Origin of the sequence: Pseudomonas sp. KBN12P06040 (assembly GCF_037574965.1) — a bacterium.
Taxonomy (GTDB): Bacteria; Pseudomonadota; Gammaproteobacteria; order Pseudomonadales; family Pseudomonadaceae; genus Pseudomonas; species Pseudomonas aeruginosa.
The window spans coordinates 5,453,658-5,510,482 of record NZ_JBBELS010000001.1; the positions used below are offsets into that span (position 1 = coordinate 5,453,658).

The 56,825-nt window shown below is 65.1% G+C and carries 52 protein-coding genes and 1 rRNA gene (2 of these 53 cut by a window edge); 29 read left to right on the forward strand and 24 right to left on the reverse strand.

Going from position 1 to position 56,825, the window contains the following annotated elements; translation table 11 throughout:
- The 8 genes from VQ067_RS25775 to VQ067_RS25810 all read right to left on the reverse strand — a co-directional run.
- Window positions 1-607, reverse strand: a 16S ribosomal RNA gene (locus tag VQ067_RS25775); it reaches 929 nt to the left of the window's first position.
- 543 nt (window positions 608-1,150) lie between these two features.
- Window positions 1,151-1,759: a protein-methionine-sulfoxide reductase heme-binding subunit MsrQ gene (msrQ, locus tag VQ067_RS25780; RefSeq protein ID WP_003100143.1), complete on the reverse strand. Its 609-nt coding sequence runs from the start codon at window positions 1,757-1,759 to the stop codon at window positions 1,151-1,153.
- Window positions 1,759-2,772, reverse strand: coding sequence for a protein-methionine-sulfoxide reductase catalytic subunit MsrP (gene msrP, locus VQ067_RS25785; RefSeq protein WP_003141655.1), 1,014 nt, complete (start codon window positions 2,770-2,772; stop codon window positions 1,759-1,761). The genes msrQ and msrP overlap by 1 nt, the downstream gene beginning before the upstream one ends.
- Before the next feature lie 60 nt (window positions 2,773-2,832).
- Entirely contained in the window at window positions 2,833-3,648 is an 816-nt protein-coding gene (pssA, locus tag VQ067_RS25790) for a CDP-diacylglycerol--serine O-phosphatidyltransferase (protein WP_003095061.1), read from the reverse strand.
- A gap of 154 nt (window positions 3,649-3,802) precedes the next feature.
- A complete protein-coding gene (ilvC, locus tag VQ067_RS25795; protein WP_003095066.1) occupies window positions 3,803-4,819 on the reverse strand; it encodes a ketol-acid reductoisomerase in 1,017 nt (338 codons plus the stop codon).
- 42 nt (window positions 4,820-4,861) lie between these two features.
- On the reverse strand, window positions 4,862-5,353 hold the full coding sequence (gene ilvN / locus VQ067_RS25800; RefSeq protein WP_003095069.1) for an acetolactate synthase small subunit: 492 nt from the start codon (window positions 5,351-5,353) through the stop codon (window positions 4,862-4,864).
- A gap of 2 nt (window positions 5,354-5,355) precedes the next feature.
- Window positions 5,356-7,080 (reverse strand): acetolactate synthase 3 large subunit, encoded by a 1,725-nt coding sequence (locus VQ067_RS25805; RefSeq protein WP_003095071.1) that lies wholly within the window; start codon window positions 7,078-7,080, stop codon window positions 5,356-5,358.
- Window positions 7,081-7,368: 288 nt separating this feature from the next.
- Window positions 7,369-7,641: a hypothetical protein gene (locus tag VQ067_RS25810; RefSeq protein ID WP_153514944.1), complete on the reverse strand. Its 273-nt coding sequence runs from the start codon at window positions 7,639-7,641 to the stop codon at window positions 7,369-7,371.
- On the opposite strand from VQ067_RS25810, the gene VQ067_RS25815 reads away from it, so the two are divergent.
- A complete protein-coding gene (locus tag VQ067_RS25815; protein ID WP_003095076.1) occupies window positions 7,631-8,083 on the forward strand; it encodes a DUF4124 domain-containing protein in 453 nt (150 codons plus the stop codon). The two genes, VQ067_RS25810 and VQ067_RS25815, sit on opposite strands and share 11 nt — an antisense overlap.
- Before the next feature lie 107 nt (window positions 8,084-8,190).
- Here VQ067_RS25815 and VQ067_RS25820 read toward each other — a convergent pair whose 3' ends face one another.
- From VQ067_RS25820 to mrcB, 3 genes are read right to left on the reverse strand one after another with little or no spacing between them, the layout of a single operon-like run.
- Complete coding sequence (locus VQ067_RS25820) at window positions 8,191-8,520, reverse strand: YqcC family protein (RefSeq protein ID WP_003111351.1); 330 nt, start codon at window positions 8,518-8,520, stop codon at window positions 8,191-8,193.
- Window positions 8,520-9,299: a penicillin-binding protein activator LpoP gene (gene lpoP, locus VQ067_RS25825; RefSeq protein WP_003095080.1), complete on the reverse strand. Its 780-nt coding sequence runs from the start codon at window positions 9,297-9,299 to the stop codon at window positions 8,520-8,522. The genes VQ067_RS25820 and lpoP overlap by 1 nt, the downstream gene beginning before the upstream one ends.
- A 16-nt stretch (window positions 9,300-9,315) precedes the next feature.
- On the reverse strand, window positions 9,316-11,640 hold the full coding sequence (gene mrcB, locus VQ067_RS25830; RefSeq protein WP_074241047.1) for a penicillin-binding protein 1B: 2,325 nt from the start codon (window positions 11,638-11,640) through the stop codon (window positions 9,316-9,318).
- Window positions 11,641-11,852: 212 nt separating this feature from the next.
- On the opposite strand from mrcB, the gene VQ067_RS25835 reads away from it, so the two are divergent.
- The 4 genes from VQ067_RS25835 to cbpA all read left to right on the forward strand — a co-directional run bounded on the left by VQ067_RS25835 (window position 11,853) and on the right by cbpA (window position 15,254).
- The gene (locus VQ067_RS25835) at window positions 11,853-13,415 is read left to right on the forward strand and encodes a bifunctional aminoglycoside phosphotransferase/ATP-binding protein (RefSeq protein ID WP_003095088.1); all 1,563 of its coding nucleotides are present in this window, start codon (window positions 11,853-11,855) and stop codon (window positions 13,413-13,415) included.
- Between the two features lie 91 nt (window positions 13,416-13,506).
- On the forward strand, window positions 13,507-13,854 hold the full coding sequence (locus VQ067_RS25840; protein ID WP_003095090.1) for a pentapeptide repeat-containing protein: 348 nt from the start codon (window positions 13,507-13,509) through the stop codon (window positions 13,852-13,854).
- A gap of 225 nt (window positions 13,855-14,079) precedes the next feature.
- On the forward strand, window positions 14,080-14,352 hold the full coding sequence (locus VQ067_RS25845) for a TfoX/Sxy family protein (protein ID WP_003095094.1): 273 nt from the start codon (window positions 14,080-14,082) through the stop codon (window positions 14,350-14,352).
- Between the two features lie 104 nt (window positions 14,353-14,456).
- The gene (gene cbpA / locus VQ067_RS25850; RefSeq protein WP_033991803.1) at window positions 14,457-15,254 is read left to right on the forward strand and encodes a cAMP-binding protein CbpA; all 798 of its coding nucleotides are present in this window, start codon (window positions 14,457-14,459) and stop codon (window positions 15,252-15,254) included.
- Between the two features lie 463 nt (window positions 15,255-15,717).
- On the opposite strand, the gene VQ067_RS25855 is transcribed toward cbpA, so the two are convergent.
- The 5 genes from VQ067_RS25855 to VQ067_RS25875 are packed head-to-tail and all read right to left on the reverse strand — an operon-like array spanning window position 15,718 to window position 20,384.
- Window positions 15,718-16,605, reverse strand: coding sequence for a ChaN family lipoprotein (locus tag VQ067_RS25855; protein ID WP_003113451.1), 888 nt, complete (start codon window positions 16,603-16,605; stop codon window positions 15,718-15,720).
- A 10-nt stretch (window positions 16,606-16,615) separates the two neighbouring features.
- Window positions 16,616-17,383 carry a heme ABC transporter ATP-binding protein gene (locus VQ067_RS25860; protein ID WP_003457143.1) on the reverse strand — a complete coding sequence of 256 codons (768 nt, stop codon included), beginning with the start codon at window positions 17,381-17,383 and terminating at the stop codon, window positions 16,616-16,618.
- A complete protein-coding gene (locus tag VQ067_RS25865; RefSeq protein WP_003121063.1) occupies window positions 17,383-18,366 on the reverse strand; it encodes a FecCD family ABC transporter permease in 984 nt (327 codons plus the stop codon). Before VQ067_RS25865 ends, VQ067_RS25860 begins: the two co-directional genes overlap by 1 nt.
- A 50-nt stretch (window positions 18,367-18,416) precedes the next feature.
- On the reverse strand, window positions 18,417-19,310 hold the full coding sequence (locus VQ067_RS25870; RefSeq protein ID WP_317951637.1) for a hemin ABC transporter substrate-binding protein: 894 nt from the start codon (window positions 19,308-19,310) through the stop codon (window positions 18,417-18,419).
- A 9-nt stretch (window positions 19,311-19,319) separates the two neighbouring features.
- Window positions 19,320-20,384: a hemin-degrading factor gene (locus VQ067_RS25875; RefSeq protein WP_034020031.1), complete on the reverse strand. Its 1,065-nt coding sequence runs from the start codon at window positions 20,382-20,384 to the stop codon at window positions 19,320-19,322.
- Window positions 20,385-20,563: 179 nt separating this feature from the next.
- On the opposite strand from VQ067_RS25875, the gene phuR reads away from it, so the two are divergent.
- From phuR to VQ067_RS25890, 3 genes are all read left to right on the forward strand, one after another.
- Window positions 20,564-22,858 carry a heme/hemoglobin uptake receptor PhuR gene (phuR, locus tag VQ067_RS25880; protein WP_003095102.1) on the forward strand — a complete coding sequence of 765 codons (2,295 nt, stop codon included), beginning with the start codon at window positions 20,564-20,566 and terminating at the stop codon, window positions 22,856-22,858.
- A gap of 102 nt (window positions 22,859-22,960) precedes the next feature.
- Window positions 22,961-23,308: a Rieske (2Fe-2S) protein gene (locus tag VQ067_RS25885; protein WP_073668231.1), complete on the forward strand. Its 348-nt coding sequence runs from the start codon at window positions 22,961-22,963 to the stop codon at window positions 23,306-23,308.
- 80 nt (window positions 23,309-23,388) lie between these two features.
- Complete coding sequence (locus tag VQ067_RS25890) at window positions 23,389-23,901, forward strand: DUF4136 domain-containing protein (protein WP_003095104.1); 513 nt, start codon at window positions 23,389-23,391, stop codon at window positions 23,899-23,901.
- 3 nt (window positions 23,902-23,904) lie between these two features.
- Here VQ067_RS25890 and VQ067_RS25895 read toward each other — a convergent pair whose 3' ends face one another.
- On the reverse strand, window positions 23,905-24,354 hold the full coding sequence (locus tag VQ067_RS25895) for a DUF4345 family protein (RefSeq protein ID WP_004365359.1): 450 nt from the start codon (window positions 24,352-24,354) through the stop codon (window positions 23,905-23,907).
- 249 nt (window positions 24,355-24,603) lie between these two features.
- Between VQ067_RS25895 and VQ067_RS25900 the strand changes: the two genes are divergently transcribed.
- A complete protein-coding gene (locus VQ067_RS25900; RefSeq protein WP_003095106.1) occupies window positions 24,604-25,053 on the forward strand; it encodes a DUF411 domain-containing protein in 450 nt (149 codons plus the stop codon).
- A 58-nt stretch (window positions 25,054-25,111) separates the two neighbouring features.
- Here the strand turns inward: VQ067_RS25900 and alaC are convergent, their stop codons facing one another.
- Window positions 25,112-26,347, reverse strand: coding sequence for an alanine transaminase (gene alaC, locus VQ067_RS25905; RefSeq protein ID WP_003111172.1), 1,236 nt, complete (start codon window positions 26,345-26,347; stop codon window positions 25,112-25,114).
- A gap of 169 nt (window positions 26,348-26,516) precedes the next feature.
- Here alaC and VQ067_RS25910 point away from each other — a divergent pair, with 169 nt between their 5' ends.
- Window positions 26,517-27,371, forward strand: coding sequence for a PhzF family phenazine biosynthesis protein (locus VQ067_RS25910; protein WP_033990062.1), 855 nt, complete (start codon window positions 26,517-26,519; stop codon window positions 27,369-27,371).
- Between the two features lie 67 nt (window positions 27,372-27,438).
- Window positions 27,439-28,332 carry a KPN_02809 family neutral zinc metallopeptidase gene (gene ypfJ / locus VQ067_RS25915; RefSeq protein ID WP_003095112.1) on the forward strand — a complete coding sequence of 298 codons (894 nt, stop codon included), beginning with the start codon at window positions 27,439-27,441 and terminating at the stop codon, window positions 28,330-28,332.
- 21 nt (window positions 28,333-28,353) lie between these two features.
- Here the strand turns inward: ypfJ and VQ067_RS25920 are convergent, their stop codons facing one another.
- Window positions 28,354-28,830 carry a SecDF P1 head subdomain-containing protein gene (locus VQ067_RS25920; protein ID WP_009314236.1) on the reverse strand — a complete coding sequence of 159 codons (477 nt, stop codon included), beginning with the start codon at window positions 28,828-28,830 and terminating at the stop codon, window positions 28,354-28,356.
- A 413-nt stretch (window positions 28,831-29,243) separates the two neighbouring features.
- On the opposite strand from VQ067_RS25920, the gene VQ067_RS25925 reads away from it, so the two are divergent.
- Together VQ067_RS25925 and trmA are read left to right on the forward strand one after the other, a co-directional pair.
- Window positions 29,244-30,539 (forward strand): NCS2 family permease, encoded by a 1,296-nt coding sequence (locus tag VQ067_RS25925; RefSeq protein WP_003095114.1) that lies wholly within the window; start codon window positions 29,244-29,246, stop codon window positions 30,537-30,539.
- Window positions 30,536-31,627: a tRNA (uridine(54)-C5)-methyltransferase TrmA gene (trmA, locus tag VQ067_RS25930; protein WP_003111178.1), complete on the forward strand. Its 1,092-nt coding sequence runs from the start codon at window positions 30,536-30,538 to the stop codon at window positions 31,625-31,627. The genes VQ067_RS25925 and trmA overlap by 4 nt, the downstream gene beginning before the upstream one ends.
- Before the next feature lie 33 nt (window positions 31,628-31,660).
- Here trmA and sfsA read toward each other — a convergent pair whose 3' ends face one another.
- Window positions 31,661-32,368 (reverse strand): DNA/RNA nuclease SfsA, encoded by a 708-nt coding sequence (gene sfsA / locus VQ067_RS25935; RefSeq protein WP_003100180.1) that lies wholly within the window; start codon window positions 32,366-32,368, stop codon window positions 31,661-31,663.
- Complete coding sequence (locus VQ067_RS25940; RefSeq protein WP_022580478.1) at window positions 32,368-33,540, reverse strand: pyridoxal phosphate-dependent aminotransferase; 1,173 nt, start codon at window positions 33,538-33,540, stop codon at window positions 32,368-32,370. Before VQ067_RS25940 ends, sfsA begins: the two co-directional genes overlap by 1 nt.
- A 192-nt stretch (window positions 33,541-33,732) precedes the next feature.
- Here VQ067_RS25940 and dksA point away from each other — a divergent pair, with 192 nt between their 5' ends.
- The 16 genes from dksA to VQ067_RS26020 all read left to right on the forward strand — a co-directional run bounded on the left by dksA (window position 33,733) and on the right by VQ067_RS26020 (window position 53,798).
- Window positions 33,733-34,179: an RNA polymerase-binding protein DksA gene (dksA, locus tag VQ067_RS25945; RefSeq protein ID WP_003095122.1), complete on the forward strand. Its 447-nt coding sequence runs from the start codon at window positions 33,733-33,735 to the stop codon at window positions 34,177-34,179.
- Between the two features lie 67 nt (window positions 34,180-34,246).
- Window positions 34,247-35,128, forward strand: a complete 882-nt coding sequence (gene gluQRS, locus VQ067_RS25950) for a tRNA glutamyl-Q(34) synthetase GluQRS (RefSeq protein ID WP_022580477.1) — start codon at window positions 34,247-34,249, stop codon at window positions 35,126-35,128.
- 69 nt (window positions 35,129-35,197) lie between these two features.
- Window positions 35,198-35,374, forward strand: a complete 177-nt coding sequence (locus tag VQ067_RS25955) for a hypothetical protein (RefSeq protein WP_003095129.1) — start codon at window positions 35,198-35,200, stop codon at window positions 35,372-35,374.
- Window positions 35,358-38,309 (forward strand): two-component system sensor histidine kinase CbrA, encoded by a 2,952-nt coding sequence (gene cbrA / locus VQ067_RS25960; protein ID WP_003095132.1) that lies wholly within the window; start codon window positions 35,358-35,360, stop codon window positions 38,307-38,309. The genes VQ067_RS25955 and cbrA overlap by 17 nt, the downstream gene beginning before the upstream one ends.
- 26 nt (window positions 38,310-38,335) lie before the next feature.
- Window positions 38,336-39,772 (forward strand): two-component system response regulator CbrB, encoded by a 1,437-nt coding sequence (cbrB, locus tag VQ067_RS25965; protein WP_003095138.1) that lies wholly within the window; start codon window positions 38,336-38,338, stop codon window positions 39,770-39,772.
- Window positions 39,773-40,671: 899 nt separating this feature from the next.
- On the forward strand, window positions 40,672-42,075 hold the full coding sequence (locus VQ067_RS25970; protein WP_003095142.1) for a polynucleotide adenylyltransferase PcnB: 1,404 nt from the start codon (window positions 40,672-40,674) through the stop codon (window positions 42,073-42,075).
- Window positions 42,072-42,560, forward strand: a complete 489-nt coding sequence (gene folK / locus VQ067_RS25975; protein WP_003100189.1) for a 2-amino-4-hydroxy-6-hydroxymethyldihydropteridine diphosphokinase — start codon at window positions 42,072-42,074, stop codon at window positions 42,558-42,560. The genes VQ067_RS25970 and folK overlap by 4 nt, the downstream gene beginning before the upstream one ends.
- Before the next feature lie 249 nt (window positions 42,561-42,809).
- Window positions 42,810-43,610 (forward strand): 3-methyl-2-oxobutanoate hydroxymethyltransferase, encoded by an 801-nt coding sequence (gene panB, locus VQ067_RS25980; RefSeq protein ID WP_003095147.1) that lies wholly within the window; start codon window positions 42,810-42,812, stop codon window positions 43,608-43,610.
- The gene (gene panC / locus VQ067_RS25985; RefSeq protein WP_012614571.1) at window positions 43,607-44,458 is read left to right on the forward strand and encodes a pantoate--beta-alanine ligase; all 852 of its coding nucleotides are present in this window, start codon (window positions 43,607-43,609) and stop codon (window positions 44,456-44,458) included. The genes panB and panC overlap by 4 nt, the downstream gene beginning before the upstream one ends.
- A gap of 93 nt (window positions 44,459-44,551) precedes the next feature.
- Window positions 44,552-44,932 (forward strand): aspartate 1-decarboxylase, encoded by a 381-nt coding sequence (panD, locus tag VQ067_RS25990; protein ID WP_003095150.1) that lies wholly within the window; start codon window positions 44,552-44,554, stop codon window positions 44,930-44,932.
- A gap of 89 nt (window positions 44,933-45,021) precedes the next feature.
- Window positions 45,022-46,686, forward strand: a complete 1,665-nt coding sequence (gene pgi, locus VQ067_RS25995) for a glucose-6-phosphate isomerase (protein WP_003100194.1) — start codon at window positions 45,022-45,024, stop codon at window positions 46,684-46,686.
- A gap of 193 nt (window positions 46,687-46,879) precedes the next feature.
- Window positions 46,880-48,817: an acetate--CoA ligase gene (acs, locus tag VQ067_RS26000; protein WP_003095161.1), complete on the forward strand. Its 1,938-nt coding sequence runs from the start codon at window positions 46,880-46,882 to the stop codon at window positions 48,815-48,817.
- A gap of 96 nt (window positions 48,818-48,913) precedes the next feature.
- Window positions 48,914-49,795: an oxygenase MpaB family protein gene (locus VQ067_RS26005; RefSeq protein WP_003113910.1), complete on the forward strand. Its 882-nt coding sequence runs from the start codon at window positions 48,914-48,916 to the stop codon at window positions 49,793-49,795.
- Between the two features lie 124 nt (window positions 49,796-49,919).
- Window positions 49,920-53,189, forward strand: coding sequence for a DUF748 domain-containing protein (locus VQ067_RS26010; protein ID WP_033990063.1), 3,270 nt, complete (start codon window positions 49,920-49,922; stop codon window positions 53,187-53,189).
- Window positions 53,190-53,193: 4 nt separating this feature from the next.
- Window positions 53,194-53,487: a DUF2845 domain-containing protein gene (locus VQ067_RS26015; RefSeq protein ID WP_340080943.1), complete on the forward strand. Its 294-nt coding sequence runs from the start codon at window positions 53,194-53,196 to the stop codon at window positions 53,485-53,487.
- Window positions 53,484-53,798, forward strand: a complete 315-nt coding sequence (locus VQ067_RS26020) for a DUF2845 domain-containing protein (protein ID WP_003163439.1) — start codon at window positions 53,484-53,486, stop codon at window positions 53,796-53,798. The genes VQ067_RS26015 and VQ067_RS26020 overlap by 4 nt, the downstream gene beginning before the upstream one ends.
- A gap of 63 nt (window positions 53,799-53,861) precedes the next feature.
- Here the strand turns inward: VQ067_RS26020 and VQ067_RS26025 are convergent, their stop codons facing one another.
- The 3 genes from VQ067_RS26025 to pnp form a co-directional block, all read right to left on the reverse strand.
- On the reverse strand, window positions 53,862-54,059 hold the full coding sequence (locus VQ067_RS26025; protein WP_003095174.1) for a CsbD family protein: 198 nt from the start codon (window positions 54,057-54,059) through the stop codon (window positions 53,862-53,864).
- Between the two features lie 49 nt (window positions 54,060-54,108).
- On the reverse strand, window positions 54,109-54,453 hold the full coding sequence (locus VQ067_RS26030; protein WP_003095177.1) for a BON domain-containing protein: 345 nt from the start codon (window positions 54,451-54,453) through the stop codon (window positions 54,109-54,111).
- 272 nt (window positions 54,454-54,725) lie between these two features.
- A protein-coding gene (gene pnp / locus VQ067_RS26035; protein WP_003095181.1) for a polyribonucleotide nucleotidyltransferase crosses the window boundary here: on the reverse strand, window positions 54,726-56,825 show its 3' portion. It continues 6 nt past the right edge of the window; 2,100 of the gene's 2,106 nt are visible here — the last part of the coding sequence; the start codon falls outside the window, past its right edge — the gene reads right to left on this strand; the stop codon is at window positions 54,726-54,728.

Consider the following 56,825-nt stretch of genomic DNA (forward strand, 5'->3'; position numbering starts at 1 on the left):
GGGATTTCACATCCAACTTGCTGAACCACCTACGCGCGCTTTACGCCCAGTAATTCCGATTAACGCTTGCACCCTTCGTATTACCGCGGCTGCTGGCACGAAGTTAGCCGGTGCTTATTCTGTTGGTAACGTCAAAACAGCAAGGTATTAACTTACTGCCCTTCCTCCCAACTTAAAGTGCTTTACAATCCGAAGACCTTCTTCACACACGCGGCATGGCTGGATCAGGCTTTCGCCCATTGTCCAATATTCCCCACTGCTGCCTCCCGTAGGAGTCTGGACCGTGTCTCAGTTCCAGTGTGACTGATCATCCTCTCAGACCAGTTACGGATCGTCGCCTTGGTAGGCCTTTACCCCACCAACTAGCTAATCCGACCTAGGCTCATCTGATAGCGTGAGGTCCGAAGATCCCCCACTTTCTCCCTCAGGACGTATGCGGTATTAGCGCCCGTTTCCGGACGTTATCCCCCACTACCAGGCAGATTCCTAGGCATTACTCACCCGTCCGCCGCTGAATCCAGGAGCAAGCTCCCTTCATCCGCTCGACTTGCATGTGTTAGGCCTGCCGCCAGCGTTCAATCTGAGCCATGATCAAACTCTTCAGTTCAATACTGCTTGGGTTTTGAGAAAACCCTAAACTTGGCTCAGCAATCGCATTCTCTTAAAAAGAGATAAAACTCTCGAATTCACGAGTGTTACTTGCGTTGCTGATAATCTTGCGATCACCAGTCTTACATCACAAGCACCCACACGAATTGCTTGATTCGACTTGTTAAAGAGCAGTTGGTCAAGGCTTTCGTCTCAACCGAGGCCGCGCATTCTACAGCAACCTCTCTTTCCGTCAAGCGTTATTTTCGAAAATTTTCTTTTCTACTCAACCGCTTGCGCCGACCTTCAAACCATCTTCCGATCAGCGGGAGGCGTATTCTACAGCGTTCAAACTCGCTGTCAAGCACCTCGATGAAGCTTCGTTTCGAATCCCTTTCGGGACCGAACCGCTGCGGCGGACAACCTGTCCGGAGCGCTTCACCACCCCTCGGAGGGAATCCGTAAATCCTTGATTTTCAAGCATTTACTCTTCGTCGTCGCCGGGAGTGGTGCGCATTATAGGGAGATAGAAACTGGCGTCAACACTTATTTGAAACTTTTATTACGAAACACCGGGACGAGTTCGAAGCCTGGGCAGGCGGCGAGCGATCGAGGGTAGCCGCAGCAGCATGAGCGACGCACCAACCACAGCGTACAGGGTCCACTCCTCCAGGTCTGCCCGCACCACCCAGAGCATATGCAGCAAGCCGAGCCCAAGGATCAGGTAGACCAGGCGATGCAGCTTCTTCCAGCGACTACCGAGCTTGCGCATGGCGAAGCGGTTGGAAGTGATCGCCAACAGGAACAGGCAGATGAATCCAAGCATTCCCACGATGATGTAGGGACGCTTGCTCAACTCGATGCCCAACTGCCCCCAGTCCAACCCCAGGATGAACACGCAGTAAGCGCTCAGGTGCAGCAGCACATAGGTGAAGCACCACAACCCCAACTGGCGACGCACGGCAATCCAGCCCGGCCAGCCGCTCAGCTTCTGCAGTGGCGTCATCGCCAGGGTGAGTAGCAGCAATACCAAGGCGCCCAACCCCAGTCGATCGACCAGGGTCTTGCCCGGGTCAGGTCCGAGGGCAAAGATCCAGGCTTGGTACAACCACCAGGCCGGCACTGCCAGCGCCCCCAGGAATACCGCAAGGCGCAGATACCAGTAGCGCATCAGTAGTACTTCCTCAGATCCATGCCGCTATAAAGGGAAGCGACCTCGCTCCCGTAGCCATTGAACATCTGCGTATCCCGTACATTGGGGCTGAACAAGCCACTGGGCAGGCGCCGCTCGCGAGCCTGGGACCATCGCGGGTGGTCGACCTGCGGATTGACGTTGGCATAGAACCCGTACTCGTTGGCGGCAATGCTTTCCCAGGTGGTCTTCGGCTGCTCACGGACCAGACTGATACGCACGATGGACTTGATGCTCTTGAAGCCATACTTCCACGGCACCACCAGGCGCAACGGCGCGCCATTCTGGTTGGGCAACAGCCGCCCGTACATGCCCACCGCCAGAATTGCCAGGGGATGCATCGCCTCGTCCATGCGCAAGCCTTCCATATAAGGCCAGTCGATCACCGAGAAACCGGAGCGTTGGCCGACCATCTGTTCCGGACGCTGCAGGGTTTCGAAACGGACGAACTTCGCCTGCCCATTGGGTTCGACCCGCTTGAGCAGGTCCGCCAGGGGAAAGCCCAGCCAAGGGATCACCATCGACCAGGCTTCCACGCAGCGCAACCGATAGATGCGCTCTTCCAGTTGGTAGGGTTTGACGAAGTCCTCGAGGGCATAGGTACCCGGCTTGCCGACCTCGCCGTCGATCACCACCGACCAGGGCTCGGTCTTCAGGGCCGAGGCGTTTTCCGCCGGGTCGCCCTTGTTCGGCCCGAACTCGTAGAAATTGTTGTAGTGGGTGGCGTCCTTGAATGGCGTGATCGCCTCCCCCTGGACATCCACCGCCTGCCAGCGGGTCTGCGGTAGCTTTTCGGCGAACCAGCCCGGCGCCGGCACCGGCTCGACGCCGGCATAGCGCTGTTCGTCGGCAAAGCCCAGGCGCGGCAGGCCGCTGGCCAGCGCCAATCCGGCGAAGGAAGCACCGAGCAGACGCCGACGGGACAGGTAGAGGGTTTCGGACGTGACTTCCGACTCGGAACAGTCGGAACGGGAGGGAATCTTGATCAGCATGACGGGCTCCGCAATGACCAGCTTTGTGCCAGTAGACTACGGAGCCCGTTGGAAATTACATCAGCTCGGCTGCTTCCGGCGACGCAGCTGCAGCAGGTATTGCACAGGACCGGAGGCCGCGTAGGCAAGGAACAGCAACAGGAGGATGCGCGGCGGGTCGGTAAAGACCACGGCGAAGGCCAGCACCACGATAAGGATCGCCACGAACGGCACCCGGCCGCGCAGGTCGAGATCCTTGAAGCTGTGGTATTTGATGTTGCTGACCATCAGCACACCAGCGGCGGCGACCAGCAGGGCGACGAGGAAGGCAACCTTGGCGCCCTGGATCTCGAAATCGCTGAACGCCCATACCGTGCCCGCCACCAGCGCCGCGGCGGCCGGACTGGCCAGGCCGATGAAATAGCGCTTGTCGGCCTTGCCGACCTGGGTGTTGAAACGAGCCAGACGCAGGGCTGCGCCCGCAACGTAGATGAAGGCGACCATCCAGCCGACCTTGCCGAGGCTGCCAAGCGCCCATTCGAAGGCGACCAGCGCCGGCGCTACACCGAAGGCGACCATGTCGGACAGCGAGTCATACTCGGCGCCGAAGGCGCTCTGGGTGTTGGTCAGGCGAGCCACACGGCCGTCCAGTCCATCGAGGACCATGGCCACGAAGATAGCGATGGCGGCGTTGGCGAACTGGCCGCTCATGCCATTGATGATGGCGTAGAAGCCGGAAAACAGGGCCGCCGTGGTGAACAGGTTGGGCAGCAGGTAGATACCGCGGTGACGAACCTTCCGCCCTTCGGCGTCGTGCCCTTCTTCTATATGTTCGTCGATGGGCAGCAGGCTTTCTTCGTCGGAGGCCTTGTTCGGCTCCTCGGGACGTTCACTCATGGACAATTCCTTGGGAACTGATGGGGTACGAATATGCCGACAGCACTTCTGACTAGGAAGACAACTCCGCCGGCCCAGGCTTTATACCAGATCGCCAGGCAAGAACGAAAAAACGCGGCCGGGGCCGCGTTTCTTCGTCTGTCGCCGGAGCCGCTTAGTTCTTGCTCTTGTCGACGATCTTGTTGGCTGCGATCCACGGCATCATCGCGCGCAGCTTCTCGCCGATCTGCTCGATCGGGTGAGCGGCGTTGTTGCGGCGGTAGGCAGTCATCGACGGGTAGTTGGCCGCACCTTCGGTAATGAACATCTTCGCGTATTCGCCGTCCTGGATGCGCTTCAGGGCGTTGCGCATGGCAGCACGGGACTCGGCGTTGATCACCTCCGGACCGGTTACGTACTCACCGTATTCGGCGTTGTTGGAGATGGAGTAGTTCATGTTGGCGATGCCGCCTTCGTACATCAGGTCGACGATCAGCTTCAGCTCGTGCAGGCACTCGAAGTAGGCCATTTCCGGCGCGTAACCGGCTTCGACCAGGGTTTCGAAACCGGCCTTGACCAGCTCGACGCAACCACCGCAGAGAACGGCTTGCTCACCGAACAGGTCGGTTTCGGTCTCGTCCTTGAAGGTGGTTTCGATGATACCGGTACGACCGCCGCCGACGCCGCAGGCGTAGGACAGGGCGACGTTCTTGGCGTTGCCGGAAGCGTCCTGGTAGATGGCGATCAGGTCAGGGATGCCACCGCCCTTGACGAACTCGGAACGCACGGTGTGACCCGGTGCCTTCGGCGCGATCATGATCACGTCGAGGTCGGCGCGCGGGACGACCTGGTTGTAGTGGATGGAGAAGCCGTGAGCGAAGGCCAGGGTGGCGCCCTTCTTCAGGTTCGGCTCGATCTCTTCCTTGTACAGGCGGCCCTGGAACTCGTCCGGGGTGAGGATCATGACCACGTCGGCTGCGGCGACGGCGGTCTTCACGTCGGCAACCTTCAGACCGTGCGCTTCGGCCTTGGCCACGGTGGCGGAGCCGCTACGCAGGCCCACGGTGACGTCGACGCCGGAGTCCTTCAGGTTGCAGGCATGGGCGTGGCCCTGGGAGCCGTAGCCGATGATGGCAACTTTCTTGCCCTGGATGATCGAGAGGTCACAATCTTTATCGTAGAAAACGCGCATGGGAATTCCCCTTCAGTAAGGCCTCGCGGGCCTGCTTTCAGTTCAGATGCTCAGAGTCTTGTCGCCACGGGCGATGCCGGTGACGCCACTGCGGACCACTTCCAGGATCGACGCGGTGCCGATGGCCTGGATGAAGCTGTCCAGTTTGTCGCTGGTACCCGCCAGTTGCACGGTATAGACGCTACTGGTGACGTCGACGATCTGCCCACGGAAGATATCGGTGGTGCGCTTGACCTCGGCGCGCTGGGCGCCCGTGGCCTTGACCTTCACCAGCATCAGCTCGCGCTCGATATGAGCACTTTCCGACAGGTCCACCAGCTTGACCACTTCGATCAGCTTGTTGAGGTTCTTGGTGATCTGCTCGATCACCTCATCGTGCCCCACGGTGGTCAGCGTCAGACGCGACAGGGTCGGGTCCTCGGTCGGCGCCACGGTCAGGCTTTCGATGTTGTAGTTGCGTTGGGAGAACAGGCCGACCACGCGGGACAATGCGCCTGGCTCGTTTTCCAGCAGCAGGGAAATGATGTGTCGCATGATCAGGTACGCTCCGTCTTGCTCAGCCACATGTCGCGCATCGCGCCGTCACGGATCTGCATCGGATAGACGTGTTCGCTGGCGTCCACCTGGATGTCGAGGAAGACCAGGCGATTCTTCATGGCGAACGCCTCCTCCATCTTCGGCTTCAGATCCTTCAGGTCGGTGATGCGCATGCCGACATGCCCGTAGGCTTCGGCAAGCTTGACGAAGTCCGGCAGGGATTCCATGTAGGAATGCGAATAACGGCTGTTGTACTGCATGTCCTGCCACTGGCGGACCATGCCCAGGGCACCATTGTTCAGGTTGACGATCTTCACCGGCAGGTCGTACTGCAGGCAGGTAGACAGTTCCTGGATATTCATCTGGATACTGCCCTCGCCGGTCACGCAGGCGACATCGTCGTCCGGGAAGTTGAGCTTGATGCCCATCGCCGCCGGGAAGCCGAAGCCCATGGTGCCGAGACCGCCGGAGTTGATCCAGCGATTGGGCTTGTTGAACTTGTAGTACTGCGAGGCGAACATCTGGTGCTGGCCGACATCGGAGGTGATGAAGGCATCGCCATGGGTAACCTCGTAGAGCGTCTCGATGACGGTCTGCGGCTTGATGATGCTGCCGTCGCCCTTGTCGTACGGGAACAACCCACGGTTACCACGCCACTCGTCGATCTGCTTCCACCAGGCAGCCTGGGCATCCTGGTTCGGGGTCTCGCCGATTTCCCTGACGATCGCGACCATTTCGGTGAGAACGCTGTCCACCGGGCCGACGATCGGGATGTCGGCCTTGATGGTCTTGGAAATCGACGCCGGATCGATGTCGATGTGGATGATCTTGGCGTTCGGGCAGAACTTCGCCGCGCCGTTGATGACCCGGTCGTCGAAACGCGCTCCGACCGCGAGGATCACGTCGCTGTGATGCATCGCCAGGTTGGCGGTGAAGCTGCCGTGCATCCCGAGCATGCCGAGGAACTGGCGGTCCGCGCCGGGATACCCGCCGAGGCCCATCAGGGTGTTGGTCACCGGCAGGTTGAGCATCTGCGCCAGCTCGGTCAGCGGCGCCGCGGCATTGCCCATGATCACGCCGCCGCCGGAATAGACCACCGGGCGCTTGGCGGCCAGGAGCATCTCGGCGGCCTTGCGGATCTGTCCCGAGTGACCGCGAACGGCCGGGCTGTACGAACGCAACTTGACCTTCTTCGGATAGGAATATTCGAACTTCTGCGTCGGGTCGCCCATGTCCTTCGGAATATCCACGACCACCGGCCCCGGACGACCGGACTGCGCCAGGTAGAAGGCCTTCTTGATCACCTCGGGAATTTCCGAGGGATGCTTGATGATGAAGCTGTGCTTCACGATCGGCCGGGAGATCCCGACCATGTCGGTTTCCTGGAACGCGTCGGTACCGACCATGTTGCTCGGCACCTGGCCCGACAGGATCACCATCGGGATGGAGTCCATGTACGCGGTGGCGATACCGGTGATGGCGTTGGTCGCGCCCGGGCCGGAAGTCACCAGCACGACACCGGGTTTGCCGGTGGCGCGGGCGTAGCCGTCGGCCATATGGGTAGCCGCCTGTTCGTGGCGCACCAGGATGTGGGTCACGTCGTGCTCCTTGAAGAGCGCGTCGTAGATATGCAGGAGGGCACCACCCGGGTACCCGTAGATGTACTTAACGCCTTCGTCGCGCAACGAGCGGACGACCATTTCAGCGCCAGATAAAAGCTCCACGTTTTCACCTCTAGAACGCTATACGGCCACCCAGGGGCGGGCGACCGAAATTCGGTTGGCTGCCCGGCAGAGCATGGGTGACGGTAGTCACCGGCTACGTCAACTGCCGATTGAGCAAACTTGGAAGGGCGCCTGGTGTTACGGAGCTCTTCCACCCAGCGCGAGGTAACGCGAAGCAGGGTGTAACTTTCGGCGCGGGTAGGCACCTCATGGTCTGCCGGAGAGGGGACTGGGTTGCAGACGGCCCGCTACAGCGAGCTTGGATTCTTCGCATTCGTCGAACGCAAGTCAAGCTTTATTCTGAAAATTATCAAAAAAAATTCCAAGGAAGCTGCCATACCCTTCTATAAAAAAGCTGATCAATGACCAAAAACAGATTTTATGGCTAGAAAATTCCGATTTAGAGCAAACTTTTCCAAAATGCCCATGATTCCCGCGAGGACTTGCCACGGCGAGGCCGTCTCCGGCGGCGGTTGTGATGCCGTGCAGCATGCCGCGCTGGCGGATTTGGTTATAGTTAGCCGCAGTTAGCGCATTCCAAGGACTCCGCATGCGACGCATGATCCTCCCGGCCAGCTTGTTGCTCGCCCTCTCCTCTTTCGCCATGGCCGCCCCGATCTACAAATGGGTCGACGCCGAGGGCGTCACCCACTTCGGCGCACAACCGCCGCAAGGTGCGCAAGCGACCACGGTGAATACCCAGACCGCCCCGCCGCCGGACAACTTCCCCCTGCCCCCCTCGACCCCGGCACCGACCATCCAGCAGAAACCGGCCGATCCCGAGCAGAAGGCGATCGACGACAAGGTGAAGCAGCAAGTGGCGAAGGAAGAGGCCGAGCGCAAGCAGTTCTGCGAAGAGACCCGCAACAACCTCGCGCAACTGAAGAACAACCCGCGCGTAAGGGTCGACGAAGGCAAGGGCGAACTCCGTCGCCTCGGCGAGGAAGAACGCCAGGAGCGAATCGCCAAGGCCGAAAAGGCGATCCAGGAGAATTGCCGCTGAGGCGAACACAGCCCCGTCCCGCAGCATGGGGCTGACCCGGCTCTCCGCCTTGCTTGAAGCAAAGAAAAACCCGGCCTGTAGCCGGGTTTTTCTTTACTGCCGAAGCTTCATGACGGCCCGCCGATCAGCCGGTCGAACTCGCCAAGCGCCGCCAGCAGGCCGGCGACTTCCTCGCCACGCTGCGCATAGGCCACCTCGGCCATGGCCAGGATACCCGAGGCTTGCGGCAAGGCGCTGTCGCTTTCGAGAATCAGCTTCATCCGTGGCAGGAAGATCCATTGCAGCCATTGCTCGAGCGCCAGCGTATCCACGCAGAACGGCTCGGGGCTGGCCAGCGCTTCCGGGGCGGGGCTGCTTTCGCTCCACCAGCCGAGGGCACGCAACTCACGCTCGATCAGCAACAACTGGTCGGCCAGCGCATAGACCCGTCGATCCATCAGGAGCTGACCTTGGCCTTCTGCCGGGCCAGCGCAGCGCCGGCGGAGTCTCCCTGCTTCTCCCGCGCCTGGGCGATCAGTTCCCAGAGCCCGGCCTGCAAGGCCGGCCGGCCATTGGCGTAGCTCAAGCCACGGCGCGCGACCTGCTCGGCCTGGGCCGCATCGCCCTGGGCCAGGCGCACCTGGGCCAGGCGATAGAGCACCTGCGGCTCGCGCGGAGCGATGCGCTGGGCTCGCTCGAGGCTGGCGGCGGCGCTGTTCAGGTCGCCGCTGCCCTGCTGCTGCTGGGCGGTTGTGAGCATCGCCAGGACCGGCCCGTCCAACTGCTCGTCGGCCGCCAGGCTGCCGGCCGAGCCGGAGGCCGGAATGCCGGTGGGCGCGGAACGACTTGCGCCGCTGGGCGGCATGTTGTAGCTGCCACCCAGCGGTGGCGTGGAGGCGCTGCTGGGCGGAGCCTGGTACTGGGTGCCGGTGCCGAGCGGAGCGCTGCTGATCGGCGCGGCGCCGGACTGCGCCGGGAAAGTCTGGATCGGTGCGGAATTGGCGCCCTGCGGCACCATCACCACCACACCGGAGTCGCCGCCCTGGGGAATGCCCTGGGTGGCGGCGCCTTGCTGGGTACGCGGTACCTGGGTACGGGTGATGCGGAAACCGCCGCTTTCCTGGTTGGACACCGGAGTACCGGAATCCACCACCGGGATCGCCCCGTGCTGCGGGCTGGCGCAGCCCGCGAGCACGGCACTGCCGGCAAGCGCGGCGAATACGAAAATCTTCTTCACGTCAGGTCCTCTCGGATCAATTCAGCCAGCCACGTACCCAGTCCATCACCTCGCCGGCGGGGTTCTGGCTCCCGCAGCCTGGGCCCTGGGCGGGCTCGCTGCCACGAATATAGGGCATCTGTACGGCATTCGGGCAATCCGCCGCCGAGCCCTGCCCGGTCTGCGCGTCGACCCAGGCCATCACCACGTTCTCCGGCATCGGCATTTCCAGCGATTGCGGATGCGCCTTGCGCATGAAGCTGGCCCACACCTGCAAGGCACCGGTGGCGCCGGTAAGCGGCGTCTTGCCGTTGTCGTCGCGACCGAGCCAGACCACAGCCTGGAGGTCGCCGCCGAAACCGGAGAACCAGCTATCGCGCGAGTCGTTGCTGGTGCCGGTCTTGCCGGCGAGGGTCAGCGACGACGGCAATTGACTGTACACCGAACGCCCGGTGCCTTCGCGCATGACCCGCTGCATGGCGTTCTGCACCAGGTAGACGGCGCCCGAGTCGAAGCGCTGTTCGACCTGGAACGGATAGCGCTTGAGCGGCTGGCCGTCGGCAGTGAGGACGCTGCGGATCCCCCGCAACGGCGTGTTGAAGCCGCCGCTGGCGATGGTCTGGTACATGGTGGCGACCTCCATCGGACTGAGCGAACCGGCGCCCAGCAGCATCGACGGATAGGCCGGCCAGTCACGGTTGATACCCAGCCGGGCGACGGTCTGCAGCACGTTGGGCACACCGACGTCGAGGCCGAGCTTGGCGGTGGACAGGTTGTAGGAGTTTGCCAGGCCCTGGTACAGGAAGATCGTGCCATGCGAGCGCCGGTCGTAGTTCTGCGGTCGCCAGACCTGGCCGTCCTGGCCTTTCACCGCGAAGGGCTCGTCCTGCACCCAGGTGGTCAGGGTGTACTTGCTCGGCCGCTCGAGAGCGGTCAGGTAGACAGCCGGCTTGATCAGCGAACCGATCGGCCGCACCGCGTCCAGGGCCCGGTTGAAGCCGGCGAAGCGCGGGTCGCGACTGCCGATCAGGGCCTGGATCTCGCCGGTTTCCGGATTGGTCACGACCATCGCCGCCTCGACCTGGTCGACTCCCTTGCGCCCACTGAGGCGCTTGAGCGTTTCGTTGACGGAGGTCTCGGCCTTCTCCTGCAGGATCGGATCGAAGCTGGTGAAGATGCGCAGCCCTTCCTCGGTCAGGTCCTCGTCGCGGTAGTCCTGGCGCAACTGGCGCTTGACCAGGTCGAGGAAGGCCGGATAGGAGCTGTCGGCCATGCTGCCCTGCCGGGTAACGCCGAGCGGGCGCTGCTTGGCGGCGTCGACTTCCTGCTGGGTCGCCACGCCCTGCTCGGCGAGCACGTCGAGCACCAGGTTGCGCCGCGCCAGCGCACGATCCGGGTAACGCCGCGGGTTGAAGTAGGACGGTCCCTTGACCATGCCGACCAGCAGCGCCACCTGGTCGAGCTTGAGCTCGGCCAACGGCTGACTGAAGAAATACTGGCTGGCCAGGCCGAAGCCATGGATCGCTCGTTGCCCATCCTGGCCGAGGAACACCTCGTTGAGATAGGACTCGAGGATGTCGCGCTTGTCGTAGTGCAGTTCCAGCAGCACCGCCATCATCGCTTCGTTGATCTTGCGGCTCAGGCTGCGTTCGTTGCTCAGGAAGAAGTTCTTCACCAACTGCTGGGTCAGGGTGCTGCCGCCCTGGCGCAACTGGCCGGCCGTGGTGTTGACCCACACCGCCCGGGCCACGGACTTCAGCGACACACCATGGTGGTTCCAGAAGTCGCGATCCTCGACCGCGACCAGGGTGTCGATCAGGTAGGTCGGCACCTGGTCGAGCTTGACCAGGATGCGATCCTCATGGTGCGCCGGATACAAGCCGCCGATCAGCAGCGGCTCAAGGCGCGCCACCGCCAGTTCCTTGCCGTTGGCCTGGCTCAGCCCGCTGACGTAGTTGCCGTTGAAGCGCACGCGCACGCGCTGGGCCGGTTCCGCGCCTTCGTAGAACTGGAAGCCACGGGTATTGAGTTCGACCGCGTTGGCCGCCACCGATACGGTTCCAGGGCCGCTCACGCTGGGCTCGCGACGGTAGCCGAGGGCGTCGAGTTCGCGCAGGAAGTCTTCCCTGCTCAGCTTCAGGCCGTTGAACAGCTCCAGCGGGCGGGCATAGACCTTCGCCGGGATGGTCCAGCGCCGGCCGGAGAATTTCTCCTGCACCACGGCATCGAGATAGATGGCGAAGCCGGCGAGGAGCACCAGGCCGACGAGGCCGAGCTTGAGGGCCCAGCCGAGCCATTTGTTCAGGCCGGGTGCCGGGCGTGCTTTGCTGTTACGGGAACGGGGGGATCGGGGACGCGTCATGGCGGCGCATTATACGTACTTTATCCACAGCGGACAGACACCGCATCGGCGGCATCCACGGTCTGCGCGGCCCCGGTGGATAGGCGCGGCGGCAGCGCGGCGCATTCGACCGGCGATCCGGCAAATGGTTGCTATCCGCCAGCGAGGTTTGCACTGTCACCCCTTCCCGCCATAATGCGGGTTTTCGCATATTTCAGAGGCAAGGATATCCCGTGAGCCAGACCCTGATCGCCGCCCTGCAGAACCCGGCCCTCTACCCCCACCCGGTGGAGCGCTTCGAGGTCATCGAGACGCACATCTCCTGGGTCCTGTTGACCGGTCCCTACGCCTACAAGATCAAGAAGCCGATGGATTTCGGCTTTCTCGATTTCACCAGCCTGGACAAGCGCCGCTTCTATTGCAACGAAGAGCTGCGCCTGAACCAGCGCCTCACCGACGATCTCTACCTGGAGGTCCTGCCGATCACCGGCAGCGAAGAGGCGCCGCGGATCGGCGGCGACGGCGAGGCAATCGAATACCTGCTGAAGATGCGCCAGTTCCCGCAGGACAACCTGCTGGCGGCAATCCAGGGCCGCGGCGAACTGTCCAACCAGCATATCGACGAACTGGCCGAGCAGATCGCGCACTTCCACCAGAACACTCCGAAGGTGCCGCTGGAGCACCCGCTGGGCACCGCCGAGTCCTGCATGGCGCCGGTGCGGCAGAATTTCGAGCAGGTTCGCCCGCTGCTCAAGGACAAGGCCGACCTGCAACAGCTGGATGCCCTCGAAGCCTGGGCGGAAAGCAGCTTCGAACGCCTGCTGCCGGTGCTCCAGGAGCGCAAGGCGAAGGGCTTCATCCGCGAATGCCACGGCGACATCCACCTAGGCAACGCCGCGCTGATCGACGGCAGGGTAGTGCTGTTCGACTGCATCGAATTCAACGAGCCGTTCCGTTTCACCGATGTCTGCGCCGACTTCGCCTTCCTCGCGATGGACCTGGAAGATCGCGGCCTGAAGTGCCACGCTCGACGCTTCGTCAGCCTCTATCTGGAACACACCGGCGACTACCAGGCCCTGGAACTGCTGAACTTCTACAAGGCCTACCGCGCCATGGTCCGCGCCAAGGTCGCGCTGTTCAGCCTCGGCTACCAGACCGATGCCGTGCAGCGCGCGGCGACCCTGCGCCAGTACCGCAACTACGCCAACCTGGCGGAAAGCTACAGCGCCATTCCCTCGCGCTTCCTGGCGGTCACCCATGGTGTCTCCGCGGTCGGCAAGAGCCAGGTGGCCATGCGTCTGGTGGAGGCTCTGGGCGCCGTGCGCCTGCGCTCGGATATCGAACGCAAGCGTCTGTTCGGCGAGCAGCCGGAACACGACAGGGGCCAGTTCGCCGCCGGCATCTATAGCAGCCAGGCCAGCGAAGCGACCTATGCGCACCTTCACCAGTTGGCCGCGAAGATCCTCCAGGCCGGCTATCCGGTGGTGATCGACGCCGCCTACCTGAAGCAGAATCAGCGCCAGGCCGCTTGCCACATCGCGGAAGAAACCGGCGTGCCGTTCCTGATCCTCGACTGCCAGGCGCCCGAAGCGGTGATCGCCGGCTGGCTTGCGCAACGCCAGGCGGAAGGCAAGGACCCGTCCGACGCGACTCTCGACGTGATCCGCACCCAGCAGGCTACCCGCGAGCCGCTGACAGCGGCGGAGACGGTCCAGAGCAAGCGCGTCGACACCCACGACGCGGCCAGCCTCGACGGGCTGGTCGACGGCATTCGCCAGCGCCTGCCCGGTCTCTGAACGAACTGCCATGCCGCCCGCCCCTCCAGGGCGGGCGCCGTGCCGCTGCTCTTCTATACTCACGGCGAGCCTTCTGCGCAGGACGCCGCCCATGAACTCGCCCCGTCAGCTCGACTCGCCGCTCTACCAACTGCTCCACGCCGAAGACATCGAAGGCTTCAACCGACAGAAGCCGGCCGACGGCTGGATCGACCTGGCCGGCGGCGACTTCCGCGGCCTCGACCTGCGTCTGCTGGATGCCGCCCGCGTCGACTTCAGCGATGCCTATTTCCGCGGCGCCGACCTGCGCGGCGTGGATCTGCGCGAGGCGCGCCTGGAGGGCGCCAGCCTGGCCCATGCGCAGATATCCGGTACGTATTTCCCGTTGCGCCTGGCGCCGGACGAGATCCGCATGTCGGTGAACTTCGGCACCCGCCTGCGCTACCTACCGGAGCCCTGAGAAGCGGAAGGACCACGCCAGGCCACGTTTTGCCGGGAGGCCGCTACACTTCTGGCAGGTACCCGGCCGGCTGAGGATCGGTCCCGGACCGCCTACGCCGGATCGTAAGGGCGAAGGCCGCTCGCGTCGGCCATCTCGCTCCATCGCGCCGGCCCTGTCGGCTCCGGACCGGTTCCAGGCAGTTCCGCGCCATCACGCTTCTGAGCGGCATCGCAAGGACCGACGATGAACGACGAACTGCTGAATCTGAAAAACCTCGGGAAAACCTCGACCCAATGGTTGCATGCCGTGGGTATCCACAGCGCCACCGATCTGCGTCGGCTCGGCTCGGTGGGAGCCTATCGCGCGGTCCGCGCGCGCGGCTTCCGAGCCTCGAAAGTCTTGCTCTATGCCATCGAAGGCGCACTCCTCGACGTTCACTGGAACGAGCTGTCCCCAGACCACAAGGCCGCACTGCTCGGCGAGCTGGAGACTTTCCCCGTGCGAAACAAGAGCTAGCTCACACCTGCCACGGGAAGATATTTACTCCCCCCGGGCGCCCACCTATCGTCTCGTGGACGTTCGTACCTCCTCTCCCGACCAGGCAGCTCAAGGAAATGGCCATGTATCTACTCGGCGAGCAACCGGCTTATGCCGACCAATTGATCAATCGCCTGCAGGGAATCCCTCACCGCCTGCTCGAAGGCCTGGCACCCAGCAGCCCCGCCCTGGAACTGGAACGTAGCGACGACCTGGAACGCGAGCTGCCCGCCGACCAGGTATTCCTGGTGGAAAGCGGCCTGCTGCATGCGCTGGTCGACGAACGCCCCCTGTTCTACCTCCAGGAAGGCGACCTCCTCGGCCTTCGACGCGGACTCGAGCTCCCCGCCTGCCGGCATGCCAACGAAGAGCCGATCCGCCTGCTGCCCTATTCGCGCGATGCGCTGCTCCAGCACATCCATGCTGACCAGGAACGTCAGGAACTGCTATTGCAGTACCTGATCGGACAGACTGCCCTGCTCGGCGATGCGCTGGCGCACCTGAAGCAGCCGGAAGTCCGCCCGGCCACCGGCTTCCGCCACTTCGCCGCGGGCGAGGCGCTGATCCGCCAGGGCGACGATGCGGATCATGTATTCATCATCATCGAAGGGCACGCCGAAGCGCTGGTGGACGGCCAGAAAGTCGGCGATGTGCAGAAGGACGAGATCTTCGGCGCCATGGCCGTGTTCACTCGCGAGAAACGCAGCGCCACGGTGGTCGCCAGCGAACCCTGCACGGTGATGGTGATTCCCAAGGAGCAGTTCCTCGGCCTTATGCAGAACAACCCGCGAATCGCCCATAGCCTGATCGAAGGCATGGCCCGGCGGATAGACCTGCTTAACCGGGAAGTGACCCAGCTGCGCCTGCGCCGCAGCGCCTGAGGCCCATTCCAGAGGGCTCGCGACTAGCTAGCAGAAAAGTTTGGCGAAAGCGTTTGACATGGAAATGAGAATCATTATTATGTCACTCAACTGGTCGCGAGATCAGCCGGTAAGCTGAGAGACCCACGCAGTCGGACTCTTCAGATTATCTCCTCATCAGGCTAATCACGGTTTTTGACCCGGCACTTTGCCGGGTCTTTTTTTGCCTGCGATTCGGCCGGAGACGACCGTTCATCGGCTGACGATGGAATGAATGAGAACCGGCTTGACCTGATAATGAGAATAGTTATTATTACAACAACTGGTCGCGAGGCCAGCAGGTAAGCTGAGAGACCAAGCAGTCGGACTCTTCAGATTATCTCCTCATCAGGCTAATCACGGTTTCGACCCGGCACTTTGCCGGGTCTTTTTTTGCCCGCGAAAACGTAGCGCGATACGCGGCTCCAGGCCTCGCGCCCTTCCTTCAACGCGCCTTCTTCATCTCCGCGCAATAGTCCTTGTCCGGCTGTGCCGGCGTGTACCAGGCGTAGTCGGCCTCACGCGTCGTTACCGCCTGCCCGGCCTCGACCAGCATCAGTACCTGAGTGCCCTTCTCCGCACCAAGGTCGCGCAGGTGGACCGGTACGCCGAGGTCGCGCCGGGCGTGGAAGCTGCCGGCGACGAGCATCGCCGGCCGCGGCGCATCGCGAAGACGCTCGGCCATGCGGCGGTCGCGTTGCTGCTGGACGGCGAGCATCGCCGGCAATTGATCGTCGGGAAGCATGCCGCAGTGGGATTCGCGAATCTGCGCAAGCAGCGGCAGGCGCACGCTGTCACGCCTGGAGGCCGTTCCGGGAAGCGGCGGTCGCTCCCTGTAGATGCGCATGATCTCGCTCCGCTGGAGGTTCGCCGCCAGCAACGGCGCGGGTTGCGCAACCGCCCAGGACACCAGGGGTCCGTACTGCGTCCAGTCCCAACCTTTCTGCCAGTCCAGGGCCTCCTCCAGGTTCGCCACCGGCTTGCCGTTCCCGAGTTGTGCGCGGACCGCATCCACCCGTGGTTGCTGGCCGGGATCGAGCATTTCCAGCAGCAGGCTGCCCTGCGCCCGGTATTCGCCCAGGGCCTGCGCCAGCCACAGCTCCACGGCATGATGATCGGGATTGTCGTGCTTCTCGCCGACGATCACTCGCGGCGCGGCCGCCAGGCGTGCGACCAGTTGCTGCGGGCTCAGCGTCACGCCGCTGCGCAATTCGACGATTCGTCCCGTCTGCGGATCGTCGCGCCCTTCCGGGCTCTGCCAATCAGGCAGCGGCGGCAGTTGGGACTGGCAGCCGCCCAGCAGCAGACAGAAAGCGAACAGGCGAATGCGCATGGCGACTCCTTCAACGGGCGACGATCAGCGGATGACCTCGCTCGGGATGACGCTGGACCAGGACCTCGAGGCCGAACACCGCGCGCAACGGCTCGGGGCGCAGGACTTCCTCGGGCGTACCGAGCAGGTGCGGGCGACCATTCTGCAACAGCAGCAGGCGGTCGCAATAGCGCGCGGCCAGGTTGAGATCGTGGAGGATCACCAGCACCGAGGCACCGCGGCGGGCGAAATCATGCACCGCCTGCAGGGTAGTGTGCTGGTGCAGCGGGTCGAGCGCCGAGGTCGGTTCATCGAGCAGCAACACCTGCCCCGGCTCGCCCGGCCACAGCTGCGCCAACACCCGCGCCAGGTGCACGCGCTGGCGTTCGCCGCCGGATAGCGCCAGGTAGCTGCGCCCGGCCAGATGGCTGGCGTCGGCCGCCGCCAAGGCCTCGGCGACGATCTGCACATCGCGCTCGCGGCCGCTGGAATGGGGCAGCCGACCGAAGCCGACCACCGCCTCCACCGGAAAGGCGAAGCCCAGCGACGAACTCTGCGGCAGCACCGCCAGGCGCTGCGCGCGAGCGACGCCCGGCCAGTCGTCGAGACCGCGCTCGTCGAGCAGCACCTGCCCTTCGGCCGGCTCCAGTTCGCCACAGAGAGCGCCAAGCAAGGTGCTCTTGCCAGCGCCGTTAGGGCCGAGTACGCCGAGCATCTCGCCAGGCCGCAGCTCCAGCTCGAGGCCTTCCAGTACAGTCTTTCCGCCACGGCGGATGGACAGGTTCTCCACGCGCAGCATCAGGCCCGCCCCCGCAATAGCAGATAAAGGAAGAACGGCGCGCCGATCAGTGCCGTGACGATGCCGATCGGCAACTCCGCCGGAGCCAGCGCCAGGCGCGCCAGCAGGTCGGCAAGCAGCAGGAGAATGGCGCCGGCCATCATCGAGGCCGGCAGCAACGTCCGATGATCCGGACCGGCAACCAGACGGATCAGGTGCGGCACCACCAGGCCGATGAAGCCGATCATCCCCGCCGCCGCCACTGCGGCGCCGACGCCGAGGGCAGTGCAAAGCACCAGTTCGGCCTTCAATCGCTCGACGTCGAAGCCCAGGTGACGGGCCTCGGACTCGCCGAGCAGCAGTGCGTTCAGCGCATCTGCCCGGCGCGGTAGCCAGCAGGCCACCAGCAGCGCCACCAGCAGCAGCGGCCAGAGTCGTGGGTAGCTGGCGCCGTTCAGGCTGCCCAGGTTCCAGAAGGTCAGGGTACGCAAGGTGGCGTCATCGGCGAGATAGGTAAACAGTCCGATCACCGCGCCGGACAGTGCGGTCAAGGCGATCCCTGCCAGCAACATGGTGGCCACGCTGGTCTGGCCATCGCGGCGGCCAAGCCGATAGACCAGCCAGGTCACCCCCAGGCCGCCGCCGAAGGCGCACAGCGACAGCAGGTAAGGCGCGAGGAACGCCGGCAAGCCGCCCAGCGAGGCGCCGAATACGATGGCCAGCGCCGCGCCGAGGGCCGCGCCGCTGGACACCCCGACCAGCCCTGGATCGGCCAGCGGGTTGCGGAACAGGCCCTGCATCGCCACCCCGGACAGCGCCAGCACCGCGCCCACGGCCAGGCCGAGCAGGGTCCGCGGCAGGCGGATCTGGCCGAGGATCATTTCCGCCTGGGCCAGGCCCGTTCCATCGAGCGGCAGCCCGGCCAGGCGCAGCGCGGCGCGCAGGGTATCGCCCAGCGGCAGGCTGACGGGACCGAGGGCGAGGGACAACCAGAGGACCAACACGAGCGAAATCCCCAGCGCACCGAACAGTGCGCGGGGACGAACAACCGATTTCAATGGGCGGCTTCCGTACTCAGCGGTTTCGCGGAAGGATAAAAGGCTGCGGAGAGAGCCGCCAGGCCATCCGGCAGGCGCGGACCGAGGCCGCCCACCAGGAGCGTCGGGTCCAGCACCAGCAGACGTCCGTCACGCGCCGCGCGGGTCGCGGCGAGGCCGGGGTTCTGCTTGAGCAGCGCGGCACGCGCCGCATCACCTTCGAGGCTGCGGTCGGCGATCACCACCGCGGCCGGATCGAGCGCGGCCAGGGCTTCCACCGAGATCGGCTTGTAACCCTCATGGGTAGCCAGGTTGCGTGCTCCGGCCCGGTTCAGGACCCAACCGCCGCCGGTATTGCGCCCGGCTACCAGCAACTGACCGCCGGCGTTGCCGATCACCAGCAGGACGCCCGGGGCCGGCTGGCTCTTCTGCGCGGCCGCGATCCAGTCCGCCTGGCGCCGCAGCCGCTGACGATAGTCAAGTTCGGCGGCCTCGGCGCGCTGGGGCACGCCGAGCCAGTCGCCGAGCTTCTTCAGGTTGCTTTCCAGTGCCTCCAGATCCGGCTTGGCGGAGAGGGTCTCGACCCGCACGCCGGCGCCTTCGAGCTGCTTGAGTACCGGCGGAGGCCCCATTTCCTCGGTGCCGATGAGGATATCCGGACGCAACGCCAGCACGCCCTCGGCAGCCAGTTGGCGCTGGTAGCCGACGCTCGGCAGCTGTTTCAGCGTCTGCGGATGCTGGCTGGTGGTGTCCACCCCGACCAGCTTGCTCTCGCCGCCCAGCGCCACTACCCATTCGCTCAGCGAGCCGCCCGCGCTCACCCAGCGTTGCGGCAGCTCGGCGGCCTGGGCCATGCCGGTGCCGAGCAGGATGCCCAGCGCCAACCCGTTGAATAGTCGATCGATACGCATGATCTCTCCTCAGAGCGCCTTGAAGGATTCGGCCAGTTCGCGCCAGTCGTCGCGCTCGGGCTCGCCGGGCTTGCGCGCGCCGAACAGTTGCACGATCAGTTCGCCGTCGGCGTCGAAGGCCTCCCAACTGGTTACGATGCCATCGGTGCTCGGCTTGCGCACCCGCCAAAGCTCGGCGATGCCGGTGGTCTTCAGGTGCAGGTTGAATTCCGGATCGAGCACGTTGAACCAGTCGTCCAGCCACTTCAGGTTGCACACAGGCCCGGTATGGATCTGGATGCAGTGGGCGTTGCCGACGAACACCATGATCGGCAACCCACTTTCGGCCGCCGCCTCGAAGAGTTTCGACAGCTCGCCATTGTCAAGGCGCTCGGCCCATTCGCCGCCAGCCAGGCGCAGCGCCTGGGTGCGCTGCGCGCCATGCTTCTTCAGCAGGGCGTGGAAATGATGGGTGTCCTTCAACGCGGCCCAGCCTTCGCGCAAGGCTACGGCATCGATCTGCGCATCGACGAGCGCAGCAGCCGGTGCGCGGGGTTCGCGCAGGGCCAGCACGGCATCCTGCTCGGCAGCCCGCAGGCGCTCGACCAGCGGTTCCCAGGCGCGGACGTCGCTGGCCTCGGTAAGGAACACCTTGTGCACCGCCACGCCCTGCTGGTCGAACACCTGGATGCTGCGCTGGGTACCCCGCGATGTCTCCTCGGCAATGGCGAAGACAGCGTTCCACCCCCCCAGGAACAGGCGCAGGTCGATATCCGGCGAGACCACCAGGCCCATCTGCCCATTGGCAGAGACCGTCACTTCGCGATACGGCCCCTTGCGTTCGTGGACGCAATGCTCGTTGCGGGTCAGCGCCATGATCGGCCCCAGTTCGCCGAGCGCCGGCAGCAAGGCGGCCCAGTCCGGCCGCAGGCGCACGGCATCGATGCCGACCCGGCTGGCGACCAGCTCGCCTTCGCTGACCTGCAACAGCGCGGCGGCGTCGCGCGCGCGTAGCTGCGGTCGCTCGGCGCGCAGGTCCTGCCAGGCGCGGTAAAGCTCGGCAGGGGAATGGGAAAGGCTGGGAGTGCTGCTCATCGACGGTTCCTCGGGCATATCCGGTTCGGTCGCGCTACGCGCAAAACAGGTGAACTTTGCCACAAAACGCACATCTGAATCCATTTGATAATTATTTGCATTAGCGTTTTTCTGGCAGTACCTTGTGCGCCCGACGTCCCCCTGGCTATTCGCCACCGGCCCGACCCAAGGAGTCCCACATGCCGCTCTCCCCGCCCTTCGCCCTGCGCCCCTGCCTGGCCCTGCTGTTGCTCAGCCCTTCCCTGGCTCTGGCGGGGAACGCCGTCCCGCTGACCCCGACCACCATCACCGCCACCCGTACCGAGCAGGCAGTGGATTCGGTGCCGAGCACCGTCAGCGTGCAGACCCGCGAACAACTGGACCGGCAGAACGTCAACAACATCAAGGAACTGGTGCGCTACGAACCGGGAGTCTCGGTCGGCGGCGCCGGCCAGCGTGCCGGGATCACCGGCTACAACATCCGCGGCATCGACGGGAACCGCATCCTTACGCAGATCGACGGGGTCGAACTGCCCAACGACTTCTTCAGCGGCCCCTACGCGCAGACCCACCGCAACTACGTCGATCCGGACATCGTAAAGCGCGTGGAAATCCTTCGCGGCCCGGCCTCGGCGCTGTACGGCAGCAACGCCATCGGCGGCGCGGTGAGCTACTTCACCCTCGACCCGTCGGACATCATCAAGGACGGCAAGGACGTCGGCGCCCGGCTGAAGGCCGGCTACGAGTCGGCAAGCCACTCCTGGCTGACCTCGGCCACCGTCGCCGGCCGCGCCGACGACTTCGACGGCCTGCTGCATTATGGCTACCGCCAGGGCCACGAGACCGAATCCAACGGCGGCCACGGCGGCACCGGGCTCTCGCGCAGCGAAGCCAACCCGGAAGACGCCGACAGCTACAGCCTGCTCGGCAAGCTGGGCTGGAACTACGCCGAGGGCAGCCGCTTCGGGCTGGTCTTCGAGAAGTACAAGAGCGACGTCGATACCGACCAGAAGAGCGCCTATGGCGGCCCCTACGACAAGGGCAAGCCGGCCATCCCACCGAGCATGCTGCCGGGCGGCATGTACCAGTGGCGCAAGGGCAACGACACCCTGACTCGCGAGCGCTACGGCCTGGAGCACCATTTCCTGCTCGACAGCCCGGTCGCCGATCGCATCCAGTGGAGCCTGAACTACCAGTTGGCGAAGACCGACCAGGCGACCCGCGAGTTCTACTACCCGATCACCCGCAAGGTCCTGCGCACCCGCGACACTACCTACAAGGAACGCCTGTGGGTCTTCGACAGTCAGTTGGACAAGAGCTTCGCCATCGGCGAGACCGAGCACCTGCTGAGCTACGGGATCAATCTCAAGCACCAGAAGGTCACCGGCATGCGCAGCGGCACCGGCACCAACCTGGACACCGGCGCGGACAGCCCGCGCGATGCCCTGGAACGCAGCAGCGACTTTCCCGATCCGACGGTGAAGACCTACGCCCTGTTCGCCCAGGACAGCATCAGCTGGAACGACTGGACCTTCACTCCCGGCCTGCGTTACGACTACACGCGCATGGAGCCGCACATCACCGACGAGTTCCTGCGCACCATGAAGCAGAGCCAGAACACCGCGGTCGACGAGTCGGACAAGAAATGGCACCGGGTTTCGCCCAAGTTCGGCGTGACCTACGACTTCGCCCAGCACTACACCTGGTACGGCCAATACGCCCAGGGCTTCCGCACGCCCACCGCCAAGGCGCTGTACGGTCGATTCGAGAACCTGCAGGCGGGCTACCACATCGAGCCTAACCCCAACCTCAAGCCGGAAAAGAGCCAGAGCTTCGAGACCGGGCTGCGCGGCAAGTTCGACGAAGGCAGCTTCGGCGTGGCGGTGTTCTACAACAAATATCGCGACTTCATCGACGAAGACGCCCTGAATACCGATAGCACCGGCGGCAACGGCCAGACCTTCCAGTCCAACAACATCGAGCGTGCGGTGATCAAGGGCGTCGAACTCAAGGGCCGCCTGGAGCTGGGCGCCTTCGGCGCGCCGCAGGGACTCTACACCCAGGGCAGCGTGGCCTACGCCTACGGTCGCAACAAGGACAACGGCGAGCCGATCAACAGCGTCAACCCACTCACCGGAGTGTTCGGCCTGGGCTACGACGAAGCAGACGGCAACTACGGCGGGCTGCTCAGCTGGACCCTGGTCAAACGCAAGGACCGCGTCGACGACAGCACCTTCCACACCCCGGATGGCACCGCCAGCCAGTTCAAGACCCCGGGCTTCGGCGTCCTCGACCTCAGCGCCTACTACAGGCTGAGCAAGGACCTGACCCTCAACGCCGGTCTCTACAATCTGACCGACAAGAAATACTGGCTGTGGGATGACGTGCGCGGCTACGACAGCGTCGGCGAGGCTTCGGCGCTGGCCCCGGCCAACATCGACCGGCTGTCCCAGCCAGGCCGTAATTTCGCGGTCAACCTGGTCTGGGACATCTGACCCGTTACCCCTTCGCACACGGAAGTGCCCCCATACCCAGCGCCTGGCCATGCCGGGCGCTTTCCATGCCACAGGTGAAAGCCGTCCTCCGGATCAGGGATAATGATCCCGGCAAACGGAGCGCCCATGATCCACCTGTGTCCCTCTTCCTATCTCGCCGAAGGCAACAGCCGCGGCTTCCTCGTCGATGAGCGGCGGCTGTTCGCGGTGCGTCGCGACGGCCGCGCCTACATCTACCTGAACCGCTGCCCGCATCGCGGCATCCCGTTGGAGTGGCAGCCCGATGCCTTCCTCGACGACAGCGCCAGCCTGATCCGTTGCGCCAGCCACGGCGCGCTGTTCCTCATCGAGTCCGGCGAGTGCGTCGCCGGCCCCTGCGCTGGCGAGCGCTTGCGCGCCCTGCCCTGCCGGGAAGACGCCGAGGGCCTCTGGGTGGAGCTGGACGACTGACCCAACGGGGGATGGGCGGCAAGCCGCGAGGCAACGGCTAGGCTTGCGGCACAAAGATAAAAAAGAGGAAGGAACGCGCCATGCGCCGATTCAGCCTGCGCTTCGTCCTGCTGCTCCTGTTCGGCCTGCTGCTCTATGCCTGCCGCAATGAACCGGGCCCCGTACGGCTCGCCCCTGGCGTAACAGCGGCGGATTACAGGACTTTCTTCATCCAGGCGGTACGCGCCGAGGGGCACCGCATCGACTTCGAGGAGCGTTTCGATACGGCCGTGCGCCGCGCCCTGGAGGCCAAGGGCTATCGCTACCAGGCGGAACACGGCGACCTGCGGGTGATCTACGCCCTCGGCCTGCAACGCCAGCCGGGCCTGGAAATGCGACCGGTGATCACCCAGGATGGCGTCTTCACCCAGACCCAACTGACCGAAGACACCGAGGCCAGGCTGGCGCTGCGCATCCTTGACGAAAGCAACGGCAGGGTCCTTCTGGAAAGCGTGCTGAGCCGCCAGCTGCACGATCCGGCGCTGACCCAGGAAGCGTTCGACCGCGGCGTCGCGCAATTGCTGAAGGACTTCCCGAGTCGCAGTCAACCTTGAATGTCACAGGCCGTCGAAGTCGTCCTCGCGGCGCTCGGTGTTCTCGCCGGGCGTCGACAGCCGGGGCGGCCGCCGTTGCAGCCACCACAGGGCGGCGATCCCCAGGGCAGCCATTGCGCCGCGGAACAGCAAGCCGAACAGGTTGCCGTCGGCCTCCATCCCGCCCTCGATCCAGGCAATCAATAGCCGCGACAGAGTCAGGATCGATTGCAGCAGCACTACCAGGATCAACGCCGGCTGCACCAGCGAAGCCCGGCGCAGGGCGAACAGCAGGAACAACGCCAGGGCGAACTGATGGCCGCCATAGAACACCCGCGCATCGCTGACCGCCGAAGGCTCCATCAGCAGCATGCCACTGAGATTGGCCATCTCGTAGGGACGCACCCAGTACAGCACTCCCAGCGCGCCCCATACCAGCGCCTGAACCAGCAAAACCAAACGGGCGAAGAGCATCCCCTTTCTCCTCGGGCCTGTTGCCCCCAGCGGTCAGTTCGACACCGGCGGCGAACGCCCCGGCAACCCTAAGGACAGCAGACCCAAACCGCGCCGACGAGTTCGCTGCGACAATCCGTCCCTGCCCAACGGCAACCCGGCGCGGCGGGCAGCGCATCGCTTCGTCACAAGTGGATACAGCTCACCGGCTGGGTGGCGGCGGGTGCCAGCGGTATGCTCCCGGCATTCGCTCGCAGCAAGGAGAATCCCATGCGCCGCTTCGCACCCCTGGCCGTCCTGGCCGCCACCCTGCTCCACGGTTCCCTGGTCCAGGCCGCCGAACCGCTGGCCATCGACGTCCACCGCGACGCCAACTGCGGCTGCTGCAAGGACTGGATCAAGCACCTCGAAGCCAACGGTTTCAAGGTCACCGACCATGTGGAAGCAGACATGAGCGCAGTCAAGAGCCGCCTCGGCGTGCCCTACAGCATGGGCTCCTGTCATACCGGAGTGATCGACGGCAAGTTCGTCGAAGGCCACGTGCCGGCAGCCGACATCCTCAAGCTGCGCGAACGTGCCGACCTGGTCGGCGCCGCCGTACCGGGCATGCCGGTCGGCTCGCCGGGCATGGAAATGGGCGACCGCCAGGACGCCTACCAGGTCGTCGGCCTGACCAGGAGCGGCCAGGCCTCGGTACTGGCGGAGTACCCGGGACGCTAACGAAAACGCCGTTTCCCCCAGGGGAAACGGCGTTTTTCCTTGTAGCAGGGCGTGAGGATCACTCCGCCAGGCTATCGACCTTCTTCTGCGGCGACAGCAGCCCGTCGGCGCGGAACATCGACTTGATCCCGCGCACCGCCTGGCGCAGGCGGTCGCGGTTCTCGATCAGGGCGAAACGCACATGATCGTCGCCGTAGTCGCCGAAGCCGATCCCCGGCGACACCGAGACCTTGGCGTCCTGCAACAGCTTCTTGGCGAACTCCAGCGAGCCCAGATGCGCGTAGGGCTCGGGGATCTTCGCCCAGACGTACATCGAGGCCTTCGGGTTCTCCACCATCCAGCCGGCCTCGCGCAGTCCCTTCACCAGGACGTCGCGGCGCTGCTGGTACTGCCGGGCGATATCGCGGACGCACTGCTGGTCGCCTTCCAGAGCGGCGATGGCCGCCACCTGCAGGGGCGTGAAGGTGCCGTAGTCGTGGTAGCTCTTGATCCGCGCCAGGGCCGAGACCAGCTCGGGATTGCCGACCATGAAGCCGATCCGCCAGCCGGCCATGTTGTAGCTCTTCGACAGGGTGAAGAACTCCACCGCGATATCCTTGGCACCCGGCACCTGCATGATCGACGGCGCTTTCCAGCCGTCGTAGACGATGTCGGCATAGGCCAGGTCGTGCACGACCATCACGTCGTACTGCTTGGCCAGCGCCACCACGCGCTCGAAGAAGTCCAGCTCGACGCACTGCGCGGTAGGGTTGGAGGGGAAACCGAGAATCATCATGCGCGGCTTGGGAATCGATTCGCGGATCGCCCGTTCCAGCTCGTTGAAGAAATCGATGCCCGGCACCAGCGGCACCGAGCGCACCTGGGCGCCGGCGATCACCGCACCGTAGATGTGGATCGGATAGCTCGGGTTGGGCACGAGGATGGTGTCGCCATGGTCGAGGGTCGCCAGCATCAGGTGCGCCAGGCCTTCCTTGGAGCCGATGGTGACGATGGCTTCGCTTTCCGGGTCGATCTGCACGTCGTAGCGGTCGCGGTACCAGTGCGAGATGGCCCGGCGCAGGCGCGGGATGCCGCGCGAGGTGGAGTAGCCATGGGTGTCTTCGCGCTGGGCGACGGTGCAGAGCTTCTCGACGATATGCGGCGGGGTCGGCCCGTCGGGATTGCCCATGCTCAGGTCGATGATGTCCTCGCCACGGCGACGAGCGGCCATCTTCAGTTCGGCGGTGATATTGAAAACGTAGGGGGGAAGGCGGTCGATGCGCGCGAAACGGCGCGCAGGGCGTGATTCAGCCATGCTGTCCTCGGAGTAACGTAAGCGCCCGGAACCGTCCGAGCGACGCCGGCCGCTGCGGCGGCCTGGAAAGCACCAGCCAGGCGCTTTCTTGTCGGCGAACATAAAGGCCGATAGGCTGCTTGTCGAGTCCCCCCTCGCGTTTTTCATTCCATTTCACAGGAAAAGGCCCATGTCCCGACGCTACTGGCAACTCGATGTGTTCGCCGAGCGTCCGCTCACCGGCAACGGCCTGGCCGTGTTCGACGACGCCAGCGCCCTCGATGACGCCGCCATGCAGGCCTGGACCCGCGAACTGCGCCAGTTCGAGTCGATCTTCCTGCTGCCGGGCAACGACCCACGGGCCTTCCGCGCACGGATCTTCACCCTGGAGGAAGAACTGCCGTTCGCCGGCCACCCGCTGCTCGGCGCCGCCGCCCTGCTCCATCACCTGCGCGGCGGCGACAACGAACAGCACTGGACGCTGCACCTGGCCAGCAAATCGGTGGCCCTGCGCAGCGTGCGGGCGGGCAGCGGTTTCTACGCCGAGATGGACCAGGGCCGCGCCGAATTCGGCGCCACCCCGGACGCCGGGACCTGCCGCTGGTTCGCCGAAGCCTTCTCGCTATCGGCCAACGACCTGTCCGGGCATCCACCGCGGGTGGTGAGCACCGGCCTGCCCTACCTGCTCCTGCCGGTGACCGCCGAGGCGCTGGGTCGAGCCCGTCAGGTCAACGATTTGCAAGAAGCCCTGGATAAACTCGGCGCGGCGTTTGTCTATCTGCTCGACGTCGACGGGCGCGAGGGCCGCACCTGGGACAGCCTGGGGCTGGTGGAAGACGTGGCTACCGGCAGCGCTGCCGGTCCGGTCGCCGCCTACCTGGTGGAATACGGGCTTGCCGCGCGCGGCGAACCCTTCGTCCTGCACCAGGGACGCTTCCTCGAGCGGCCGAGCCGGCTCGACGTCCAGGTCGCGACAGACGGTAGCGTAAGGGTCGGCGGCCACGTCCAACTGCTCGCCCGCGCCGAGCTGCTGACCTCGGCCTGACGGTCGGGGTGGCGCTGGCGGCGGACGACGACAACACTGAAGAAGCGAAACGTACAGGAGAACCGCCATGCTCTGGCGCAAAGGACGACGCAGTGACAACGTGATTGATGCCCGGGGCGAAGGAGGCGCAGGCGGCGGTGGCGGCATGCGCATCGGCGGCAAGGGCCTCAGCCTGGGTGGGGTGGCCATCGTGGTGGTGGTCGGCCTGCTGATGGGCCAGGACCCAATGCAGATCCTCGGGTCGCTGCTCGGCCAGATGGACAGCCCGGCGCCGGCCACCCAGCAGCAGGCCGGCGGTCGGGCCCCGGCGGCCAACGACGAGCAGAGCGAGTTCGTCCGCTCGATCCTCGGCGACACCGAGGACACCTGGGAACAGATCTTCGCCAGCGGCCAGGCACAATACCAACAGCCCAAGCTGGTGCTGTTCAGCAATGGGGTGAATTCCGCCTGCGGCTTCGCCTCGTCGGCCACCGGGCCGTTCTACTGTCCGGCCGACCGCCGGGTCTACCTCGACCTGGAGTTCTTCCGCGAGATGGAACAGCGCTTCTCCGCCGCCGGCGACTTCGCCCAGGCCTATGTGATCGCCCACGAGGTCGGCCACCACGTGCAGAACCTGATGGGCATCTCGGCCAAGATCAACGCAGCCCGCCAGCGCGGCGCGCGCATGGAGGGCGCCAACGGCCTGTCGGTACGCCAGGAACTGCAGGCGGACTGCTTCGCCGGGGTCTGGGCCAACCGTGCACAGCAGCGGCTGAACTGGCTGGAGCCGGGCGACATCGAGGAAGCCCTGAACGCCGCCAACGCCATCGGCGACGATCGCCTGCAACGCCAGGGCCGCGGCATGGTGGTGCCGGATTCCTTCACCCATGGCTCCTCGGCGCAACGCATGCGCTGGTTCAAGACCGGCTTCGAGAGCGGCTCGCCGGCCAGTTGCGATACCTTCAAGGCCCAGACGCTCTGAGCCTCGCCGCCAGCCGGGCGCTTAGCGCCCCGGCTGGCTTCCCAGCGCATTCAACTGATCGGCCAGTTCCCTGGCCTCGTAGGCCGAAGCCAACCCGTCGAGATAGACCTTACCGTTGCGGATCGGCTCGCGCACCCGCGGCGCCAGGCGCAGGCGCCCGTCCACCAGTACCGCTAGAGTGCGCCCCCGGGCCTCGCCGGTCAGCGCGGCCAGGCGGCGGGCGGCCGGTTCGGTGAAGGTGACTTCGACGCCGGGTCGACCGTTCTGGTCGTACAGGACCTCGGCGCGGAGTACGTCAGCCTGGGTCAGGCTGGGCTTCAGCGCCACCAGCATGGCCTTGCCCTGCGGGTCGGCCAGGGTGCGGAACGCCGCGGAAGGCGTGCTGGCGGTGGCATAGACCCCGAAGCTGTGCTGCGGGATCGGCAGCGGATCGCTGGCGCAAGCGGCCAGCAGCAGCGCCAGGCCCAGCGGAAGGAATGCGAGTTTCGAGCGTTTCATGATGAGGTACTGCAGAAAACCTGGGCGGAGCGTCCGTCCGGACGCCAACGCCTATGTTAACGCCGCCCGCGCCGGGCGGGCGAGCAGGGCCTTCCGCGAGGCGACGATCGACTAGACTGGCGGAAATTCACCCCTCTCCCGCGAACTGGTATGATGCGCGCCTTTTCGAGCCGTATGAACCCCACGCAGGCCGCCGCGAGGCCCCTGGCGTGCGTGGGTCGTTTCATGCGGCTCGCGCATTTTCGGGACTCAGCCGTCTGCCGGGATCGTTCGCGGTACCGCGCCGACGAGACAGCGATGCAACGCCCGCCACGCGGAAATTCGGTTTTCCCTGGTCGGCGGCCGGCTCCACGGCCGGCCACTTCTGCTGGCGCCATGGGGATCGTTGCAGAGCACATTCAGGGGAATCCAACATGCTGGAAAAGCTGTTTCAATTAAAGGCGCACAACACCACGGTGCGCACCGAGATCCTGGCGGGGATCACCACCTTCCTGACCATGGCCTACATCCTCTTCGTCAACCCGAGCATCCTCGGCGAGACCGGCATGGACAAGGGCGCGGTGTTCGTCGCCACCTGCCTGGCAGCGGCCATCGGCTCGACCATCATGGGCCTGATCGCCAACTACCCGATCGCCCTGGCCCCCGGCATGGGCCTCAACGCCTTCTTCACCTACACCGTGGTGCTGCACATGGGCCACAGCTGGCAGGTCGCGCTGGGCGCAGTGTTCATTTCCGCCACCATGTTCTTCCTGCTGTCGATCTTTCGCATCCGCGAATGGATCATCAACAGCATCCCCCTGCCGCTACGCTCGGCGATCGCCGCCGGCATCGGCCTGTTCCTCGCACTGATCGCCCTGCAGAACGCCGGCATCGTGGTGGACAACCCGGCAACCCTGATCGGCATGGGCGACCTGACCAAGCCGGCACCGATCCTCGCCACCCTCGGCTTCATCCTGATCGTCGCCCTGGAGGCGCGTAGCGTCACCGGCGCGGTGCTGATCGGTATCCTGGTGGTCACCGCCATCGCCATCCTGCTCGGCGTGACCCAGTTCGGCGGCGTGGTCTCGATGCCGCCGTCGCTGGCGCCGACCTTCCTCCAACTGGACATCAAGGGCGCGCTGGACATCGGCCTGGTCAGCGTGATCTTCGCCTTCCTCTTCGTCGACCTGTTCGACAACTCCGGCACCCTGATCGGCGTCGCCAAGCGCGCCGGACTGATGGGCAAGGACGGCCACATGCCGAAGATGGGCCGCGCGCTGATCGCCGACAGTACCGCCGCCATGGGCGGCTCGCTGCTGGGCACCTCGACCACCACCAGCTACATCGAGTCCGCCGCGGGCGTCAGCGCCGGCGGCCGCACCGGCCTGACCGCCATCGTCGTCGCCATCCTGTTCCTCCTCGCGCTGTTCTTCGCCCCGCTGGCCGGCAGCGTACCGGCCTTCGCCACCGCCCCGGCGCTGCTCTTCGTCGCCGTGCTGATGGCCTCGGGCCTGGCAGAGATCGACTGGGAAGACATCACCGTCGCCGCGCCGGTGGTCGTCACCGCGCTGGCCATGCCGTTCACCTATTCGATCGCCACCGGCATCGCCTTCGGCTTCATTTCCTGGACCGCGATCAAGGTGCTGTCCGGGCGCTGGCGCGAACTGAACCCGGCGCTGGTGATCCTCTCCGTCCTGTTCGTGATCAAGCTGGGCTTCTTCAACGCATGAGCCGTCCACAGTTCGACCCCAGCGCCTACGCCGCGCAACTGGAAGACAAGAAGTCCCGCCTCGCCGGTTTGCTGGCCCCGTTCGCGGCACCCGCGCCGGAGGTCTTCGAGTCGCCGCGCGAGCATTACCGGCTGCGCGCCGAATTCCGCCTGTGGCGGGAAACCGGCAACGAGAAGCGTCACTACGCGATGTTCGAGCAGGGCGACAAGCACACGCCGATCCTGATCGAGGATTTCCCCATCGCCAGCCGCCGCATCAACGAACTGATGCCGCGCCTGAAGGCGGCCTGGGCCGACCCGGCGCTGGGCTTCAAGCTGTTCCAGGTGGAGTTTCTCACCACCCTGGCCGGCGACGCGCTGATCACCCTCTGCTACCACCGGCCGATCGACGACGCCTGGCGACAGGCAGCGGAAAAGCTGGCGGCGGAACTGGGCGTGAACCTGGTCGGGCGTTCGCGCGGCAAGCGTATCGTCGTCGGACGCGACTATGTGGAGGAGGAACTGTCGGTCGCCGGCCGGCGCTTCCGCTACCGCCAGCCCGAGGGGGCTTTCACCCAGCCCAACGGCGAGGTCAACCAGAAGATGCTCGGCTGGGCCTACGAGGCGCTCGGCCAGCGCGACGACGACCTGCTCGAACTGTACTGCGGCAACGGCAACTTCACCCTGCCCCTGGCCACCCGGGTACGCAAGGTGCTGGCCACCGAGATCAGCAAGTCCTCGGTCAATGCGGCGCTGGCCAACCTGGCCGACAACGCGGTGGACAACGTCAGCCTGGTGCGCCTGTCGGCCGAAGAGCTGACCCAGGCGCTGAACGAGGTTCGCCCGTTCCGCCGCCTGGCCGACATCGACCTGAAGAGCTACGCCTTCGGCAGTGTCTTCGTCGATCCGCCACGAGCCGGCATGGATCCGGACACCTGCGAGCTGACCCGGCGCTTCGAGCGCATCCTGTACATTTCGTGCAACCCGGAAACCCTGGCGCAGAACATCGCCCAACTGCACGACACGCACCGGATCAGCCGCTGCGCGCTGTTCGACCAGTTCCCCTACACCCACCACATGGAAAGCGGCGTCCTGCTCGAACGCCGCTGAGCGAGTGGCCGCGCCCCACGGCGCGGCCATGCCTCAGAGTCGCACCGGGAGGCGCCGCGCCAGGTGCAATCCTTCCGTCGTCACCTCGGCGCCATAGGCCAGCACCTCGACGCCCGCTTGCGCCGCCTCGCGCAACGCCTTGCCATAGGCTGGATCGATCTCGTCGGCGGGGCGCACCGCCTCGACCCCGGAAAGGTTCACGCAGTACAGCTGCACCGCGCGGATCCCCTCCCGCGCCAGCGCCGCCAGTTCGCGCAGGTGCTTGGCGCCGCGCAGCGTCACCGCGTCGGGAAAGGCCGCCACGGCGGTTTCGTCGAAGCCCAGGGTGACGCTCTTCACCTCGATGAACAGTGCGCCCGTGGGGTATTCCAGGCGAAAGTCGGCGCGACTGTTCTCCACGCCGTAGGCCACTTCCCGGCGCAGAGCGGTGAAACCGGCAAGCTCCGCGATGTCCCCGGCCAGCAGCGCCTCCTCTACCAGGCGGTTGGCCCGCGCCGTGTTGACGCAGGCCAGGCGGCCCTGCGGGGTCTCGCTCAGCTCCCAGGTCCCCGGCAGCTTGCGCTTGGGGTCGTTGGAGCGGCTGAACCAGACCCGGCAGCCTTCGCTCATGCAATTGAGCATCGAACCGGTATTCGGACAGTGGATGGTCAGGCGCTCGCCGCCGGCGCTCTCGATATCGGCGAGGAAACGCTTGTAGCGACGCAGCAGGCGGCCTTCTTCCAGTGGCTGCTCGAAACGCATCAGGGCCGCCAGTTCTTCAGGCCGCGGGCGATCCGCTCCACCGCTTCCTGCAGGCGCGGCAGGTTCTGGGTATAGGCGAAACGCACGTGGTGGCCGGCCTGGTGGCGGCCGAAATCCAGCCCCGGGGTGAAGGCAACGTGCTCGGTCTCGATGAAGTGCTTGCAGAAGGCGTAGGCATCGCCGCCGAACGCGCTGATATCGGCGTAGAGATAGAAGGCGCCTTCAGGCTCCACGGCGATTCCGAAACCCAGCTCGCGCAGGGCCGGCAGGAGGAAGTCGCGACGGCGGGCGAACTCTTCGCGACGCTCTTCGAGAATGGCGATGGTGGTCGGCTCGAAACAGGCCAGCGCGGCCTGCTGGGCCATGCTCGGCGCGCTGATGTAGAGGTTCTGCGCCAGCTTCTCCAGCTCAGGCACCGCCGCTGCCGGCGCCACCAGCCAGCCCAGGCGCCAGCCGGTCATGCCGAAATACTTGGAAAAACTATTCAGGACGAAAGCGTCGTCGTCGACTTCCAGCACCGAGGCGGCGTCCACGCCATAGGTCAGGCCGTGATAGATCTCGTCCACCACTAGGTGCCCGCCGCGGGCCTTCAAGGCGCCCGACAGGCCGGCCAGTTCGTCGCGATCGAGCAGGGTCCCGGTCGGATTCGCCGGCGTCGCCACCAGAGCGCCTACACTGTCTGAATCCCAGTGCCGCTCGATGAGATCCGGCGTCAGTTGGTAACGGCTGTCCGGCCCCACCGGCACCAGTTGCGCGGCGCCTTCCACCAGGCGCAGGAAATGCCTGTTGCACGGGTAGCCCGGGTCGGCGAGCAACCAGTGGCGGCCGGGGTCGACCAGCAAGCTGCTGGCCAGCAGCAGGGCGCCGGAGCCGCCCGGAGTGACCAGCACGCGCTGCGGGTCGAGGTCGACCCCGTAGCGTTCGCAGTAGAATTTCGCGATCGCCTCGCGCAGCGCCGGCAGGCCGCGGGCGGCGGTGTAGCGGGTATGCCCGGCGGCCAGGGCGGCGCGCCCGGCCTCGACGATCGGCTCGGCCGTGGTGAAGTCCGGCTCGCCGATCTCCAGGTGGATCACATCGTGGCCGGCGGCCTGCAACTCGTTGGCCCGCGCCAGCAGGGCCATGACATGGAAAGGCTCGATGGCCCGACTGCGCGCGCTATAGGAGGTAGCCATGGATATTCCGAACTTTGCGAGGAAAAACCGATTCTAACCAAGCCATTACGCGGGCGACACCAGCCTCGACAACCGGGAGTAGCGCCAAGGTTATCGTTCTGGTAAGTTCGCCCGCTTGCGACCGCGGGGCCGGAGAGCCGGCGAGGGAACCCTGCCGCGGACAGGATTAGCGAAAGTGAGAGGCGGCCATTCATGTCCACCAAAGCAAAACAACAGAGCAGCCAGCAGATGACCCGCGGCTTCGAACCCTATCAGGAAACCAAGGGCGAGGAGTACATGAGCGAGCGCATGCGCGCGCACTTCACCGCGATCCTGAACAAATGGAAACAGGAGCTGATGGAAGAGGTCGACCGTACCGTGCATCACATGCAGGACGAAGCGGCCAACTTCCCCGATCCGGCCGACCGCGCCAGCCAGGAAGAAGAATTCAGCCTGGAACTGCGCGCCCGCGACCGCGAGCGCAAGCTGATCAAGAAGATCGACGAGACCCTGCAACTGATCGAAGACGAAGAGTACGGCTGGTGCGACTCCTGCGGCGTCGAGATCGGCATCCGTCGCCTGGAGGCGCGCCCCACCGCGACCCTCTGCATCGACTGCAAGACCCTCGCGGAAATCCGCGAGAAGCAACTCGGCTCCTGAGCCGGACCGACGGGGCGCCAAGGCGCCCCGTTTCGTTTCCGCCGTTCCCCGCCGCACCGCCCGCGCCATGAGCTCTTCCTATGTAGGCCGCTTCGCCCCGACGCCCAGCGGCTACCTGCACTTCGGTTCCCTGGTGGCGGCCGTCGCCTCCTACCTGGACGCGCGTGCCGTCGGCGGCCGCTGGCTGGTGCGCATGGAGGACCTCGACCCGCCCCGCGAAGTCCCGGGCGCCCAGCAGGCGATCCTGGAAACCCTGGAGCGCTACGGCTTCGAATGGGACGGCGCGGTGGAGCGGCAGAGCGAACGCTTCCCGGCCTACGCCGCAGTGGTCGAGCAACTGCTGCGCAGCGGCCTGGCCTACGCCTGCACTTGCTCGCGCAAGCAGCTTGAGGGATTCGCCGGGATCTACCCGGGCTTCTGCCGCGACGCCGGGCACGCCCGCGAGGATGCGGCGATCCGCCTGCGCGTGCCGGAGCTGGAATATCGCTTCGTCGACCGCGTGCAGGGCGAAGTCCGCCAGCATCTCGGCCGCGAGGTCGGCGATTTCGTCATCCAGCGCCGCGACGGTCTCTACGCCTACCAACTGGCGGTGGTGCTGGACGACGCCTGGCAGGGCATCACCGACATCGTCCGCGGCGCCGACCTGCTCGACTCGACCCCGCGCCAGCTTTACCTCCAGGAACTGCTGGGGTTGAGCCAGCCGCGCTACCTGCACGTGCCGCTGATCGTCCAGCCGGACGGGCACAAGCTCGGCAAGTCCTACCGCTCCCCGCCACTGCCCGCCGAGCAGGCCGCCGCGCCGCTGACCCGCGCCCTGCGCGCGCTCGGCCAGCGGCCGCCGGCCGAACTGGCCCAGGCCAGCGCCAGCGAGGCGCTGGCCTGGGGCGTGGCGCACTGGGACGCCACGCGCATCCCGCACTGCGCTACCCTTCCCGAGGAACGCCTGTAGCCCGCCCGGCGGCTTGCCGGCACCCACCCGCAGCCTGTAGCCTGCCGGCCCAAGCATGAGGGAAGCGGCATGTACATCTACCGACTGGTCCTGCTCCTGGTCGTGGGCATCTATCTCTTTTCCCCCGCCATCATGGACTGGTGGATCGACCCCAACGGCGCCTGGTACCGCCCGTACCTGCTGTGGCTGATCCTCATCGTGGTCACTTTCATCCTGCAGAGCCAGCGCGATGCTGACGAGCTTTAGCCTGACCCAGCTGATCCTGATCAGCGTCGCCTACCTCTCCACCCTCTTCGGCATCGCCTGGATCACCGAGCGCGGCTACGTGCCGCGCCGGCTGGTACGCCATCCGCTGGTCTACACCCTGTCGCTGGGCGTCTACGCCAGTGCCTGGGCGTTCTACGGCACGGTAGGCCTGGCCTACCAGTACGGCTACGGGTTCCTCGCCATCTACCTGGGGATTTCCGGGGCCTTCCTGCTCGCCCCGGTGCTGCTCTATCCGATCCTGCGGGTGACACGCGCCTACCAGCTGTCCTCGCTGGCCGACCTCTTCGCCTTCCGTTTCCGCAGTACCTGGGCCGGCGCCCTGACCACGCTGTTCATGCTGATCGGCGTGCTGCCGATGCTGGCCCTGCAGATCCAGGCGGTCACCGACTCGATCAGCATTCTCACCCGCGACCCGGCCCAGGAGCGGGTCGCATTCGTCTTCTGCACCCTGATCACCCTGTTCGCGATCCTCTTCGGCGCTCGCCACATCGCCACCCGCGAACGCCACGAGGGACTGGTGTTCGCCATCGCCTTCGAGTCGCTGGTCAAGCTGGTGATGCTCGGCAGTATCGGCCTCTACGCCCTGTACGGCGTCTTCGGCGGGCCGGAAGGCCTGGAAGTCTGGCTGCTGCAGAACCAGACCGCGCTGACCACCCTGCACACGCCGCTGGCCGAGGGTCCATGGCGAACGCTGCTGCTGGTGTTCTTCGCCGCGGCCATCGTGATGCCGCACATGTTCCACATGATCTTCACCGAGAACCTCAACCCGCGCGCGCTGATTTCCGCTAGTTGGGGCCTGCCGCTGTTCCTGCTGCTGATGAGCCTTGCGGTACCGCCGATCCTCTGGGCCGGGCTGCGCCTCGGCGCCTCGACCACACCGGAGTACTACACCATCGGCCTCGGCCTGGCGGTGGACAGCCCGGCCCTGGCCCTGGCCGCCTTCATCGGCGGCATCTCCGCCGCCAGCGGGCTGACCATCGTGATGACCCTGGCGCTCTCGGGAATGGTCCTCAACCACCTGGTGCTGCCGCTCTACCAGCCGCCGGCGCAGGGCAACATCTACCGCTGGCTGAAATGGACCCGGCGCCTGCTGATCGTCGCCATCATCATGGCTAGCTACGCCTTCTACCTGCTGCTGGGCGCCGAACAGGACCTCTCCAACCTGGGCATAGTGTCCTTCGTCGCCACCCTGCAATTCCTTCCCGGCGCCCTCTCGGTGCTGTACTGGCCGACCGCCAACCGCCGCGGCTTCATCTCCGGGCTGATCGCCGGCATGCTGGTCTGGGCGATCACCATGCTGCTGCCCCTGATGGGGAACGTACAGGGCCTGTACCTGCCGCTGTTCGACGTGATCTACGTGCTGGACGACTCCAACTGGCACCTGGCGGCGCTGTCCTCGCTGGCGGCCAACGTGCTGGTGTTCACCCTGGTCTCGCTGTTCACCGAGGCCAGCGACGAGGAAAAAGGTGCTGCCGAGGCCTGCGCGGTGGACAACGTACGCCGTCCGCAACGCCGCGAACTGTTCGCCGGCTCGCCGCAGGAGTTCGCCAGCCAGCTGGCCAAGCCGCTGGGCGCCAAGACCGCGCAGAAGGAGGTCGAGCAGGCCCTGCGCGATCTCCACCTGCCCTTCGACGAACGTCGCCCCTATGCCCTGCGTCGCTTGCGCGACCGTATCGAGGCGAACCTTTCCGGGCTGATGGGTCCCAGTGTCGCCCAGGACATCGTGGAGACCTTCCTTCCCTACAAGACCAGCGAAGAAAGCTATGTCACCGAGGACATCCACTTCATCGAGAGCCGCCTGGAGGACTATCACTCCCGGCTGACTGGCCTGGCTGCCGAACTCGACACCCTGCGCCGCTACCACCGGCAGACCCTGCAAGACCTGCCGATGGGCGTCTGCTCCCTGGCCAAGGACCAGGAAGTGCTGATGTGGAACCGCGCCATCGAGGAACTCACCGGGGTCGGCGCGCAGAAGGTCGTCGGTTCGCGCCTGTCGGCCTTGCCCGAACCCTGGAAGGGCCTGCTGGAACGCTTCATCGACGCCCCCGACGAGCACCTGCACAAGCAGCGCCTGGTCTACGACGGCCACACCCGCTGGCTGAACCTGCACAAGGCGGCCATCGAGGAACCCCTGGCGCCGGGTAACAGCGGCCTGGTGCTACTGGTGGAAGACCTCACCGAAACCCAACTGCTGGAAGACAAGCTGGTCCACTCCGAGCGCCTGGCTTCCATCGGCCGCCTTGCCGCCGGGGTAGCCCACGAGATCGGCAATCCGATCACCGGCATCGCCTGCCTGGCGCAGAACCTGCGCGAGGAACGCGAAGGCGACGGCGAGCTGACCGAGATCAGCGAGCAGATCCTCGACCAGACCAAGCGCGTATCGCGCATCGTCCAGTCGTTGATGAGCTTCGCCCACTCCGGCAGCCACCTACAGGCCCTGGAACCGGTGTGCCTGAGCGAAGTCGCCCAGGAAGCCATCGGACTGCTGTCGCTGAACCGGCGTAGCGTCGAAGTAGAGTTCTTCAACCTCTGCGATCCGGCGCACTGGGTCGAGGGAGACTCGCAGCGCCTGGCCCAGGTGCTGATCAACCTGCTCTCCAATGCTCGCGACGCCAGCCCGCCGGGCGGAGCGATCCGGGTCCGCAGCGAAGCCTCGGAACATACCGTGGACCTGGTCGTCGAGGACGAGGGCAGCGGCATTCCGAAGGCGATCATGGACCAGTTGTTCGAACCGTTCTTCACCACCAAGGACCCCGGCAAGGGGACCGGGCTCGGCCTCGCACTGGTCTATTCGATCGTGGAAGAGCATTATGGACAGATAACCATCGAGAGCCCGACGGATCACCAGCGAGAAGGCGGCACCCGCTTCCGCGTGACCCTGCCGCGGCACCCTGGCCCGACGGCCGAGCTGTAGACGAGCACGTCGAGAGAGCTGAATACATGGCACATATTCTGATCGTCGAAGACGAAACCATTATCCGATCTGCATTGCGACGCCTGCTGGAGCGCAACCAGTACCAGGTCAGCGAAGCCGGCTCGGTGCAGGAAGCCCAGGAGCGCTACACCATCCCCTCCTTCGACATGGTGGTCAGCGACCTGCGCCTGCCGGGCGCCCCCGGCACCGAACTGATCAAGCTCGCCGAAGGCATTCCGGTGCTGATCATGACCAGCTACGCCAGCCTGCGTTCGGCGGTGGATTCGATGAAGATGGGCGCGGTGGACTACATCGCCAAGCCTTTCGACCACGACGAAATGCTCCAGGCCGTGGCGCGCATCCTCAAGGACCGCCAGGAGAACCGCAGCGCGGCCCCGGTCTCCGCCAACGGCGGCAAGGCCGGCGGCGAGCGCGGCGCCAGCCCGGCGGCAGCCGACGGCGAGATAGGCATCATCGGCTCCTGTGCGCCGATGCAAGAGCTGTACAGCAAGATTCGCAAGGTCGCGCCGACCGACTCCACGGTACTGATCCAGGGCGAGTCCGGCACCGGCAAGGAACTGGTCGCCCGCGCCCTGCACAACCTGTCGAAGCGCGCCAAGGCGCCGCTGATCTCGGTGAACTGTGCGGCGATTCCGGAAACCCTGATCGAATCCGAGCTGTTCGGCCATGAAAAAGGCGCCTTCACCGGTGCCAGCGCCGGGCGCGCCGGGCTGGTCGAAGCGGCCGACGGCGGCACCCTGTTCCTCGACGAGATCGGCGAACTGCCGCTGGAGGCCCAGGCCCGCCTGCTGCGCGTATTGCAGGAAGGCGAGATCCGCCGGGTCGGCTCGGTGCAATCGCAGAAGGTCGACGTGCGCCTGATCGCCGCCACCCACCGCGACCTGAAGACCCTGGCCAAGACCGGGCAATTCCGCGAAGACCTCTATTACCGCCTGCATGTGATCTCGCTGAAGCTGCCCGCCCTGCGCGAGCGTGGCAACGACGTGATGGAGATCGCCCGCGCCTTTCTGGCTCGCCAGTGCACCCGGATGGGGCGCGCGCCACTCAGCTTCGCCCACGACGCCGAACAGGCGATCCGCCATTACCCATGGCCGGGCAACGTGCGCGAGCTGGAAAACGCCATCGAGCGGGCGGTGATCCTCAGCGAGAGCCAGGAAATCCACGCCGACCTGCTGGGTATCGACATCGAGCTGGACGACCTCGAGGACGACTTCGCCGCCGACCTCGGCCTCGGCCCGGCGGGCGCCGCGGCCAGCAACCACGAGCCCACCGAGGACCTTTCGCTGGAAGACTACTTCCAGCACTTCGTCCTCGAGCACCAGGACCACATGACCGAGACCGAACTGGCCCGCAAGCTGGGCATCAGCCGCAAATGCCTGTGGGAACGCCGCCAGCGCCTGGGCATTCCGCGGCGTAAATCAGGGGCCTCGGCCGACTCGTAACACCCTGCAACCTGTTACCGCGGACGTACCGCGTAACAGAAACCGGGTTCATCGGTAACGGGAACCCGGTTTTTTTGTGCCCTCCGCCAACCCACCGAAAACCTCAACCCCTTGATTTTACTGGGTTTCGAAAAACTGGCACGGCATCTGCTTATGTATTGGCACAACAACAATAACAAGCAACGACGAAGACAATAAAAACAACACGTAACGACTCCAGCACAACAAAAACAAAATCGCGGAGGCGCAGCTAACTGATTCTTTTGGAGAGGAGTTGCTGTCGGGACCCGTCCCGCAGCCAGTCGGAAGAAGAATAAAACTGCCTCGAGGCAGCGCACAGACTGGTTGGATCGTTCGACGATCATGGCAGCATCAGCGACCAAAGCAATCCGTTTGCTATTGAACTCCCAGCCTGGGAGATATCCCTGAAGCGACTGGCTCAAGGGACGGGTCGACAAACAAAAACAACAAGCCCGAAATCATAATAAAAACAAAGCACGCACCTACTTGGGGGGGAGCTTCGGCTCCCCCAGTAGCTTCACCCCTCCCTCTGTTTTTCCCGTTTTTCCTTCGCCTTACACCATTTCCCCATCCAATGCTAGAATCCGCGCAGACTATGCGGCCATCCGCATGCCTTGCCAGATTCACCGCAGCCTTCCCGGCCCTCTCCCGCTTCGCGGGAACAGGATGTACGGCCCCTGTTCGTTTCTGTCAGGATGCATGGCGCAGTCGGTTCCGGCGCCCGGGACGCCCTGTGCGTCGCGGGGCCAAACATTCAACGGGTACAGAACACGCCTCGCCCGAGAGGTCCTGATAATGCCGCAGCATTACCCGACGTCCGTCCTGTTTGAGCAACGCAGGCGTGCAATCACCCACATCGTGCTCCCGATAACACATCCATGCTGAAAAAGCTGATCCAGACCATTCGTTCCCCCCTGCGCCGTCCGCGCGCCGTCCGTACAACCCCGGAAGTCATCGGTAACAACCAGCACTCCCTGCGCCGGGACCAGTTCAGCCGGAACGCCGTCAAGGTCGTCGAGATCCTCCAGCGGGCCGGCTACCAGGCCTACGTGGTCGGGGGCTGCGTACGCGACCAGATGCTCGGCATCGCTCCCAAGGACTTCGATGTCGCCACCAGCGCCACGCCGGAGCAGGTCCGCGCCGAATTCCGCAACGCGCGGATCATCGGCCGCCGCTTCAAACTGGTACACGTGCACTTCGGCCGCGAGATCATCGAGGTCGCCACCTTCCGCGCCCATCATCCGGAAGGCCAGGACGATGGCGATAGCCGCGCGTCCAGCAACGAAAGCGGCCGCATCCTGCGCGACAACGTCTATGGCAGCCTGGAAGACGACGCCCAGCGCCGCGACTTCACCATCAATGCCCTGTACTTCGACGTCACCAGCGAGCGGCTGCTGGACTACGCCAATGGCGTTCACGACATCCGCAATCGCCTGATCCGCCTGATCGGCGATCCGGAGCAGCGTTATCTGGAAGACCCGGTGCGGATGCTGCGGGCGGTACGTTTCGCCGCCAAGCTCGACTTCGAGATCGAGAAGCACAGCGCCGCACCGATTCGCCGGCTGGCCCCGCTGCTGCGGGAAATCCCTTCGGCGCGCCTGTTCGACGAGGTGCTCAAGCTGTTCCTCGCCGGCCGGGCCGAGCGCACTTTCGAACTGCTGGTCGAGTACGAACTGTTCGCGCCGCTGTTCCCGGCCAGCGCCAAGGCACTGCAGGCCAACCCCGACTACACCGGCAAGCTGATCCGCCAGGCCCTGGCCAATACCGATGCGCGCATTCGCCAGGGCAAGCCGGTAACCCCGGCCTTCCTCTTCGCCGCACTGCTCTGGCCGGCCCTGCCGGCGCGCGTCGCGCAGTTGCAGGAGAAAGGCATGCCGGCCATCCCGGCGATGCAGGAAGCCGCCCACGAACTGATCAGCGAACAGTGCCAGCGGATTGCCATTCCCAAGCGTTTCACCCTGCCGATCCGCGAGATCTGGGATATGCAGGAACGTCTGCCGCGACGCCAGGGCAAGCGCGCCGACCTGCTCCTGGAAAACCCGCGCTTCCGCGCCGGCTACGACTTCCTCCTGCTGCGCGAAAGTGCCGGCGAGGAAACCGAAGGACTCGGCCAATGGTGGACCGATTACCAGGAAGTCAGCGACAGCGAGCGGCGCAACATGATCCGCGACCTGGTCAGCCAGGAAGACGGCAGCGCCCCGCGCAAGCGTCGCCGCGGCGGCAACAGCGGCCGTCGGCGCCGCGGGCCGCGCAAGGAAGGCAGCGGCGGAAGCGGCGAATGATCCAGCGCGTCTACGTGGCGCTGGGCAGCAACCTGGCCGAACCGCGCGAGCAGATCCAGGCTGCCCTCGATGCCTTCGAGCGGCTTCCCGAGACCCGCCTGGTCGCCGTCTCGCCGCTCTATGTCAGCGACCCGCTCGGCCCCGCCGACCAGCCGCGCTTCGTCAACGGAGTGGCGGCCCTCGACACCACCCTGGCGCCGCTCGACCTGCTCGACGCCCTGCAGGCCATCGAACTGGAACAGGGGCGCGTCCGCGACCTGCGCTGGGGTCCGCGCACGCTCGACCTGGACATCCTGCTGTTCGGCGAACAATTGCTCGACCTGCCGCGCCTGAAGGTGCCGCACTACCACATGCAGGCGCGCGCCTTCGTGCTCTATCCCCTCGCCGATCTCGCCCCCGACCTGCGCCTGCCCGATGGCCGCCACCTGCCGGAGCTGCTCGCGGCCTGTCCGTTCGAGGGCATCGAACGCCTTCCGGGCGCCTGACCCTGCCTGCCCGCCGCTGCGCGGATACCTCGCGGCGGGCTCTTCACACTGTTACCGAAAAGCTGACGAAGGACGCCGCGGATGGGCGTACACTGCGCGCGCAACCGCAGGCGGCGCGGCGTTCGGCAGTGGCAGTAACGCCGTAACAATGCGGTAACACCTGCAATTGACTTCGAGCCACCCCATCCGGACTATAAGTGGCCGTTTGCCCCGCGCCGGCTCATCACCGGCCCAACGAGGAGCCTTTCCATGCCTGATGTAACCCTGACCACCCTGCAAGGGTTGAAGCAGAGCGGCGAGAAGATCGCCATGCTGACCTGCTACGACGCCACCTTCGCCCACACCGCCAGCCAGGCCGGCGTGGACGTGCTTCTGGTCGGAGATTCGCTCGGAATGGTATTGCAGGGTCACGACAGCACCCTGCCGGTCAGCAACGAGGAAATGGCCTATCACACGGCCTGCGTGAAACGCGGTAACAAAGGTTCCCTGATCGTCACCGACCTGGCCTTCGAATCCAGCCATTCCGTGGCCCAGACCCTTGCCGACGCGGTCCGCCTGATGCAGGCCGGCGCACACATGGTCAAGCTGGAGGGTGGGGCCTGGCTGGCGGAGCCGATCGCCCGCCTGGCACAGATGGGCGTGCCGGTCTGCGCGCATCTCGGCCTGACCCCGCAGGCGGTCAACCTGTTCGGCGGCTTCAAGGTCCAGGGCCGCCAGGAAACCCAGGCGCGCCAGTTGCGCGCCGATGCCATCGCCCTGGAGCAGGCCGGCGCCGCCATGCTGCTGCTGGAGTGCGTGCCCAGCGTGCTGGCCGAAGAGATCACCCAGGCGGTGAAGATCCCGGTGATCGGGATTGGCGCCGGTGCGGCGACCGATGGCCAGGTGCTGGTCATGCACGACATGCTGGGTCTCTCGCTGACCGGCCGCTCGCCCAAGTTCGTCAAGGATTTCATGCAAGGCCAGGAGAGCATCCCGGCCGCCATCGCGGCCTATGTCCGCGCCGTCAAGGACGTGTCCTTCCCCGCCGCCGAACACGGATTCAACGCATGAACACCGTCAAGACCGTCCGTGAACTGCGCGCCGCGGTGGCGCGCGCCCGCAGCGAAGGCAAGCGCATCGGCTTCGTGCCGACCATGGGCAACCTCCACGCCGGCCATGCCGCGCTGGTAAAGAAAGCCGGCGAACGCGCCGACTTCGTGGTCGTCAGCATCTTCGTCAACCCGCTGCAATTCGGCCCCAGCGAAGACCTCGACAAATACCCGCGAACCCTCGCAGCCGACCAGGAACGCCTGCTCGAAGCCGGCTGCCACCTGCTGTTCACCCCGACCGTCGAGGAAATGTACCCCGACGGCATGGACGGGCAGACCCGCATCCATGTTCCCGGCGTCTCCGAAGGCCTTTGCGGCGCCAGTCGTCCCGGCCATTTCGAAGGCGTGGCGACCGTGGTCAGCAAGCTGCTGAACATGGTCCAGCCGGACCTCGCGCTGTTCGGCGAAAAGGATTTCCAGCAGTTGGCGGTGATCCGCAAGCTGGTCCGCGACCTCAACCTGCCGGTGCAGATCTTCGGCGAGCCGACGGTGCGCGCCGCCGATGGCCTCGCGTTGTCCTCGCGCAACGGTTACCTCAACGAGCAGCAGCGCGCCGCCGCCCCGGCGATCTACCGCACCCTGCGGCAGCTCGGCGAACGCATCCGCGCCGGCGCCGAGGACTTCCCGGCATTGCTCGCCGACGCCCGCCAGGCCCTGGAACAGGCCGGGCTGCGCCCCGACTACCTGGAAATCCGCGAGCCGATCAGCCTGCGCCCCGGGGTACCCGGCGACCGCCAACTGGTGATCCTGGTCGCCGCCTACCTGGGCAGTACCCGACTGATCGACAACCTCTCAGTCCACCTCGATTGACGCATGCCGAGCCCCCGGCTCCCGGGGGCTTGAGCGCTCACCACGGACTCGCCATACTCTGCCGCCCCCCGCGGACCCGATAGGAGTCGCCCCATGCACGCCATCATGCTCAAAGCCAAGTTGCATCGCGCCGAAGTCACCCATGCCGTCCTCGACTACGAAGGCTCCTGCGCCATCGACGGCGATTGGCTGGACCTCTCCGGAATCCGCGAGTACGAACAGATCCAGATCTACAACGTCGACAACGGCGAGCGCTTCACCACCTACGCGATCCGCGCCGAGAACGGCTCGAAGATGATCTCGGTGAACGGCGCCGCGGCACACAAGGCCAAGGTCGGCGACCGCGTGATCATCTGCGCCTACGCACACTACAGCGAAGCCGAACTGGCCAGCCACAAGCCGCGCATGCTGTACATGGCGCCGGGCAACCAGCTCAGCCATACCAGCGAGGCGATTCCGATACAGGTCGCCTGACCTCGCCCCCTCTGGATAAAGCCCGGTTTCATCCGGGCTTTTTCATGTTCAAATAAGTGCGCCATCGAATTCCAACCAGAAGGTCAGCCATGAAGCACCACCTCACTCCGCTGGATGCCACGCAACTCGACAGTTGGCGCGCCCTGGCCGCCCATCGCCAGGAACTGCAGGACTTCAGGATGCGCCAGGCGTTCATCGACGATCCGGAGCGCTTCAAGCGGTTTTCCTTCAGCGCCTGTGGGCTGTTCCTCGACTTCTCGAAGAACCTGATTCGCCAGGACACCATCGACCTGCTGGTGAAGCTGGCCGAGGAAGCACGGCTGAGCGACGCGATCCGGGCGATGTTCGACGGCGAGGCGATCAATGCCTCCGAGCGCCGGCCGGTACTGCATACCGCGCTGCGTCGACCGATCGGCGACAAAGTGCTGGTCGATGGCGTCGACGTGATGCCGGAAGTCCACCGCGTCCTGCACCAGATGACCGAGCTGGTAGGCTACGTGCACAACGGCCTGTGGCGCGGCTATACCGAAAAGCCGATCACCGACGTGGTGAACATCGGCATCGGCGGCTCCTTCCTCGGCCCGCAACTGGTATCCGAAGCCTTGCTGCCGTTCGCCCAGAAAGGCGTGCGCTGCCACTACCTGGCGAACATCGACGGTAGCGAGTTCCATGAACTGGCCAGCCGCCTGAACGCCGAGACCACCCTGTTCATCGTTTCCTCCAAGTCCTTCGGGACCCTGGAAACCCTGAAGAACGCCCAGGCCGCACGCGCCTGGTACCTGGCCCAGGGCGGCACCGAGGAAGAGCTCTACCGCCATTTCATCGCCGTCTCCAGCAACAAGGAAGCCGCGATCGCCTTCGGCATCCGCGAGGAAAACATCTTCCCCATGTGGGACTGGGTCGGCGGCCGCTACTCGCTGTGGTCGGCCATCGGCCTGCCGATCGCCATGTCCATCGGCATCTCCAACTTCAAGGAACTGCTGTCCGGTGCCTACAACATGGACCAGCACTTCCAGACCGCGCCGTTCGAACGCAACATCCCGGTGCTGCTCGGCCTGCTCGGCGTCTGGTACGGCGACTTCTGGGGCGCGAACAGCCACGCGATCCTGCCCTACGACTACTATCTGCGGAATATCACCGACCACCTGCAGCAACTGGACATGGAATCCAACGGCAAGAGCGTGCGCCAGGACGGCACGCCAGTCACCAGCGGCACCGGGCCGGTGATCTGGGGCGGCGTCGGCTGTAACGGCCAGCACGCCTACCATCAGTTGCTGCACCAGGGCACCCAGTTGATCCCGGCGGACTTCATCGTCCCGGTGAGCAGCTACAACCCGGTGGCCGACCATCACCAGTGGCTGTACGCCAACTGCCTGTCGCAGAGCCAGGCGCTGATGCTCGGCAAGAGCCGCGAGGAGGCCGAGGCCGAACTGCGCGCCAAGGGCCTGCCGGAAGCCGAAGTGCAGCGCCTGGCGCCGCACAAGGTGATCCCGGGCAACCGACCGAGCAACACCCTGGTGGTCGAGCGCATCAGCGCCCGCCGCCTCGGCGCGCTGATCGCCATGTACGAGCACAAGGTCTACGTACAGAGCATCCTCTGGGGCATCAACGCCTTCGACCAATGGGGCGTGGAGCTTGGCAAGGAACTCGGCAAGGGTGTCTATTCGCGCCTGGTCGGCAGCGAGGAAACCCCGGCCGAGGACGCCTCGACCCAAGGCCTGATCGACTTCTTCCGCGGCCGCCATCGCGGCTGATCCGCCTCTCCCCAAAGCCCGGCCCTAGGCCGGGCTTTTTCATTCCGTCCGGCGATTGACCCCGGCGCCTTCCCCGCTCGCGCCTTTGGCACTTGAACATGGCACTCGCCTGGCCCACCCTTGGTCGAACCTGAAGAGGGGCCGCGTGCGGTCTCTCGACACCTTGCGGAGCAGAAAAACAAAGGAAACCGCCATGTTCGAGATCAGCGTCCACCCGGTGCCGGACGCCGTCCGCCAGCGTGCCTACCTGAACGACGACGACTACCAGCGCCTGTACCGCCAATCCGTCGAGAACCCCGACGAGTTCTGGGGCGAGCAGGCCAAGGCCTTCCTCGATTGGTTCAAGCCCTGGCACAGCGTCCACCACGGCGACCTGAGGAAAGGCCAGGCCACCTGGTTCAAGGGTGGCCAGTTGAACGTCGCCTACAACTGCATCGACCGCCACCTGGAACGCCGCGGCGAACAGATCGCGATCGTCTGGGAAGGCGACAACCCCAGCGAATCCGCGCACATCACCTACCGCAAGCTGCACCACAACGTCTGCCGCCTGGCTAACGTGCTGAAGAGCCGCGGCGTGGAAAAGGGCGACCGGGTCTGCATCTACATGCCGATGATTCCCGAGGCCGCCTACGCCATGCTCGCCTGCGCCCGCATCGGGGCGGTGCACTCGGTGGTGTTCGGCGGCTTCTCGCCGGACTCGCTGCGCGACCGCATTCTCGATGCCGACTGCCGCACCGTGATCACCGCCGACGAGGGCGTGCGCGGCGGCAAGTACATCCCGCTGAAGCAGAATGTGGAAAAGGCGCTGAAGGACTGCCCGGACGTCTCCACCGTGGTGGTGGTCGAGCGCACCCAGGGCGACATACCCTGGGTCGAAGGCCGCGACATCTGGTACCACGAGGCGCTCCACGCAGCCTCAGCCGACTGCCCGGCGGAAGCGATGGACGCCGAGGACCCGCTGTTCATCCTCTATACCTCCGGCAGCACCGGCAAGCCGAAGGGCGTGTTGCACACCACCGGGGGCTACCTGCTCGGCGCGGCGATGACCCACAAGTACGTGTTCGACTACCACGATGGCGACGTCTACTGGTGCACCGCCGACGTCGGCTGGGTCACCGGACACAGCTATATCGTCTACGGCCCGCTGGCCAACGGCGCCACCACCCTGATGTTCGAGGGCGTGCCCAACTACCCGGACGCCTCACGCTTCTGGCAGGTGATCGACAAGCACCAGGTGAATATCTTCTACACCGCGCCGACCGCGATCCGCGCGCTGATGCGCGAAGGCGACGCCCCGGTCCGCCAGACCTCGCGCAGCAGCCTGCGCCTGCTCGGCTCGGTGGGCGAGCCGATCAACCCGGAGGCTTGGGAGTGGTACTACCAGGTGGTCGGCGAGAAGCGCTGCCCCATCGTCGATACCTGGTGGCAGACCGAGACCGGCAGCATCCTGATCACCCCGTTGCCCGGCGCCACTGCGCTGAAGCCAGGCTCGGCGACCCGCCCGTTCTTCGGCGTGCAACCCGTGCTGCTCGACGAGAAAGGCAAGGAAATCGACGGCGCGGGCAGCGGCGTACTGGCGATCAAGGCCAGTTGGCCGAGTCAGATCCGCAGCGTCTACGGCGACCACCAGCGGATGATCGACACCTACTTCAAGCCCTACCCCGGGTATTACTTCAGCGGCGACGGCGCGCGCCGCGACGAGGACGGCTACTACTGGATCACCGGCCGGGTCGACGACGTAATCAATGTCTCCGGACACCGGATCGGCACCGCCGAGGTCGAGAGCGCGCTGGTCCTGCACGATGCGGTGGCCGAGGCGGCGGTGGTCGGCTGCCCGCATGACGTGAAGGGCCAGGCCATCTACGCGTTCGTCACCCTGATGGCCGGCAGTCAGCCCAGCGAGGCGCTGCAACAGGAATTGCTGGCCCTGGTCGGCAAGGAGATCGGCAGCTTCGCCAAGCCGGATCACCTGCAATGGGCGCCCAGCCTGCCGAAGACCCGCTCCGGCAAGATCATGCGGCGTATCCTGCGCAAGATCGCCTGCAACGAGCTGGACAGTCTCGGCGATACCTCGACCCTGGCCGATCCGGGAGTGGTGCAGGGGTTGATCGACAACCGCCTCAACCGCTGACCCGCGCAACCGTCCCGCGCCCTGCGGCGCGGGACGGTTCCAGTCGCTCCGGCGCCTGGGTTAAGCTCGTGCCTGCCCTGTCGTAGCGAGCCCTCCATGGAAAGCGTCCGTCGCCATATCGAAAGCCAGGTGCTGAGCCTTACCGGGCTCGCCGTCGGCGGTGTCGACTTCGAATCGCCGAAAGGCGATCCGGGCCTGTTCGGCCCCGATGCCGCCTGCTGGAAGGTCCACGGCGACTTCAGCAGCATGATGATCGGCGGCATCGGCGCGCTGCTTCTGCAGATGCTCCATCCGCTGGCCCTGGCGGGGGTGTGGGACCACTCCAATTTCCGCGACGACCTGCTCGGGCGCCTGCGTCGTACCGGTCAGTTCATCTCGGCCACCACCTACGGCCCGCTGGCCGATGCCGAGCGACTGATCGAGCGGGTCCGGCGCATCCACGAAAGCGTCATCGGCCAGTTGCCCGACGGCACGCCCTATTCCGCCAGCGACCCGGATCTGCTGACCTGGGTGCATGTCGCCGAGGTCAGCAGCTTTCTCAAGTCCTACCTGCGCTATCTCAATCCCGACCTGCCGGGCAGCGAGCAGGACCGTTACTACTCGGAAATCGCCCTGGTCGCCGAACGCCTCGGCGCCCGCGCGGTACCGCGCGACCGCCAGCAGATCGCCGCCTACCTGGAGGCGATGCGTCCACGCCTGCGTTGCGACGAACGCACCCGCGAAGTGGTGCGGATTCTCTTCAACGCACCAGCGCCCAGCACCCTGGCCAGGCCGTTCGGCGCGCTGATGCTGCGCGCAGGCGCCGAGCTGTTGCCGGAATGGGCCGGATCGATGCTCGACCTCCCGTTCAGTCCGCTGCAACGCCGCCTGATCCGCGGCAGCGTCAGGCGCAGCGTACCCTTGCTGCGCTGGGCGGTGCGCAACGCTTCGATGCATAGAGCCTGCCGGCGCATGGGTCTGCCGCCGGTGAGTCACTGAACTTTCGTGCCGTGACAGCAAGAATACCCGTCCAAAGGCTCTGAAACGGCGCGAATCACGGTCGGAACCTTGAGGCCGTGCCATACTCCAACGCACCGCTTAGAACGGAAAACGAAAGAGAGCCATGCCCAAAGGACTGAAACGCGCTGTCAGCGCCCTGCTGATCACCTTCCTCGTCTATTGCCTGCTGGGCTTCCTGCTCATACCCGGCATCGGGCTGCGCGTCGCCAACCAGCAACTGGCGCAATACGCCACCGTCCCCGCACGTCTCGAACGTATCGAATTCAACCCCTTCAGCCTGGAATTGACCCTCTGGGGTCTGCGCCTGGGCGAGGAGAAGAACCCCCAGCTCGCCTTCCGCCGGCTGTACGCCAACCTGCAGCTGGACAGCCTGTGGAAACGCCAGCTGCACCTGGCCGACGTCGAGCTGGAAGGTCCGCATACCGAACTGCTGTTCGACGAGAAGGGCCAGCTCAACCTGGCCAGCCTGTTCAGGATCCCGCCGAGCGAATCGCCCGAGCCTGAACAGCCGAGCGATCCGTTCCCGCTGCGCATCGACCGCATCCAACTGGCCGAGGGCAGCCTGCACTTCCAGGACCTGCGACCGAGCGAGCCGGTGGACTTCAGCTTCGATCCGCTGGGCTTCGAGCTGCACAACCTCAGCACCCTGCCCGACGACGGCGCGAAGATGACCCTGCTCGCCACCGGCCCGAACGGCGGCCGCCTCGACTGGGAAGGCGACCTGACCCTGGTGCCGATCACGTCCAGGGGCCACCTGAGCGTCAAGGATATCCAGCTCAAGGCCTGGTGGCCCTATGTCCGCGACAATGCCCCGCTGGTGCTGGAGAACGGCGTGGTCAGCCTCTCCAGCGACTATCGCCTGGACCTGTCCAAGGACACCCAGCTGCTGCTCGACAAGGCCGCGCTGAAACTCGCCGACTTCAGCATCAATTCGCCCCAGGGCAAGCCGCTGGCCAAGCTCGCCAGCCTCGACGTGGCCGCTACCACCCTGGACCTGGCCAAGCAGGAAGTGGTGCTCGGCGAAGTCCGCAGCCAGGGCCTGGAGGCCTGGGCCGCGCGCGAGAAGGACGGCCAGCTCGACTGGCAGAAACTGTTCGCCGACTTCACTCCGCCGCCACGCAAGGCGCCTGCACCCAAGCCGGCGGAAAACACCGATCCCGCCGCTGCCCCGACCGACGCGGCGAAGACCACCCGCGAACCGGCAACCGACGGTGCCGCCAAGGCAGCCGCGATAGCCTCGGGCGAAGCGAGCAAGGACAGGCCGGCGGAGAAGAACGCCAGCGTCGCCGAGACGGAAAGGGCAACGGACGACAAAGAGTCCGCCAAAGTCGCGGAAGGCGGCGCTGCCGATAAAGTAGCCAAGCAAGAGACGAGCGAGGCTCCGAAGACCGGTAAGGCAACCGGGCAGGAAACGGCCAAGACTGCGGAAGTCGACAAGGCGGCCAGCGACTCTCCGCAACAGCTCGCCGACACTGCAAAGACGCCTCCGCCGGAAAGTACGAAAGCCGCCGCGGAGACGCCCGCCAAGCCCTGGCACATCGTCCTGCGCGACGCCCAGCTGCGCGGCTACAAGGCGCACCTGGTGGATCGCCAGCCGGCCACCGAGGTCCCGCTGGAAGTCGGCCCGCTGGACCTCGACCTGCAGAACGTCGACAGCCTCGGCAAGACCCCCTTCGACCTCAAGCTCAAGACCGGCCTCGGCAACCGCGGCCAGGTCCAGGCCAGCGGCCAGGTGGTGCTCGACCCGGTCAGCGCCAGGCTCAAGGTCAGTACCCGCGACATCGACCTGCGCGTGGCCCAGGCCTACATCTCGCCGTTCATCCGCCTGGAACTGCGCAGCGGCTTCCTTGGCAGCGAGCTGGCGGTCGACCTGAAGAGCGTCGAGCCGCTGGCCTTCAGCGTCGACGGCAGCGCCGAAGTCAGCCAGTTGCATACCCTGGATACCATCAAGGACCGCGACTTCGTCAAATGGACCAAGCTGACCCTCAACGGCCTCGCCTATCGGCACGAGGACAGCCTGTCGATCCAGAGCGTGTCCTTCGAGGAGCCCTACGCCCGCTTCATCATCAACGAAGATCGCAGCACCAACGTCAGCGAGCTGATCATCCCGCAACCGGCTAGTTCGTCCGGCAAGGCCGCCGCCGAAAGCAAGAACGCGCCGGCGAGCAAGCCGCTGGGCATCCACATCGGCGGCGTACGGATCAACAACGGCTCGGCGAACTTCGCCGACCTGACCCTGATGCCGCCGTTCGGTACCGCCATCCAGCAGCTCAGCGGCGAAGTCGGCACCCTCGACACGCGCAACTCGCAGCCGGCCAAGGTGGACATCAAGGGCAAGGTCGACAAGTACGCACCGGTGACCATCGCCGGCGAACTGGACCCATTCGACCCGCTGAAGAAGCTCGACATCACCACCAGCTTCAAGCGTGTCGAGCTGACCACCCTGACGCCCTATTCCGGCAAGTTCGCCGGCTACCGCATCCGCAAGGGGCGACTCAACCTGGACCTGCACTACCAGATCGAACGCAGCCAACTGAAGGCGGAAAACAAGGTCCTGCTGGAAGGCCTGCAACTCGGCGAGAAGGTCGACAGCCCGGATGCCGTGGACCTGCCGGTGAAGCTGGCGGTAGCCCTGCTCAAGGACACCAAGGGCAACATCGATATCCAGTTGCCGGTGGCCGGCGACCTGAACAACCCGGAGTTCAGCGTCATGCCGATCGTCTGGCAGACCCTGCGCAACCTGGTCCTGCGCGCCGTGCAGGCGCCGTTCAAGTTCATCGCCGGCCTCGCCGCCGGCGGCAACGAGGATCTCGGCACGGTACCCTTCGCCGCGGGCAGCGACGAGCTGACGCCGGAAGCCCAGGCCAACCTCGACAAGCTCGCCGATGCGCTCAAGGAGCGGCCGGCGCTGCGCCTGGAAGTGGAAGGCGTGGCCTCCGCCGCGGCTGACGGTCCCTCGATCGGCGCCAAGCGTCTCGAACTGGAATACCAGAACACCTACTACCGCATGCTCCAACGTCGCGGCGACAAGGTCCCGAGCGACGCCAAGCAACTCGAGGTACCGGAGAACATGCAGGCGCCGCTGCTCGAAGGCATCTACCGGACCCGCCTGAAGCAGCAGCCACCGGCCGAGTGGAAAGAACTGGACAGCGACGAACGCACCGCGAAGATGCGCGAAGCGGTGATCGCTTCCTGGGCCAAGAGCCAAGTGCTGCTGCGCCAGATTGGCCAGGCCCGGGCCACCCGGATCAAGGATTATCTGGTGGAGAAAGGCCAGTTGCCGGACGATCGCATCTACTTGATCGACGTCAGTTTCGCCGAAGGCGAAGACAAGGGTAATGTCGACACCCAATTGCACCTGGATAGCGAGTGATACCTTGCACAAGCGATTCGCCGCCCTCGCGGCCCCCCTGCTCTACCTTACCTGCGCGAGCGCGCAGGCCGACACCATGCGTTGCGGCAGTGCGCTGGTCAGCGTCGGCGACCGGGCCTTCGAAGTACAGCAAAAGTGCGGCGATCCGGATCACCGCGACGACGTCGGCTATACCCTGGGCAGCTACGATCGGCGGGAATTCAAGGTCGAGGAGTGGGTGTACGGCCCGCGCAACGGCGTGACCTACATCCTGACCTTCGAAGCCAACAAGCTGAAACGCATCGAGTTCAAGCGTTGAATCGCTCGCTTCCGCGCACCGGGCTGGTGGCGCTGCTGTCCCTGCTGCCATTGACACATGCGCAGGCCGATTCGCTGCGTTGCGGCAGCCGCCTGGTTAGCACCGGCGACAGCAGCGCCGACGTCCTTTCGCGCTGCGGTGAGCCACGCAGCCGCGACAGCCTGGGTTATCGCGAGGTCGTCGGGGAATGGGGCAAGCGCTACGAGGTCGAGGTCCAGGAATGGATCTATGGCCCATGGAACGGCATGCTGTATTTCGTCCGTTTCGAGGGCAACCGCCTCAGCGCCATCCAGAGCCGGCGCGGCGACTGAATCCAGCGCCCATGAAAAAGCCCCGCCGGGCAATCTATCCCGGCGGGGCTTCTTTCTACCTACTCACAGGCGGTCGCTGAAGTCGCGAACTTCCTGTTCAGCCCTTTCCTTGGACCAGCCATAGCGTTCCTGCAGCTTGCCGACCAGGTATTCGGCATGTCCGTCGGCAGCCTGGAGATCGTCGTCGGTCAGATCGCCCCAACGCTCCTTGATCTTGCCGGTGAGTTGCTTCCACTTACCTTTGATCACATCGGAATTCATCGGTCTTCCTCCTGGTGACGAGGGAAAAGGGGTCGTTCGGCCCGGGCGCTTACTCGACCGATTTCAGGCCATCGGCGGAAACGGCTTTCACGCCCTTGATGCCCTTGGCGGTCTCGATCGCCAGGTCACGCTCGGCATCGCTCTTCACGTTGCCGGAAAGGGAAACCACACCTTTGTTGGTCTCGACCTTGATATCGACGCCACTGACATTCTTGTTGGCGATCAGGCTGGATTTCACCTTGCTGGTGATCCAGGTATCGGAAACCGCTTCTTCGGTTTTCTGCATAGTGTCGTTGGCCGCCAGGCTGATGGGCTGGGCAGCGAACGCATTGGCCATCGAGAAGCTCAGAGCAGTGGCAGTAGCAGCGGCAATAGCGAGTTTGCTGAATTTCATTGCGGTTTCTCCTATGGATTTCGAAAAACTGCAGCCATTCCTGGCGTCAGTTGCATAGTAGATATCGCAAGCGCTGTGCCAGTTTTCCTCTAAAATAAAATCCTTTAAAAACAATAAGTTAAAAAATAAGCTGGAAGCGAGACGGTTGCAGAATGCCGAATTGGCGATGACAGAGCTTGCAAAATGCAAGGATTCGCCCCCTTCGCCGAGAAGCGTGTCGCGGAAACGAAAACAGGGCCCGAGGGCCCTGTTTTCATCGATCACGACTCGACTTACACGCCGGAAGCTTCGGCGGCAGCCACGTCCTTGATCGACAGCTTAATGCGGCCACGGTTGTCCACGTCGAGCACCAGGACCTTCACTTCCTGGCCTTCCTGCAGCACGTCGGTGACCTTGTCGATGCGCTTGTCGCTGATCTGCGAGATGTGCACCAGGCCGTCCTTGCCCGGCAGGATGTTGACGAAGGCACCGAAGTCGACGATGCGCTCCACCTTGCCGACGTAGATCTTGCCGATCTCGGCTTCCGCGGTGATCGCCAGGACGCGCAGCTTGGCGGCCTCGGCGGCTTCCTTGGTTTCGCCGTAGATCTTCACGCTGCCATCGTCCTCGATGTCGATCGAGGCCTTGGTCTCTTCGCAGATACCACGGATGGTCGCGCCGCCCTTGCCGATGACGTCGCGGATCTTGTCCGAGTCGATCTTCATCTGCAGCATGGTCGGGGCATTCTCGGACAGCTCGGCGCGCGGCTTGGCGATGACCTGGTTCATCTGGCCGAGGATGTTCAGGCGAGCTTCCAGGGCCTGGCCCAGGGCGATCTCCATGATCTCTTCGGTGATACCGTTGATCTTGATGTCCATCTGCAGGGCGGTGACGCCCTTGTCGGTACCGGCAACCTTGAAGTCCATGTCGCCCAGGTGGTCTTCATCACCGAGGATGTCGGTCAGGACGGCGAACTTCTCGCCTTCCTTGACCAGGCCCATGGCGATACCGGCGACCGGCGCCTTGACCGGCACACCGGCATCCATCAGCGCCAGGGAGGCGCCGCACACGGAGGCCATCGAGCTGGAACCGTTGGACTCGGTGATCTCGGAAACCACGCGAATGGTGTAGGGGAACTCGTCCTGGGTCGGCAGCATGGCAGCGACGCCACGACGGGCCAGACGGCCATGGCCGATTTCACGACGACCCGGGCTGCCCATGCGGCCGCACTCGCCTACCGAGAAGGGCGGGAAGTTGTAGTGCAGCATGAAGGCGTCCTTGCGCTCGCCTTCCAGGGTATCCAGCAACTGGGCATCGCGCGCGGTGCCGAGGGTCGCGACGACCAGGGCCTGGGTTTCGCCACGGGTGAACAGCGCGGAACCGTGGGTCTTGCCGAGCACGCCGACTTCGATGCGCAGCGGACGCACGGTACGGGTGTCACGACCGTCGATACGCGGCTTGCCGTTGACGATGTTCTCGCGAACGGTGCGGTATTCCAGCAGGCCGAATACGTCCTTGACCTCGGAAGCCGGGAACTTGCCCTCTTCCTCGCCGGCGAACAGGGCCACGGCCTGGTCGCGCAGCTCGCCCAGACGGTTGTAGCGGTCCTGCTTGATGGTGATGGTATAGGCCTGGGAGATCGCTTCGCCCAGCTCTGCCTTGATGGCGTTGACCAGCACGGTGTTTTCCGCCGGGGCTTTCCAGTCCCAGGCCGGCTTGCCAGCTTCGGCGGCCAGCTCCTTGACGGCACGGATCACCGCCTGGAACTCGTCGTGGGCGAACAGCACGGCACCGAGCATCTGGTCTTCGGTCAGTTCGTCGGCCTCGGACTCCACCATCAGCACGGCGTCTTCGGTACCGGCCACGACCATGTCGAGACTGGAACTCTGCAGTTGCTCGTAGGTGGGGTTGAGGATGTAGCCGATTTCCGGATGGAAACCGACGCGGGCGGCGCCGATCGGGCCGGCGAACGGAATGCCGGAGATCGCCAGGGCGGCGGAGGTACCGATCATCGCGGCGATGTCCGGATCGGACTTCTTGTTGGTGGAAACGACGGTGCAGACGACCTGCACTTCATTCATGAAACCTTCGGGGAACAGCGGACGGATCGGACGGTCGATCAGGCGCGAGGTCAGGGTTTCCTTCTCGGAAGGACGTCCTTCACGCTTGAAGAAACCGCCGGGGATACGGCCTGCGGCGTAGGTCTTTTCCTGGTAGTGCACAGACAGCGGGAAGAAGTCGCGGCCTTCGGCCGGCGACTTGGCGCCGACCACGGTGACCAGCACGCTGACGTCGTCCATGGTGACCAGTACGGCGCCGGTGGCCTGGCGAGCGATACGGCCGGTCTCGAGAGTGACGGTCGACTGACCGAACTGGAATTGCTTGGTTACCGG

Coding starts and splice junctions, on each gene's coding strand:
- ilvC (WP_003095066.1), bottom strand. CDS start 4,819: ATGCGCGTTTTCTACGATAAAGATTGTGACCTCTCGATCATCCAGGGC.
- VQ067_RS25890 (WP_003095104.1), top strand. CDS start 23,389: ATGCGCCGATTCAGCCTGCGCTTCGTCCTGCTGCTCCTGTTCGGCCTG.
- panD (WP_003095150.1), top strand. CDS start 44,552: ATGCACGCCATCATGCTCAAAGCCAAGTTGCATCGCGCCGAAGTCACC.
- pgi (WP_003100194.1), top strand. CDS start 45,022: ATGAAGCACCACCTCACTCCGCTGGATGCCACGCAACTCGACAGTTGG.
- ypfJ (WP_003095112.1), top strand. CDS start 27,439: ATGCTCTGGCGCAAAGGACGACGCAGTGACAACGTGATTGATGCCCGG.
- cbpA (WP_033991803.1), top strand. CDS start 14,457: ATGTATCTACTCGGCGAGCAACCGGCTTATGCCGACCAATTGATCAAT.
- VQ067_RS25885 (WP_073668231.1), top strand. CDS start 22,961: ATGATCCCGGCAAACGGAGCGCCCATGATCCACCTGTGTCCCTCTTCC.
- VQ067_RS26010 (WP_033990063.1), top strand. CDS start 49,920: ATGCCCAAAGGACTGAAACGCGCTGTCAGCGCCCTGCTGATCACCTTC.
- sfsA (WP_003100180.1), bottom strand. CDS start 32,368: ATGCGTTTCGAGCAGCCACTGGAAGAAGGCCGCCTGCTGCGTCGCTAC.
- VQ067_RS25840 (WP_003095090.1), top strand. CDS start 13,507: ATGAACTCGCCCCGTCAGCTCGACTCGCCGCTCTACCAACTGCTCCAC.
- VQ067_RS25875 (WP_034020031.1), bottom strand. CDS start 20,384: ATGAGCAGCACTCCCAGCCTTTCCCATTCCCCTGCCGAGCTTTACCGC.
- alaC (WP_003111172.1), bottom strand. CDS start 26,347: ATGGCTGAATCACGCCCTGCGCGCCGTTTCGCGCGCATCGACCGCCTT.
- VQ067_RS25845 (WP_003095094.1), top strand. CDS start 14,080: ATGAACGACGAACTGCTGAATCTGAAAAACCTCGGGAAAACCTCGACC.
- panC (WP_012614571.1), top strand. CDS start 43,607: ATGAACACCGTCAAGACCGTCCGTGAACTGCGCGCCGCGGTGGCGCGC.
- VQ067_RS26005 (WP_003113910.1), top strand. CDS start 48,914: ATGGAAAGCGTCCGTCGCCATATCGAAAGCCAGGTGCTGAGCCTTACC.
- VQ067_RS25940 (WP_022580478.1), bottom strand. CDS start 33,540: ATGGCTACCTCCTATAGCGCGCGCAGTCGGGCCATCGAGCCTTTCCAT.
- mrcB (WP_074241047.1), bottom strand. CDS start 11,640: ATGACGCGTCCCCGATCCCCCCGTTCCCGTAACAGCAAAGCACGCCCG.
- msrQ (WP_003100143.1), bottom strand. CDS start 1,759: ATGCGCTACTGGTATCTGCGCCTTGCGGTATTCCTGGGGGCGCTGGCA.
- VQ067_RS25820 (WP_003111351.1), bottom strand. CDS start 8,520: ATGGATCGACGGGTCTATGCGCTGGCCGACCAGTTGTTGCTGATCGAG.
- pssA (WP_003095061.1), bottom strand. CDS start 3,648: ATGAGTGAACGTCCCGAGGAGCCGAACAAGGCCTCCGACGAAGAAAGC.
- cbrA (WP_003095132.1), top strand. CDS start 35,358: ATGCTGACGAGCTTTAGCCTGACCCAGCTGATCCTGATCAGCGTCGCC.
- VQ067_RS25920 (WP_009314236.1), bottom strand. CDS start 28,830: ATGAAACGCTCGAAACTCGCATTCCTTCCGCTGGGCCTGGCGCTGCTG.
- VQ067_RS25815 (WP_003095076.1), top strand. CDS start 7,631: ATGCGACGCATGATCCTCCCGGCCAGCTTGTTGCTCGCCCTCTCCTCT.
- VQ067_RS25925 (WP_003095114.1), top strand. CDS start 29,244: ATGCTGGAAAAGCTGTTTCAATTAAAGGCGCACAACACCACGGTGCGC.
- cbrB (WP_003095138.1), top strand. CDS start 38,336: ATGGCACATATTCTGATCGTCGAAGACGAAACCATTATCCGATCTGCA.
- VQ067_RS25910 (WP_033990062.1), top strand. CDS start 26,517: ATGTCCCGACGCTACTGGCAACTCGATGTGTTCGCCGAGCGTCCGCTC.
- VQ067_RS26030 (WP_003095177.1), bottom strand. CDS start 54,453: ATGAAATTCAGCAAACTCGCTATTGCCGCTGCTACTGCCACTGCTCTG.
- VQ067_RS25810 (WP_153514944.1), bottom strand. CDS start 7,641: ATGCGTCGCATGCGGAGTCCTTGGAATGCGCTAACTGCGGCTAACTAT.
- VQ067_RS25855 (WP_003113451.1), bottom strand. CDS start 16,605: ATGCGCATTCGCCTGTTCGCTTTCTGTCTGCTGCTGGGCGGCTGCCAG.
- acs (WP_003095161.1), top strand. CDS start 46,880: ATGTTCGAGATCAGCGTCCACCCGGTGCCGGACGCCGTCCGCCAGCGT.
- VQ067_RS25895 (WP_004365359.1), bottom strand. CDS start 24,354: ATGCTCTTCGCCCGTTTGGTTTTGCTGGTTCAGGCGCTGGTATGGGGC.
- panB (WP_003095147.1), top strand. CDS start 42,810: ATGCCTGATGTAACCCTGACCACCCTGCAAGGGTTGAAGCAGAGCGGC.
- phuR (WP_003095102.1), top strand. CDS start 20,564: ATGCCGCTCTCCCCGCCCTTCGCCCTGCGCCCCTGCCTGGCCCTGCTG.
- VQ067_RS25870 (WP_317951637.1), bottom strand. CDS start 19,310: ATGCGTATCGATCGACTATTCAACGGGTTGGCGCTGGGCATCCTGCTC.
- gluQRS (WP_022580477.1), top strand. CDS start 34,247: ATGAGCTCTTCCTATGTAGGCCGCTTCGCCCCGACGCCCAGCGGCTAC.
- trmA (WP_003111178.1), top strand. CDS start 30,536: ATGAGCCGTCCACAGTTCGACCCCAGCGCCTACGCCGCGCAACTGGAA.
- VQ067_RS25860 (WP_003457143.1), bottom strand. CDS start 17,383: ATGCTGCGCGTGGAGAACCTGTCCATCCGCCGTGGCGGAAAGACTGTA.
- folK (WP_003100189.1), top strand. CDS start 42,072: ATGATCCAGCGCGTCTACGTGGCGCTGGGCAGCAACCTGGCCGAACCG.
- dksA (WP_003095122.1), top strand. CDS start 33,733: ATGTCCACCAAAGCAAAACAACAGAGCAGCCAGCAGATGACCCGCGGC.
- VQ067_RS25955 (WP_003095129.1), top strand. CDS start 35,198: ATGTACATCTACCGACTGGTCCTGCTCCTGGTCGTGGGCATCTATCTC.
- msrP (WP_003141655.1), bottom strand. CDS start 2,772: ATGCTGATCAAGATTCCCTCCCGTTCCGACTGTTCCGAGTCGGAAGTC.
- VQ067_RS26025 (WP_003095174.1), bottom strand. CDS start 54,059: ATGAATTCCGATGTGATCAAAGGTAAGTGGAAGCAACTCACCGGCAAG.
- VQ067_RS25900 (WP_003095106.1), top strand. CDS start 24,604: ATGCGCCGCTTCGCACCCCTGGCCGTCCTGGCCGCCACCCTGCTCCAC.
- ilvN (WP_003095069.1), bottom strand. CDS start 5,353: ATGCGACACATCATTTCCCTGCTGCTGGAAAACGAGCCAGGCGCATTG.
- VQ067_RS25970 (WP_003095142.1), top strand. CDS start 40,672: ATGCTGAAAAAGCTGATCCAGACCATTCGTTCCCCCCTGCGCCGTCCG.